This window comes from Anabaena sp. UHCC 0204 (genome assembly GCF_009711975.1).
Classification (GTDB): Bacteria; Cyanobacteriota; Cyanobacteriia; order Cyanobacteriales; family Nostocaceae; genus Dolichospermum.
The window spans coordinates 57,672-115,342 of record NZ_VIKW01000015.1 but is presented as its reverse complement, the minus strand read 5'-3'; the positions used below and the strand labels follow the sequence as shown (position 1 = coordinate 115,342).

The window sequence follows — 57,671 nt, the reverse complement described above, 5'->3', positions numbered from 1 at the left end:
GTGGGACAAGAGACAAGTACGAATCAAGCAGTATCATATGTTGATAGCTCTAGCACAGCAGAATCTCAAACACATTCAGATCATAAAGACGATAATGAAGACTCAAAAAACCTAGAAATATTAGCAAGAGAGATATATGGTTTTATCCGACAGCGTTTAGAAATAGAGAGAGAAAGAAGTCGAAATTACTATTAATTATTAGACAATATCCACTTGCATAAAATATACACCAACAACTAATATGGCAACTCCAATTAAAGCTAAACTTCTATCTATTGACACTGGTTATCATATCGAATTTATGTTCAATCCAAATCAGCTAGATTTTAGTCGTAGTATTAGTTTAGAACAATCTCCTGGTGCGCGGACTGAGGAAGGAATGAACAAAACTAGTTTTAAGCATCCTAATCCTTATACATTGACTATCAGTAACATTCTCATAGATAGATATGAAAGTGGTGAAACTGTTATTAAAGACATAGAAGCATTTAAAAAATCTGTCGAATTCGGTGTAGAAATAGATGGTGTAAAACGACCTCCTCTTTATTTATTTACTTGGGGAGGTCAAAATTATTTGAAATGCTTTGTCAAAACCTTAAAATATAAATTAACTATGTTTAATGCCAATGGTTTACCAGTGAGAGCATTTGTGGATTTAACCTTAGAAGAAATAGATTTATCTAGTAAAAAAGGACCAGGAGGTACACCAAATCCTACCCCAGATCAGAAAAAACAAGATAATCGTAATAACAAAACTAAGAAATAAAATCATTGATCGATCTAGACCATTATCCAATCTACAGTAAAATACTATGACAGCTAGTTATACATCTAAACCAATTTTAAAAATTGATGGAGCATCTGCTTCACCGGAATTAATGGAAGATATTCTTCAAATTTCAGTTGAAGAAAGTTTACATTTACCAGGAATGTTTACTTTAGTCATTAATAATCCTTATCTATCAGGACGTGAAAGTACAGAACCAGCAGGGAAACATCAAAAGTTGTTTGAAATTGGTAAAAAAATCAAAATAGGATTTAGTTCTGCTACTACAGATCAGTTTCCAGATCGGACTCAAGGTTATCTTATAGATGGGGAAATTACAGCAATGGAGACACACTTTACCAGTGGTTCTCAAGCCCCAATTATCATTCGAGGATATGATATTTCCCACCGATTACATCGGGGGCGCTATAATCGGTCATTTCAAGATATGACAGATACAGATATTATTAATAAGATTACTCAAGAAGTAGGTATACCCAGTGGTACTATTGATCAAACTGGAATTAAACATAAATACATTTTCCAAGAAAACCAAACTAATATGGAGTTTTTAAAAGAAAGGGCAGTTCGCAATGGATTTGAATTTTTTGTCCAGGACGGAAAACTGAACTTTCGTAAACCAAAAAGTGATGGGGAAATAGCACTTAAATGGTTAGAGGACTTGGAAAGTTTTCGAGTTAGAGTTAGTAGTAGTCAACAAGTGAAAGAAGTAGAAGTTCGTGGTTGGGACTACATGAAAAAACTACCTATTGTCGAAACTGTTAATGCAGAAAAAGTTTTTACAGAGACAGATCATGGTAAAGGTAGTAAAAAAAGTACAGCTTTTAATAGCGCACCTAAAATGATTGTCGTCGATCAACCTGTATTCGCCTCTGGAGAAGCAAAGAAGATTGCTCAAGGTCTATTTGATGAATTAGGTGGTGAATTTGTTCATGCTGATGCTAGAGCATTAGGAAACCCCAAGATTCGTCCTGGGCAAGTAGTAAAACTAGAAGGTATGGGAAAATATAGTGGTAAATATTATGTGACTGAAACTCGCCACCTTTATGATGAAAGAGTATATACAACAGAGTTTAGTATTAGAGGGTTACGTGGTGGTGATCTCTTGTCTATTTTATCCCCAGCGACTCACCTTCAACCTGGACAGACTCTTTTAGTAGGAATAGTTAGTAATAATAAAGATCCTGAAGGATTGGGTAGAGTTAAGGTAAAATTGCCCACTCTTACAGAAGATCACGAAAGTAATTGGGCAAGAATAGTTGGACATGGAATAGGTCCAGATCGAGGCAATGACTGTTTGCCAGAAATTAATGATGAAGTATTAGTAGGATTTGAACATGGCGATATTCATCGTCCTTATGTATTAGGTGGAGTCTGGAACGGTAAAGATAAACCACCTGAAAAGATAGATGATACAGTTGTAGGTGGTAAAGTCAGACTACGAACATTTAAAACTCGGACTGGTCATAAAATGCAATTTGTAGAAGAAGCAAAAGGTGCAGTAAAAGCTGGTTTTGAAGTTAAGACAACTAAGGGTCATAAAATCAACATTAATGATACAGAAGAATGTGTGACAATTACCACTAATGGCAATCACAAAATAATATTAGATGATAAAAATAGGAAAATCGAAATTAAATCTAGTGGTGGTCATAGCTATGTTTTGGATGATAGCTCAAGGAGTATTAGCATGAAATCAGCAGGTAGTATAAAACTTGATGCGACAACTACTATTGATATTAATGCTAATGCTAGTATTTCTATTAAAGGTGCTGTAATTAAACTCAATTAAAACAAAGGAAATTTCTATGGGTAAACCCGCAGCGAGAATAACGGATAAAGTCGCCCACCCTTTACCAGGAATGTTGACACCAGGTCCTGGTAGCGTCAATGTGTTTATTGGTGGTTTACCTGCATGGAGAGGTGTCCCACAAGCTATTGCTTCGGCTTTACAGTCTGCTAAAAAAATATCTGATACTACGATTCAAGTAGCTGAATCTGCCACTAAAGCCGCAACTGGTACACCAGGAATGCCGGCAGCTAAAGCGGCGGAGGAAGCCACTAAAGCGGCAGCCGCGGCGACTATGGGTAGCACTATTAGCAGTAGTGCTGCTGGTGCTGATATTCATGTTTGTATGACACCTTTACCAATCCCACCTCATGGACCTGGAGTGGTGATTGATGGTAGTGCGACAGTTTTGATTAATGGTTTACCTGCCTGTTTTCTAGGCTGTACGATTTTAGAAGCTGTTGGTCCACCAAATAAGATTGTTAATGGTTGTGCGACTGTTTTAATTGGTTAATTTTCATGGGAATTTATAGTTATGGCCAAAGAGAATGTAGTAAGACTATTTAGAAAAGTGCAAATTGATGCCGATTTAAAGCAAAAACTAAACTCAGCGCCAAATCTGGAAAAATTTGTGCAAATGGCTCAAGAACATGGATATGATTTTACCCTAGAAGAATGGCAAGATGTAACTAGGTTTCAAGTTGAAGAATTACAGGGTAATTTATCGGAAATCCCTGGGATTTAGTCTGGTTAGGACTTATAAAAATGATATATTATAAGGTGTTTTAGACTTAATAATTTGTTAATGATTAACAGGTTTCCGATATCTAAAACACCGACTAAAAGACATTTAGTTTAATACTTCTTGGATAAGTCCTATTTTTTTGATTCAAATATTGTAGCAATAATCAGAGGAACAGGGAGCTATTGTGATTAATCGGCATTTAAATACAGTTTTTCTCATACTTCCTGGACTAATAATAGTAGGCAATATTGCTGCTAGTGAAGCCAGTTCTAATAATAGTTACAATCAGATTTTTACGCCATATTTACAACAGATTAAAAATCAGTTAGAACCAGGTTTATTATTGCGTTTACCTTCGGAAGTTCCAGCTATTTATCTTTCAGCAGAAAAACAAAGTAATTATCGAGTGAAGGTTTCTCCCTCTTTAGTTAATCCTGGTATAACTGTTAGCATTTTTAATTGTCAATTAGAATCTCAGGCTTGTTTAGTTGGTAGTTTGTCTGTTAATTCTCCAGCTTCTTTAGGTAGTCGTGAAGAACTCAGCGAACATCAAAATAGCGGCTCAAAAATTATTCTCAAAGAGAAAATTAGTGGTTATTTAGTAGCTGGTGAAAAACAAAATCCTCCTTCTGAATTTTCTTCAGTTATGTGGGAGCAGGATGGCTTAATTTCTAGAATCAGATTTCGGCAAAATTCCCAAAATATTGTTGCTGTAGCTAACTCTATGGCCGCCGCAGTACCAATTAATAATTTAACAAATATTCCTGATCTAGCTATTAATAATATAACTGCAACATCTATTCCACCAAAATCTGAATTACCAAATAAACCACCTGATTCAACGATACAAATTTCCGAACCAAGTCAAAATGTACCAACATCAGAGGTAGAAACTCAGATATCAGAACCAAATCAAGATAGTAAAATTACTTCTAAAGATAATTCTGAATCTGCTACTGAATTTATTGCTCCGACAACAGAAAAAAAAGTAACTCCTACACCACAAACTCCAGCAAAAATAGCACTTATTCCGATTCGTTTAATTAAAGTTACTGGTAATACAGTTTTTAGCGAAGATAAAATTAATCAAGAAATTCAAAAATTTGAGGGTAAAGATTTTACTCCAGAAGAGTTGGGAGAGAAATCTAAGGAAATTGCTGATACTATCAAGGAACTTTATCAAAAAAATGGGTATATTGCAACAGCAAGACCATTGCCAGATCAAACAATTAAAAATGGTGTTATTGAGATTAATGTTACTGAGACTCGGTTGGTAAAGATAGAGATACTAGGTACGGAAATATTAAAATCTTATGTGATGAGTCGGCTACAATTAGCTACAGGAGAAACTTTCAATGCCGGCAAAATTGAAGATAAATTAAGACTACTAAAACAAGATCCCCTGTTCACTAATGTTGAAGCAAATTTAAGTGATCCACCTGAAGATGAAAATAATCCGCAGAAACTTAATGATGGGTCAAAGATACTGGTAGTTACAGTTAAAGAAGCACCTACTTTAGCTACTAATATCAGCGTTGATAACCAATCTCCTGCTACTATCGGTTCAGAAAAAGTGGGTGTTGGTTTCAGTTATCGTAATGTCACAGGATTGGGAGATATATTTGCAGCTAATTACAGCACTACTTTTACTGGAGGAAGTAAGGTATTAGATTTTGGATATCAAATTCCTGTGAATTCGATGAATGGTCAAGTGCAACTCAGAGCATCTTTTAATTCAACAAAAATTACTCAATCCCCATTTGATGAGCTAGATATTAAAGGAGAAAAACAGATTTATGAAATATTTTATCGTCAACCAATAGTCCGAACTTCTCAAAAAGAGTTGGCTTTATCTTTAGGTCTGAGTGTTGATAATGGTCAAACTTTTACTTTTGATCAACCAACTGCTTTTGGTTTTGGTCCTAATGAAGATGGTGTCAGTCGTAGTAGTGTTATTTCATTTCGTCAAGATTATACTAGTCGTGATCTGCAAGGAGCTTGGTTCTTAGACTCAGAATTTAAGATTGGGACTGGGCTATTTAATCCTACTTCTAATAAAGAACCTGTTCCTGATGGATATTTTTTCAGTTGGAGTGGTCAAGTACAACGATGGCAACAACTGAGTCCTAATAATTTATTAATTATCAAAGCTAATTTACAACTGACTCCAGATGGGTTGTTACCTTCTCATCAGTTTATTCTTGGTGGTGGTCAATCAGTCCGTGGTTATCGGCAAAATACTCGTTCTGGTGATAATGGATTGTTTTTCTCTATTGAAGATAGAATTACTTTAAATTCGACATTTAAAGTTGCACCGTTTTTAGATTTGGGAAAAGTTTGGAATGCTTCTCAAAATCCTAATGAATTATCAAAACAAACATTTTTGATCAGTTCAGGTATAGGGTTGATTTGGCAACCTTTACCAGGACTTAATTTACGACTTGACTATGGTTTTCCTTTTATTAATCTTGAGGATAAAGGTAATAATATTCAGGATAATGGATTTTATTTTAATATTAATTATCAACCATAACTGCTGGCAATAATTGAGAATGGACAATTAATTACAAAAAAAGGGAACAGATAAGAAACAAAAGTGGCTGAGTTTAAAGCTCAGTCAAGAAAAATTTGATTATGGCTGATTGAGAGGAGGCAATTTGGGCAAAAACATTGCAGAATAAAGATAGAGATATCATAAAACCGCAAAAAACGGATTGTTTTATCCGTATAAATCCTGATAAAATTCCCTGATGTTAAACCTAAAACATCCTCAAAACACTAACCTGGGATGGTCTTTGGATCAACGAGATCCAAGGTTCATCGAGTCTATGATGCCTATCCTGGGCTTGTTATATAATTGTTATTTTCGAGTCCAAACTAGTGGCTGGGAAAATGTCCCCGATGAAAAAATCCTGATTGTTGGTTCTCATAATGGCGGACTTGCATCTCCTGATACTTCTATGATGTTGTATGATTGGTTCCGCCGCTTTGGTGTGAAACGACCGATTTATGGCTTGATGCACCCTAAAGTTTGGGATGTATTCCCTCCAGCAGCAGAAATGGCGATGAAGGCTGGCGCAGTGAGAGCGCATCCCAAAATGGCTTATGCTGCTTTGCGGTCTGGTGCTAGTGTCTTAGTTTATCCTGGTGGTGCGGAGGATGTCTTTCGACCTCATAGGATGCGGGATAAAATTTATTTTGCTGAACGCAGGGGGTTTATTAAGTTGGCGCTACGGGAAAATGTGCCTATTGTCCCGGCAATTTCCTGGGGGTCGCATGATACCTTGATTGTTCTAGCTGATATGTATAAAATCATGCACCAATTTCATAAAATGGGGATGCCTTGGCTGCTTGGGATTGATCCGGTGGTTTTTCCCATTTATCTGGGATTACCTTGGGGATTAGCCATTGGACCTTTGCCTAATATTCCTTTGCCTGTGTCTATCTATACAAGGGTTTGTCCCCCAATTGTGTTTGAACGCTATGGAAGAGAAGCCGCAAGCGATCGCACTTATGTGAATGAATGTTATGAGTTAGTCAAAGGTAAAATGCAGCAGGAATTGGATATTTTAATCCAACAAGCTACCTGTTAATATTACCCTGGCGGTTCTTATAACTGGGTATTTTTAACTAACTATACCCTGTAAAGAACCGCTTTCTTCTCTGACAAGATGGCCGTCTTCCATATAAACAATGCGGTCAGCAATATCTAAAATCCGGTTATCGTGGGTAACAAGTAAAATTGTACAACCATGCTCTTTGGCTAATTTTTGCATTAATTCTACTACATCCCGTCCCGACTGTTTATCAAGTGCGGCTGTGGGTTCATCAGCTAGGACGATTTTCGGTTGACTTACTAATGCACGAGCGATCGCAACCCGTTGTTTTTGTCCCCCTGATAAGTTATCTGGATAGTAATTAAGGCGATCTCCTAATCCTACTTCTTCTAGCATTTTTTGTGACTGCATTAACATTTCTTTTGCAGTTATTTTGGGCTGTAATTCTAAACCCATTCTCACGTTTTGGATGGCTGTTAAGCTACCATGTAAATTATGGGCTTGGAAAATATAGCCATTACTGCGTCGGGCTTGAGTTAATTGTTGGGAATTAGCGTTACATAGTTCATTACCTAATATTTGCAAATTTCCAGATTGAGCAGAACGCAATCCACCGGCTAAGGTTAATAATGTGGTTTTTCCAGATCCAGAGGGACCTGTCATGATCACAATTTCTCCTGTATTAATGGTGAGGTTGATATTAAATAATACTTGTTTTCGCAGTTTTCCAGTTCCAAAATAATGGTCAAGGTTTTGGATGAAAATTACTGGTTTTTGAGGGTTAATAGTTTGCATAATTAGGTTTTCAGGATTTTTTTGCACGCAGAGACGCAGAGGCGCAGAGAGGAGTTTAAAACATATCGGCTGGATCGGCTGATTGTAGTTTACTGGTGGCTATAGCGCCGGAAATTATACACATGATGATTGTCATTAGAAAAACCATTAATGCTCTAGCTAAGGTCATGTATATGGGTAATTTGGTGGCGTTTCTTGCTAGTTGATAAAGTCCTATTGGTAATATTAATCCGGGAATGAAGCCTAATGCTGCTAAAATTATGGCTTCTTCAAAAATTACGCCTAATAAATATGAGTTTTGATATCCCATGGCTTTAAATGTGGCGTATTCTTTGAGATGGGAATTTACGTCTGTGGAGAGAACTTGATAAACAATGATCACACCGACAATAAATCCCATTGATACGCCTAATGTGAAAATAAAGCCGATGGGACTTTCTTTTTTCCAATATGCTTCTTCAAATTTGATAAATTCTTGGCGGGTGAAAACTTTTACATCTTGATTATCTTGGAGATGGGATTTTAATGCTGCTGCTACTTGTTCTGGTTCATATCCTGGTTGAATATAAATTAAGCCAAGGTTGATACTTCCTGCTTTGCGTCTAGGAAAGATCCGTAGAAAGTTTTCATCACTAGAAATTATTGTTCCATCAGCCCCAAATGATGCTCCTAATTTAAATAAACCACTAATATTAATTGTCCGTTTATCTATTTCTGTGGTGACAATTTGACCTGCATCTATTTGACTCAAAATTTGAGCATAATCTCCTCTCGCACCACGATCAAAAAGAAAATGATCGGGTAATTTAATTTTATCTAATTGGGTGTTGATTTCTGGTATATTTAATACAGGTTGTTCGGGATTAAAAGCGATCGCTTGAACTGTGGTTTTTCGTCTCGTTTGGGGATTTTTCCAAGTAACTAGACCGATATACATGGAGTCGGCAGATTTAACACCAGGGACATCAGCAGCTTGATATAACCTTCTGCGGGAAAAGGTGGACATATTTTGCATATTTCGGCTTTGCGGACTGATCAAAACGATGTCTGCAAGCACAGCCCGGTTTAAGGTGGTATTGCTGTCATACAAGGCATTTTGAAAGCCAAGCTGCATAAAAATTAGCACATCTGCAAAGGCAATTCCCGATATAGCAACTAATAAGCGACTTCTACTATGGTTAAGTTGCAACCATCCCAGCGGTGTGCGTCTTTGGATTGCTTGAATAAATCCTATCATAGTGAAATTACCGCCTTAACTTGCAAATTGGTAAATTTTGCTGCTTTCTTGCTTGAGGCTTCATCTAGCTGGACATGAACTTCTACTACTCTAGAATCAATATTTTCACTAGGATCAGAATTGATAATATTTTGCCGTTGCACTTTCCAGCCAACCCAATCTACTTTTCCCTGTAATTCTCCAGTCAGGGAGTTACTAGATATTTTTACCTCTTGTTGGGGACGGATTTTACTAACATCACTTTGGTAAACTTCAACTACTGCATACATCTGATTTATTTGCCCAAGTTCGACAATGCCGTTATTGGATACTACTTCACCTGCACGGGTATAAATGTCAAAAACTACACCATTTTGAGGTGCTTTAACATAAGTTTGATCTAAATTTGCTTTTGCTTGTTGGGCTGCGGCCATTGCACGGTTAACCTCGGCTTTGGCTGCGGCTATGTCTACTGGACGGACTTCGGCTATTTTATTTAATGTGGCTTGGGCAGAAATGACTTGTTTGCTACCTGTGGCATTAATTCGGGTGAGGGCGGTTTTAGCTTCACTAATTTGCTGACGTCCCGTGCTATCAATGCGGTTGAGGTTAGCTCTAGCTTCGCTCAGTTGTTGGGTAATAGTATCAACACTGAGACGTTTACTATCAAATAATGACTGAGAAATTGCCCCATCCTGGTAAAGTTGCTGATAGCGTTGCCATTCTACTTGAGCATTTTTCAGTTCTGCTTGTAATTTATTAATTGTAGCTTGTTGTGCGCTTGTTTCTCCTTGCCATTGCGCTTCTAATCTCGCAACCGTTTGTCTTTGTCCAGATTCATCTCCGAGTTTTTGCGCCTCTATTCTGGCAATATCGGCTTTTTGGGCTTCTATTTCACCTGTTTTCGCGCCTTGTTGGACTTTTTCTAAGTTTACCTGGGCAACTTTCACTGCGGCTTGGGCTTCTTGAAAAGCGGCTTGGAGACGGGGACGATTATCTAAAATGGCGATGATTTGCCCTGCTTTTATGTTATCCCCTTCTTTGACTAAAAGTGTCTCTACTCGGCTACCTTGACTAGATGTAGGTGCAGAAAGTTTGATGACTTTGCCTTTGGGTTCAATTCTTCCTAATGCTGTCACCGTTTTAATTTGTGGTGTAGTTATTTGGGCAGCTTGGATTACAGTATTTTGAGATTGGACTTGTGAAAATCTATACCCTTTGATTCCTAAAATTGTCATAATTATAGCTGTTGTCAGCATGATCAATTGCCGGGAACTAGGTTTCCAGAATGCGGAATCTTTAGCTGTTATATCACGCACCATAAGTTTTCCCCTATGATTTAAAATGGGAAGTAAACTAATCAGTTTAGTTATACAACTAAACTAAACCGTCCATTACAATCTTGTCAAGAGTTATTACCAAAATAATTAATCTTATATGCGAAAAAAGAATAAGGAAGTTGAAGAAATTCCTGTAGAAAGATTGCTGTTAGTAGAAAAAGTTGATGCTATCTTGGCTGGTGCAATGCAGGAATTTTTGGCAAATGGTTACGCAGCGACAACGATGGATAAGGTGACAGCAGCCGCAGGAGTGTCGAAAACAACGGTATATAGCTACTTTCAAGATAAGGAAGGATTATTTACGGCGCTGATTGAAAAATTAGTGCAGAAAAAATATTTGGCAGTTTTTAACCCCCAAGATCCGCAATTTCTCGCAGGAGAACCGGAAATAGTTCTGCGTCGGATTGCTAACAATATTTTAAATAGTATTGGTTGTTCACAGGAATTATTGAGTTTTGTAAGGTTGATTATTGCCGAATCTGGGCGTTTTCCCTCATTAGCGCAGGTTTTTGTTCGCAATGTAGATAAAACTGGTTTAGATACAATTACCCAATATTTTGCGGCGCATCCAGAATTGCAATTACCTGATGCAGCGGTGGCTGCAAGGATTTTTATGGGTACTTTAGTGCATTTTAAGATTATTCAGGATATGTTGCATGGTCGAGATATTTTACCAATGGAGAGCGATCGCTTGATTGATAATCTAGTTAATTTAATCACCAGTAACAAAATAGATATACATGGTGATAAGTATTCAGGAACAAGGCATAAATCACCCAGACGTAAGCGGACACCAGGGGGCAAATTTGAGGCTGATTATGGTTCTGAGTCTAAAAAGTTGCGGTCTATCCGGCTTACAGATACCGCTTGGGCAAAGTTGGATGAATTAGCAGCAACAAATAATTTAACTCGCAGCGAGATGATTGAAATCTTTGCCCGTCAAGGATTTGGGGATAGTCAGGAATCGGTAGAATAGTATTGTATATACATGGATGAAATTATGGGAATTGAGGTAAGAGCGATCGCACCTAAAAAGAATAAATTTCAGTACCTAATATGCAAAATCTAGACAAAACCATCTTTTACATTTTGGATCATCTAGCGATCGCCCATCATCGCCCAAAAATCACCTTTCCATACATGAAACTCATCCGCCATATTTAGTTATTCCTGTCAATGCGTAAGTCCTAACTCTGTATCTAAACTTACTAAAACCACTTAGCTAACAGTAGTAAAAATAACGGCAATACTGACAAACCATAGATTATCTTGATATGGTAAGCCTGCAAAGTTTTTAAACATAAGCACCCGCTACTGGTTATAATTTCCTATAAGAAGTTGAAAAAACTCTTAAGATTAGCGTAAAAATTACATTAAAATAAAGATTACGCTTCTATTAAACTGACTAGCTGATACCCAAATTAGGAGGAATATATATGGCGCTTGTACCAATGCGGTTGCTTTTGGATCACGCTGCTGAAAACGGTTACGGCATTCCAGCTTTTAACGTTAATAATTTAGAGCAGATTCAGGCAATCATGAAGGCGGCGGCTGATACAGATAGCCCCGTAATCTTACAAGCTTCTCGCGGCGCTCGTAACTATGCAGGGGAAAACTTCCTCCGTCACCTGATTTTGGCTGCGGTAGAAACCTATCCAGAGATTCCCATTGTCATGCACCAAGATCATGGTAATGCTCCTTCTACCTGCTACTCAGCAATTAAGAACAACTTCACCAGCGTCATGATGGATGGTTCTTTGGAAGCTGACGCTAAAACCCCAGCAAGTTTTGAGTATAACGTTAAAGTTACCAGCGAAGTAGTGAATGTAGCTCACTCTTTGGGTGTGAGTGTTGAAGGTGAACTAGGTTGCTTAGGTTCTTTAGAAACCGGTGCTGGTGAAGCTGAAGATGGTCACGGTTTTGAAGGTACACTAGACCATTCTCAACTGTTAACTGACCCTGATGAAGCTGTTAGCTTCGTAGAAGCAACTCAAGTAGATGCTTTGGCTGTTGCTATCGGTACTAGCCACGGTGCTTATAAGTTTACCCGCAAACCCACTGGTGAAATTTTGGCTATCAGCCGCATTGAAGAAATTCACCGCCGTCTACCTAACACCCACTTGGTAATGCACGGTTCTTCTTCTGTACCTGAAGATTTGATTGCACTGATTAACCAATTTGGTGGTGCTATCCCTGAAACCTACGGTGTACCTGTAGAAGAAATTCAAAAAGGTATCAAGAGTGGTGTTCGTAAAGTAAATATTGACACCGATAACCGTTTGGCTATCACCGCTGCTGTGCGTGAAGCTTTGGCTGCTAATCCCAAGGAATTCGATCCTCGTCACTTCCTCAAGCCTTCTATTAAATATATGCAAAAGGTTTGTGCTGACCGTTATGTACAATTTGGTACTGCTGGTAACGCAAGCAAGATTAAGCAAGTTTCTTTAGAAGATTTTGCTGCTAAGTATACTAAAGGCGAATTGGTAATGAGAGCGGCTGCTAAAGTTTAATCTTTCTCAGCAATAAATTAGGGTATAGCTAGACTATACCTTGACAACAAAAAACCGGGGGCATTTCAGTTTCCCGGTTTTTTGTTGTTGTAAAATAGGTGAATTTTTGGCTTCCTCAGTTGTAGTAACTGGCGCGAAATAGAGGAATAGGAGATTGGACGATTATGCTTTTACCGTCGCTTGTTGTTGCTGCTTACGTTTAAGCAAAGAACCTGCACCTATTGCACCAAAGGCAAACAAACCTAATACAGAAGCAGGTTCAGGTACAGAAGTGCTTGGTCCTGTTGATGGCAGTGATGCAGAACCAAATATCTGACTAGAAATACCAGTAACATTTTGATTAAATGTACCTGATCCTGTTGTTGGATTAATAACTATCTGCTGTCTATTAGCAGTGTAACCATATAAAGTCCCATCGTCATCAAAAGCTAAACCATAGACATCACCAAAACCAATATCTCCAATCTTGTTAGCTATACCATTTAAACCAATAGACCACAAGCTATCACCTGCTGATGTAGCTAGAAATCTATTATTTACAGGGTCGTACACTATATCACCACTGCTACTAAATCCAGAGATATTAGATACTAAAGAGGCTGCACCTGTTGAGGTATTAACGCTGTAAAACCTAGAACCACCAGTTCCATAGAGTGTGTTGCTAGTAGTAAATCCTAGCCCATTCATATTTGATACACCCAAATTACCAATTAGTGAGGATGTACTTGTGGTTTGGTTAACTTTATACAGTTGACTAAAAGTCACCCCAAAAATCTCTTCTGAATTAGATAAAGCTATATCAGTAAATACTGGACCACTAGCAATTTGAGTAAATACTCCTGTTGCTTGATCTACAGTACCAACTTTCCCGTCGTTAGTAGAAACGAAAAAAGAAGTGGCCTGTGCTGCATTTGATGTTCCTAAACCAAGGACTGTTGCTCCAATCAGACTTATTGATAACTTCTTGATCAAATTCGATATGGGCATGATTCTTATCTCCTGAAAAAGTAAATGTTGATAGTATTAAACAGGTAAAGACTACCTATCAATATATTTAGAATTCAACTACGGTAATTTTACATACCGCTGATCTGAGTACCTTAACTAACAACATATTTTCATACCAGCATCAAGCAAGGTCAAGAGTTTAAGACTATCTTCACAGAAAAAACATAATTCAATATACTGACGAATCAGTTGTAATTGCTCCAAGTCAGTGGTTTGCACCGCAATAAGACGTAAAATTTGTGTAAAGATTTGATGAAGTTAGCATGAAATTAGCGAGCAAGAGACCCACACCACAAAGCCTCTATCAGATCCAGTCTCTCCAGGACTGACGCAACTGTTACATTGGTAGGGTGCGTCAGACTGCATAAATCCTGCAAATAAACAGATTCTTGATATCTGACGCACCCTACAACAGATTTTTGGTGTGACACTTGCGTAAGTCCTACTCTAAAAAAGTGAATATTGACAGTGTAGATACTCACAAGTGCGATTCGATATAAACTTTTTATAGTTAAAAACCACCTATTAATATATTTTGAGAACTGATTGCGGTGATTTGGCCACCGAGCTTGTCTGAGTACCTTCACTGAAAATATATTTTCATACCACCATCAGCGAGGTCAATAGTTTAAGACTATCTTTACAGAAAAAACATACTTAAATATACTGATGAATCAGTTGTAATTGCTTTAAGTCAGTGGTTTGCACCGTCATAAGACGTAAAATTTGTGTAAAGATTTGATGAAGTTGGTATGAAATTAGCGAGCAAGAGACCCGCACCACAATAAATCGAGACAATTGAGGAATATTAAAAACCGATATTGCAGGTTTCTTTCTCTAAAATTTAGCTTTGTCTATTAGCTAACAGAAATACCCATCACATTCTGCTATAAATAATTTTGCAAGTTTATATTATCAGCGCGTAAACATTCCCAGGGTGTGATCTGCCACAAACACCATTTTGAGGTAATGTATGCGCTATAAACCTTATGGAAAAAAACGGACTATTTCTGTTGTAGCTGCTGTTAAATTTGTCAGCTTTACGTTTTTTTTTGGAACATTAATATTTTGTGGTTTCTTTACAGGTTCTTTTCTGATCTCTTATGTTACATCCAGCTTAAACACTATTCACCCTACATCAATTCCTGGCATTAAAGACCAGGAAAACTGTGAAGCAACAGATAGAGTTTGGCGTGATAATAAATGTTGGGATTATGAACATAATCCCGCATTTTAAATTATTGCAATTGATACTTTTTGCTTTTTAAACAACCTTTAAAAATGGCAATATAGCTTCAAAAACTTCCACGGGGAATTCTTCATGGAGTCCTAGAGAACCGGGAACAACTACACTGTCTACATTTGGTAAAGCTGCTAATGCGTCCATTTCTTGGCGTGATTTGGGAGGACTAGATGCGCCAAGGATAGCCATAATGGGTATAGACAAGGATTGAACTAAAGAGAGAAATTCAGATTGAGTCCGAAATGTATCTATATTACCTGTCACAAAAGCCGCTGAAGCAAATCTCGCCCCCGGTTGCTGGGTACTTTGCCATTTTTTAGTGATAAAATTGGGTGTAAGTTTTGCCATATTCGTAAAAACGTGACGACTATACATCCAACTTAAAAATGATGGAGTAGTGTTGAGTTTATACAGTAATTGACCAATAATGGGAAATCTAATTATTCCCCTTACCATAGCTGCAATTTGCTGACTTGCGCCCATTGTTGGTAAAGGACCCCGCCAAGTTGGTGCGACTAAGACAATTTTGGCAAATATCTGCGGTTCTTTCAAAGCCAACTGGAGAATATAACCAGCAGCGTGGCCAGCACCAATTACGAAAATTGCCGTATTAAACACAGATTTTGCAAAATCTGCTAAAAATTGCTGATATATGACTGGTCTATAATCTAAACTAAGTCGAGAAGATTCCCCAAACCCAGGCCAGTCTATAACAGTGACTTGAAAATGGGGTGCAAGTAATCGTGCTAAATCTCCCATTTCTTCCCTTGTAGAAACGCTGCTAAAAGCCGGTAATAGCAAAATTGGTGAACCTTGACCAATGGTTTCATAAACCACTCGTAACTGTTGGTTTTCCCATTGCCAAAAATATTCCTGTACTTTGCCACCAAATGCACCAACAGCAGGATTTGTTAATAAATTAGTAGACATCTGATTAAGTTAGTCATAAAACAACTTTACCCATGCTCTAATCCCTAATCTCCTAATCTCTTAACTTTCTAACTTACATTCCAAAGCTTTTTTCTGCATAGTTTTAAAAATGTTGTAAAAACCATTAGCGCGAGAAGGTGTCAAACTCACATTTAAACCAGTTTCTTGAATAAAATCAGGAGTAAGTTGGACTATTTCTGTAGGTGTTGATCCATTTAATCCTTCGATCAATAATGCTAATAATCCCTTAGTTAATTGAGAATCAGAATCACCCTGAAACATCACTTTACCATCTTCTAATGAAGCTGTAACAAATACCTGAGAAACGCAACCAGGAACTTTGTTTTCTGGCAGTTTCTCAGCTTCTGGAAATGTTTGTAGCTTCTGAGCATACCATATTAACTGCTCATAGCGTCTTTTTGGTTCTGTAGCCCGTTGAAAGCGTTGGACAATTTTATTTAATGCGGGTGGTAAGGAATCAAGAGTTGAGGACATGATCAATTCAGGAAATAATTACTCTTATCTTAGCAATCACTAGCATTTTCGGACACCATAAGTATTAAAACAGCAAATATGAAAATTTTCTATTCAGTACAGCACTTGTTTATATTATAGATTGAAAACAACTGTTAAAATTTGTGACAAAGTAAGCAATTATATAGATTTTTTTTTGTCAATATTCAGATTATATTGTCAAGCATTCAAAAATATCAGGAGTAATTGAAATGTTAACTTCAACCTTAATCGCTACCGCTACCACTATCCCACCTCTAGAATGGAGTCCTACTGTTGGCATAATTATGATTATTGCCAATATCTTTGCTATTGCTGTCGGTAAATTTACTATTCAGCATCCTAACGCTAAACCAGAATTACCAGCACCTCAATTTTTTGGTGGTTTTGGTTTACCTGCGGTATTAGCAACTACTTCCTTTGGGCATATTTTAGGCGCAGGTATTATTTTAGGACTGCATAACATCGGCAAAATTTAGATTTTTCTGATGTTATAAATTAGGGAGAGAAATATATTTTTCTTCTCCCTTTTTCACTATTTATTATTATCCATTACCCATTCTTAGCTACTAATCGAACTAACTCGATATCCAAACTTAATGCTTCTGCTATTTGTTCTACATTTGCACCTAAGCTCAACATAAAAGGAATAGCTTCTAATTTGCCTTCTAGTTTGCCTTCTAATTTACCTTCTAATTTACCTTCTAACTTACCTTCTAGTTTGCCTTCTAACTTAGCTTCTTGATAAACTTTTGTTTTCTTTAATTCACTTAATCCTAACATTTGCTCAATCTCCTGCCGATTTTTTTGGGGAAATTTGTAAATAACTATTGTTTCTATCAATTCGATAAATTCTCTTTGGGTAATGGCTGAGGTTATTTGTTGTCTAGCGAGATTGATTAACTCCTTAGCTTTTGTGGCTGTACCTGACTCCGGTTCTATTAATAATTTAACAGTTTCAACGCCAATAGAGACTTCTGTTGTCGAGTCTAGTTCATCGAGATATATACATTGTATGCGTCCAGATGCCAGTAATTCAATATATCTTTCTGTTTCCCCTATATCTATGCTACGGGTAGGATAAACTAGAACACCTCGCCAATTGTTCGTAAGTTGAGTTTTATCAAGGTAAAGGAATGTTTCAGCAAGAAACCGAGAGTATATTTTTTTATCGGGTTGAAATTGAACTTCTAGGAAGTAGATAGGTAATGATGCTGCATTACCCTTGGGAATAAATACGCCGTCAATACGAAAAGCTAGTTGTTTAACTTCAACGGATGAAAATTGGTAAGTATTAGCGGTTTCTGTGGGTTGATTAATAAGTTCAAAGAAGACGCTGGGAAAACTTTGAAATAGACGATAAAATATGGTATCTGTTTTCACGAACTTTCTTAAATCCTGATTGATACTATCCTATAGGATAATAACCCGGATTGACGGCATGAATAAAATCACTCCCAGCTAGTGGCCTTCCCCGTTTATAAGCAGCTTCTTCTGGTTGTCCCCAACCTAATTGTAAAATAAGTTCTAAAAAATTGGGATTTTCCCATTTTAATAAAGTTGCCCATTCTGTTATTTGAGCAATTCTCTCGACATCTATTTTAGTAATTCTATCATGTTGTTTACCATTACTAAAACTCAAATATAAATCCATATCTACTGTTGTTAGATACCAAAAATCTAAAATTGAATTTTTGGCACTTTTTAATATTTCTAAGTCATTTTCTAAAGCTATCAATTCATTATTAATTTCTGGATAATGAAGAGTATTACCCTTGACTGTTATATCTTTCCAAATAATTCCAGAGACTTGATTTGCTCTTTGATATTCGTGAATGGAAGACTTAAAATCTTGATAAGCAGTAAATCTTTGTAATCCATCAGTTCTGATAAACTGGTCTATAAGTGGATTACCAGAAACTGTTACTTCTAATTTTAAACGTTCCCCTTTTAAACAGGCTTGGCGTTCGGTTGCCAAAATTTGAATTAACTCTTGAGTGGTGTAAGTATTTATCATCAGAACAAAACCTAATTAGTCATTAGTTATTGGTTATTAGTCATTAGTTGTCAACTAAGACTAATTGCTAATTTTGTGTCAGATGGTAGTGAAGATTGATTGAATATCTAATTATTATCTCTGGATGTCTATAAAAATGCCGTATCAGAAGCAACTAAAAATTATCATAACTTAATTTGAGCAGGAAAATGTGTAAATATTCAGCTTGTAGACTTATGATATAATTATACTCCCTATTCTAAGTATAATCATATTGAGTTTGACAATTTCTGAAAAATTACCTATATCTAGATTTTATTAATTGAAATTTTCCAAAGCTATAACATTACACCCAATATAACCAATTACTAAGGGGGATTTGTTATCTAAAAGTAATAAAATTTGTTTTAATATTTGGGGTAAATTTGCACCATAAATCCGGAATAAACTTTCTCGCAATTGCTTGATAATTTTTTCTCCAGCAATATCATCTGTCCCTGGGCGTAATAACCAATGATTTCGCAATATTTTTAAATAACTAATATCTTGATTTTCTGTACATTTTTTTATTTCATGAGTTGCATTTTCAACTAATTCATCTGTGACTATTTTCATTATTAATGGTTGCAATGTAAAGGAAGGTTCATAATCATTTACCCACTTTTCTAAAAGTGATTTTTGTTCTAATTCGATAATTTCTGTAAAAACTTTAGCAGGATCAATAGATACAATTAAGTGAGTTTGCAAGCGAGCAAAAGATATTGGTTCTTGCCAAATTGCTAACCAGTAAATAATTTCTTGTTCTAATTCTGAGAGGTTTTCTAATTGTTGTTTGAGGACAATACGCAAGCGATCGCCTACAATTAAGGTATTCTGATTAATAAATGCCGCTACATTACCAGAAAACATAGATTGAATTAACGGTGTTACCAGTTTTAAGCCTAAAGGATTACCGCGATAAAGTTGAATTAAGGCAGATATTCCTAATTCTTTTCCTGTAAATCCCCGTGAATTTAATAATTCTAAAGCTTCGGTTTTTGATAACCCATTTAAAGCCAGATTAGCAACTATTTTGGGATTGATTTCTGTATTATTTTGTTTTTTGCGACTGGTTGTAATTATACAACTTTGATGACGATGAAGGCTTAATTGTTGGATAAATTTATTTAATTCTAAATTTTCACTAATATTATCTATGCCATCTAAAACTATTAAACAGCGATGCTTTTGAAGATAATTGATAATTTGATAACTAGCAGCATTAATATCAGCAGTAAGAGGTAAATTAAACTGATTTAATAAATTAGCTAATAAATCACTAACTGAGAAGATATTATCAATAGATTTCCAAATTAAACAATTAAACTGAGACTGAATCTGATCTACTAAAGCTAACACAAGGGAAGTTTTACCAATACCAGCAATTCCCGTAATATTGATTAATTTACAACCATTTTTAATCCATTTGTCTAATTTTAATAATTCCTGATTTCTACCATAAAAACTTTCTACATTAGGCGCTTCATCCCAATCTATATAGGGTGTAGAATTATCTGTATTAATATCAGTTAAATCTGTGATAGTTTCCCAATTGCTAATTCCCACAGCTTGACAGATAGCGATGAAGATTTCTTTCTGAATGTGATCGCCTTGCCAAAATCGTCGTAAAGTAGCCTTAGAAGTATGAGCATCTTGCCACCATCTTGCAGTGCTGGTTTTAGTCCATCCTAACCGCTGACGGGCTTTATCAACAATTTCTAATCCTGTGGGTGATGCTTTAAGAGAATTGGACATATATTTTGAGATCAGAATTAATTATAGGGTAGAAAATAATATTAATTAATATTTATTTCATCAACAGATTCATTAACTCATCTATTTTGAGAAGATCCTGAATAATTTGCTTAACCATATTTACTTCATCTACGGGATTTATTGGTTGAATAATACTATAAAAACTAGCAGATTTATGAGCTACTTCACCTCTATTTTCTCCAAATGTGTTCATAGTAACAAGCCACGAAGTATCTAAATCCTTGATATCTAGCCCTATAGGTAAAAGTAAAGCTAGAAGATTTTTTTCTTTGAGTCCATGATTTTCATTAATAATCCTCTTAAAATTTGCCAAAGCTAAATCTATTTTTTTCTGGATTTTGATTTGTTCATCTTTAACAGTTTTATTTCCTTTTTTTGGACTCAGTGTTTCTGGTGGTGCATCCATAGTTAATCCAGAAAAACCAAGTAAACATATTAAAGTAAGATTAATCTTACCTGTATTATCCCAAATATTTTTGGCATTTTGAACAACTTCCCAAGCTCGATCTTCAAGATAAGATTCAATTTCCGCATGAGCTAAAACTCGGTATGCAACAGTTCTAGTTAGCTGTCTATCAGAATATAAACCTGTGAAACTAGGTTTTGGAATTAATTGCTTTTTAAGCCTACTTAATTCCTGGTTTAAAATACGAAATCTATTAGATTTAGGCATTTTTATAACCTACCTCAAACCATTGAAAATAATCCGATTATCAACAAGCTCAGGTAGATTAAACTCTATTTCTAAAACTTCTAAAAGACTTTCTCCCCATAATCTCAAACGATTGTAAGTTTCACGAGTATTATTAGTTGTTCGTTCAATACCTTCTCTAAATTGTCTATTTGATGAACATAATTTTTTAAACGCCTCTTCAACTGCTTGTTTATGTTCTTCAGCAGATTGTCTGATGATTTCATCAGAAAAATAAAAAGCCATTACATCTAAGATGGCTCTATTAAAATGTCCTTTGTATTTATTGTTGCTTAACCATTGCCGAGAAAAATTTTTTTCTCCAAAGATATGAATGGTTGTTTGCACTGCTTTCTCAAATTCGTTTACTACATTTTCAATATCATTATGTAATTTCTCCCAATCTTCATTAAGTCTTTCACAAGTCATATCTAAAAAATATTTCAGATTACCACGATATTCAGACAGAAAATAATGGAATCCTACATAACGCAATAACAAATCAACGTCACGCATCCGAAAATCAGGGTTTTTAGATTTGAATATTTTTTTAAGAGCCTGGCTTTTAATAGATTGATCATCTAAAAAATTAATGAACTCACCTGGATGCAGTGCTTGTCTGAGTTCTTGAGGAGATAAAGGAGTGCTTTCTACATTCAACCGTAGAAATACTTTATAGAGAAAATTTTCGCTTTTCCAATTCCGAATTAATATGGTACGAATAGTTTGATTATCAAGAGCATTTTGTTCCATTCGGAAGGAAATATTATTTTCTATATTCTCATAAGTGTATCCATTTAGATCAGTTCTAAATTCCAAATCTTTCAACGCAAAACCATTATTTGAAGTTTCACTGCTACCATAAAATTGTAGGATTGTGAGTAACCGTTGTTTACCATCAAGAACTATAAACTTGCCACGTTCTTTTTGATTAGCTGCTAATACTATTTGTGGAACAGGAAACCCAAGCATCAGTGATTCTATAAACCTGCTTTTACGAGTTATATTCCAGGCATCTCTTCTCTGAAATTTGGGATTTAACTGTATATTCTCACGAACCATTTGATCAAATATTGTTGCTGTTGTCCAGTCAGTTCCTACTACAACAACTTCTGAGATTTCTTCTAATTGTGATTTGTAATTTATAGAAGAATCCGAATTAATATCTTGATCTTCACTTTCTTCAAAAAAAGTTACTTCTTCTTCCGGAATAAAGGTATTTTGCATAATTATGTAGAAAATCATAATTGATGAATTAATTATAATAGATTTGTTTGACTAATTATTGAAAATTAATAACCCTGAACCTACCAGTGAGCAGCAACTGAGCATAAAACTGAGCATATCTCCCCACAAAACCAACCTACGCTAGAGACATACAAACAATAGCGACAGGTAAAGACTATGACTCGCAACTTAGAAACTCAAACCAGTGGTTTATACATTCAAAACCTTAACCAGCAAGCGATCGCTTTTCCCCTCAAACACACCGAAGTTAAAGCTAAAGTTAATGGTAATATCTCGCGGGTAGAAGTTACCCAAAGCTTTGAAAACCCCTTTACAACTACCTTAGAAGCTACATATATTTTTCCCTTACCCGATGAAGCTGCTGTTGATGATATGTTGATCAAGATAGGCGATCGCACAATTCAAGGCAGTATCAAAAAACGCCAAGAAGCACAGCAAATATACGAGCAAGCTAAACGGGAAGGACGCACCGCAGGACTTCTAGAACAAGAACGAGACAATATTTTCACCCAATCCCTCGCTAACATCAAACCCGGTGAACAAATTGATGTCATCATTCGCTACACTGAAAGCCTCAAATTCGAGAGTGGAAATTATGAATTTGTCTTTCCAATGGTAGTTGGACCCCGTTACATTCCCGGTATCACTATTGAGGAAAATACAGTTATTGGTGGTTCTGCATCTGCACCCATGACTCTCAATCAAGATACCGATTTAGTTCCAGATGCTTCCCGTTTAAATGCTCCTGTTCTCCCAGTAGGAAAACGCTCCCGCCATGATATTAATGTCACGGTAGAAATTAACGCCGGCGTAGAAATTCAGGATATTAGTTCACCCTCTCACCATATTCAAATTACCCGCAACAAACAAATAGCAGAAATAAAACTAGCAGGTGGAGATACAATACCCAACAAAGACTTAATTCTCCGCTACCAAATAGCTACTAAAAATACTCAAGCTAGTGTACATATCCAAGCTGATGAAAGAGGTGGACATTTCGCTTTATATCTAATTCCTGCACTTCAATATCAACCAGATCAATTAGTTCCTAAAGATGTCATCTTTTTAATTGATACATCTGGTTCTCAACATGGCGCACCATTAAATCAATGTCAAGAATTAATGCGTCAATTTATCAATGGACTTAATCCCCAAGATACATTTAGCATCATTGATTTTGCTGACACTACACAGCAACTTTCACCGATTCCTTTAAATAATACTCCCCAAAATCGTACAGCAGCAATTAATTATATTAATCGCTTAAATGCAGGTGGGGGAACAGAAATGTTACCAGGTATTCGCAAAGTCTTAAATTTCCCAGTTACAGATTTTAGTAGGTTAAGAACAATAGTGTTATTAACAGATGGTTATATCGGTAATGAAAACCAAATTTTAGCAGAAGTACAACGCCATCTTCAACCGGGAACTCGTTTACATAGTTTTGGTGCAGGTAGTTCTATAAATCGTTTCTTATTGAATAGAATTGCCGAAATAGGTAGAGGAATAGCGCGGATTATTCGTCACGATGAACCAGTTAATGAAGTAGTAGAAAAATTCTACCAACAAATTAATAATCCCGTTTTGACTAACATTCAATTGCAATGGGAAGGTGATGGAGAATCACCAATTATTTATCCATTAACACCACCAGATTTATTTGCAGAACAGCCATTAATATTATTTGGACGTAAACCAGATTGTCTGGCTGGAAAATTGCATATTACTAGTATGACTGCTGGTGGTAAATACCATCAACAAACTTTTAATTTGAACTTTGATATTACAGGAAATCCTGGTATTGCTCAACTTTGGGGACGTTATCGCATTAAAGATTTAATGAATCAAATGGTTAGTGGTGACACCAAAGCAGGTGTAGAAGCTGTGACAAATACGGCATTAACTTATCAGTTATTATCCCAATATACTGCCTTTGTTGCTGTTAGTGATGATGTGAGAGTTAATCCTCTCCAAGATTCTTTATCTCTACAAGTACCAGTAGAAATGCCACAAGGTATTAGCCATCAAGGTATATTTGGTAATGCTACGTCCAAAAAAGTAGCTCAATCTGAGACACCTGAGTTTTTAACTAGAACAAGAAGTATAATGGCTAATATTCCACCTGCACCCGCTCCGTCTATTTCTGCTCCTAAGAGAGAAGAAAGTAGAAATTGGCTGCAATCAGAGAGTATTAGCTCGGATGATGAGTTTAGTGATTTGGGAGCTATCATTAGTAGTTATGATTCTCTATCTCCATCACCAAAAAATCAACCTGATGAACTAGAAATTGAGTTAGAAGAATCACAATATTTACCGGGAAGTAATGCACTTGTTTCTCGTTTACAAATAGTAAGTATTACAGGCTTAACTCAACAAATGATTTCTCAAATCACTCAATACCTGCAATTAATTCAAGTTCCTGATAGTGTTAGCGGTGAGTTAGTGTTTGAATTTGAATATAACAATGGGAGAGTGATAAATTTGCTATTAGATGAACAGGTTTCTACAATCAAAGAACCGACAATAATTGAGGAAATTAGACGTAAACTATTCACTTGGCGATCTTTAGAAACATTTGTTAGTAAAGTAGTTTTGAAAATTCAAGTTCATTAAATATCAAACTCTCAATTGAATATATCCCCGACTTCTTAAAGAAATCGGGGATTTGAATGAATTATTAAATTATTGACATTAACCTATGTCTGACATCTTCCTTCCATGTAGTAAATAGGTCATCATTTCTCCTTTCCCTTTAATTTTAATCAACCCCCGTTTTTCCAACAGATATTTATCTTTTAATAATTGATAAGTAGCTTCACAAATCTGGATATTATCAGGTATACCGTGGGATTCCATTCTACTGGCTGTATTCACCGTATCACCCCACAAATCATAGGCAAATTTCTTTAAACCAATCACCCCTGCGACTACGGGACCTGTGCTAATACCCACACGAATTTGAAAAGATAAATTATTTTGTTGATTAAACTCAATCATAGCTTTTTGCATATCCAATGCCATATTGGCGATCGCTAAAGCATGATCACTCTGATAATTAGGTAAACCAGCCACAGCCATATAAGCATCACCAATTGTCTTAATTTTTTCGATTCCGTGACGTTCTGCTAATTCGTCAAATAAACAAAATATTTGATTTAATAATTCTACTAATTCCGGTGGTGATGTATGACTTGATAATTCGGTAAAACCGACGATATCCGCAAATAATACTGTCACTTCATGAAAAATGTCGGCAATAGTAGTTGGTTGCAGTTTTAACTGTTTTGCAATTACCGCAGGTAAAATATTTAATAATAGTTTTTCTGATTGTTCTTGGGCTATTTCTAATTCTCGTTTAGCACGAAATTCTTTTTTCTTGAGTTTCTCATATAAATAAACTGAAAAAACACAAATGATCGCCGTCCAAAATAAATATATTCCTTGTTCTATATAATGAGCTATGGGGAATTTAAAAGTAGGTCTATATACTACACATAATCCTAAATAACAAACAATTGTTCCTACTTGTGATATTAAATGTATCCGCCATTGAACAGGGATAATTGTTGCTTGGGTAATAAACATCAAGTTCCAAATATTTGTGAGTGGCTCAACATAATTAAATAATATAGCTGTATCAATTTGGATAGCACAAGTTGCTGACCAACATAAACTTAAAAAAATCATCTGTGGGTAACGACGTGCTAGGGGATTTTTGCACAAAAACCAACAAAGAATAATAAAAAACTCAATTAATAAGCCAATTTTAAAAGCGTGTATTTTTTGAGGTATGCCTTCATTTACCCAGACAAAAAAAGCAGTTAATGTTAAGCCAATAATGATCATCAATTTGGCTTGTAATTTCATCCGACTAAGCAGGAAAACTTTGCGCTGTTCTCTATAGGATTCAGCAAAATTTTCATTTGTCTCGAAGTCGAATACTTCTGGACCAACAATTGCCTCTAGCTGGGTTCTGACAGCATTAATATTAGTCATCATGCCCGTTTTGCGTTATGAGTAGTTAAATCAGTGTAACCGTATCGAGAGAAAATAAATGGTTCGTCACCCGACTTTAACTTTTGATCGTGGTACGTTAATTTTACACCCACCACCACGAAGTAAAACTTGGATAGACTATGCAACTTGGGATGATAGAGTCGAAAAATTCCGGATTCCTGCGATTAGATACCGTTCTTTAGTCGAAGCCCTCCAAGCAGAAGCAACAGAGTTTATTGATGAAGCCAAGGCTTTTTATCCCCTAGAGTTGGTTGCTAGTTTGGAAATGACACCCTATCCCCACCAAAATGAGGCATTAGCAGCTTGGAAACTGGCGGGACGACAGGGGGTAGTTGTTTTGCCTACAGCCGCAGGTAAGACTTATTTGGCACAAATGGCCATGCAAGCTACACCACGGACAACGTTAATTGTAGTCCCAACCTTGGACTTAATGCACCAGTGGTATGCTCACTTAGTAGCGGCTTTTCCTGATGGAGAAGTGGGTTTACTGGGGGGTGGTTCACGGGATAGAACAGCAATTTTAGTTGCTACCTATGATAGTGCGGCCATTCACGCAGAAAGTTTGGGTAATAAATATGCCTTGATAATTTTTGACGAATGTCACCACTTACCTACGGATTTTAACCGAGTTATTGCTGAATATGCGATCGCACCTTATCGCTTAGGACTTTCCGCAACTCCAGAACGCACAGATGGTAAACACACTGATTTAGATATTCTCATTGGTAAAGAAGTTTATCGTCAACGCCCTGAAGATTTAGCTGGGAAGGCTTTAGCAGCCCATGAAATAGTCCAAATTAAAGTTAAATTATCCCAATTAGAACGGGAGAAATACAATCAATTAATTCAAACGCGCAATGATTTTTTAAAGCAATCAAAAATTTCTTTAGGAAGTCTTCAAGGTTGGCAAATGTTTGTACAAATGAGTGCGCGATCGCAACCTGGACGCAGAGCCATGTTAGCACATCGTCAAGCCAAAGAAATCGCTTTGGGAACTGATGGTAAAATTCGGGTACTTGTAGACCTATTAGCAACACATTCTTCCGAAAGGATCTTAATTTTTACTGCTGATAATGCCACAGTTTACCGCATTTCTCAAGATTTATTAATTCCCGCGATCACTCATCAAACACCAGTCAAAGAAAGGCATGAAATATTAACTAAATTTAAGGAAGGTGAATATACTAGTTTAGTTGCTTCTAATGTTCTTAATGAAGGTGTAGATGTCCCCGCAGCCAGTATCGCCATTATCTTATCAGGTACAGGTTCAACTAGGGAATATATTCAACGTTTGGGGAGAATATTACGGAAAGGAAATATAGCAAATAAACAAGCAATTTTATATGAAGTCATAGCTGAAGACACCAGCGAGGAAAGAACTTCTGCTAGACGCAGAGGAGAAAATAACAGCCAAGAAGAAAATCCCAACAAAGCAAATTTACAAGTTATTTATAGTAGGGAAAATAAAAGCGACTTAAAAGCAGCCGAACAATTAGAAATTAATTATTCAACCGAAAAGAAAGATGTTACCAACGGATCTACTAATACACCGCCAAAACGGCGAAGAAATTATCCCAAAAAGACTGAAACTTGATCATAAACATTTGGGTCTAGCTACTGATTTAATTAGTTTTTTTCAGGAAGCAGTAGGAAAAACTCAAGGTTTACTAGAACGTCAATTATCTGACTTTGAAGGAGATACAACAGATTACCGAATGAAAAGGGGTTTAGCCTATATTCTCAAAAGTGGTTTTTGCACCTTTGAAATAGTTAGTCCTCTCGAACCACCCATGTTAAGAGCAAGGGTATTTGCTTTAGCAGCAAAATCTGTTTCTAGTCGAGAATCAACTGATATTACACTCAACAAAATTGCCGAGGATTTAAGTCAAGAACTTAACCAAGAAGTTTTACCAATTCAAATCCGAGATGGACTTTACGCCGATTTATCGGAAAATAAAATTTTAACTGCTTTTGAAGCTCCTAAACCAGAAGATGTGTTACATCGTTATAATTTATCTCAAGTGCAAGGAGTTTTTTACAAAGCCAGTCAATTAGTATTAAATGCCCATCGCAATGTTCCCGGAGAATATAAACTCTTATTTCGTTATTTAAAGCTATTTCAATTAATGGCTTATATTGAAGGTGATGCCGATCATGGTTTTACAATTAGTGTAGATGGACCCACAAGTTTATTTACTCCCAGCACCCGTTACGGTTTAGCCATAGCCAAACTAATTCCCGCCTTACTTCATGTTACCAAATGGAGTTTATCCGCAACTTTAAAAACCCGTGATTTTTACACCAATGAATGGAAAACAGGACGTTTTACCCTGAATTCTGAATGTGGATTAGTCTCTCACTATCCCCCAGGTAAACCTTATGATAGTATGTTAGAAGAATCTTTTGCTAGTAAATGGGATGCTTTAAAAAGTGGTTGGATATTAGAGCGAGAAGTTGATTTAATTGCCATTCCTGGTAGCGTAATGATTCCCGATTTTCGGCTAGTTCATCCTGACGGACGGACATTTTTATTAGAAATTGTTGGTTATTGGCGGCCAGAATATTTACAAAAGAAATTCGCTCAAGTCAGAAAAGCAAATTGTGATAATTTAATTTTAGCAATTTCCGAAAGATTGAACTTAGAAAAAGCCGGTATAAAACTAGATAATGTTCCCGCCAGAATAATTTGGTTTAAAGAAAAACTACTACCAAAATCCGTCCTAGCAGTGATGGAATGATATAGTGTTTTCTAGTCTGGTGAAGTACAAAATTATCTGCGTCCATCTGCGTTTCATTAATACTGCTTGTACCTCACTTGAATGGTCATTGCTACAAGTAAGCTGTTACGCAGCTAAATCTTATCAACACTAAGTAATAAAAAATCTTGAAATTATTTGCTAGTAAGGGCTTCAGCCCTTAAATTAGGATTAAATTCCTCACTACAAACTTTAGATCAAACTGAACTAACAAAAGTTACAGCCCGCAGTTCTTCTTGAAAAACTCGGCGTAGTGTATCTTCATCTAAGGGGGGTTTGGCTTGATCAAGATATTCTCGTAACGCTTGATTCATCATTGTTTGATAACCTTTCCCTTCAGCATCTCCTTTTTGTCTAAACGCTTCCAAAATATCATCATCAATATAGATGGTAATACGAGTTTTACCTTGTTGTGGGATAATCGCACCCCGTTTAGCTTGATCAAAATCATATTCCGGTTTCATATTCACGTCTCTCCTTAGGAGTAGCGGGACGGGCAGAAATTAAGCGAATGTTATCACCTCGATAGGTATAGACTACTACCAGCAACCGCCAAAGGTGATCCATTCCCATAATAATAAATCGCTGTTCACCTTGTGCTGATTGATCTTCAAAAGAAAGTGCATAAGGATCGAACAACACAGCCTCAGCATCCGAAAAACTGACTCCGTGTTTTTGTAAATTGCTTTTAGCTTTTTCAGGATTCCATTCAACTTGCATACATATATTATATGTATAGCTGGGAATTATGTCCAAATTTACTTAGGGCTTGCTAAATAATTTATCTATGAGGCGTAAGATTATAACGGTTATTGACTGATTTGTAAATTTACAATACTCTTAAGGCAGAGCTTGTTGCTGATTGTATCTAATAACAAAGAGATATTTTTCTCGAAGTTTTTAAAACATTACCATCTTTGATTAAAGATTTGGTGAAAAACAAGCTAAGGAGGTTATCAATCATGACAGTACCTTATGATGAACTGGTTTTTCAATCGCCATATTTAGCTGTAGTGAAAGCAAAACAATTACTACAGGAGGGAAAAATGACAGAAGTTGATCATATTTTAGAAAGTTTAGCAGAGTCAATGGGGCGCTCAGAAAAAAGAGCAGTAATTAGTCAATTAACTCGATTGATGTTGCATATAATTAAGTGGAAATGTCAACCGGAAAAACGTAGTGCTAGTTGGGTAATTTCTATTCGTTCAGCTAGGGCAGAAATTACTGCCAGTCAAGAGGAAATGCCAAGTCTCAATCGAGATTTTCTGAAGTCAATTTGGGATAAGTGTTTTGTGTCTGCAAAACAGGATGCTAGAGATGAAATGGGCAAAAAACCAGATATTATTGCTTTAAGTTGGGATGAGGTTTTTCAGGAAACTTATACACTTTGGGCAGATTAGAAAATTGCTATTTCGTAAAAAATAAGGTTATTTACAGCCAATACCTTGTCCATTTTCTACTTTGTTGGGTTAAGCGACAACGCCACCCAACGCATTTTTTGGGTTTCATGCTGATTGCATATCAATGAGGTACAGAATCTAAATTTAAACCTATACACAAAGTAGGGGCGAAGCATTCGGGCGATTAATTATCGGTTTTTTCCCAAGTTTATTTTCCGAATGCTGATGCTTTCAGCACGCTTCGCGAACGCCCTTACACCGAATGCTTCGCCCCTAAGACTTCTAACTCCTGCTTTATCTTTATTCATGGATGTTGCCTCTTCCCCAATCATTACACTTCATTGCAAAATCAGCAGCTAGGTGAAAAATATGATAGGTTCGGATTTGGTCAAGCAATTACTCTGAATTCACAAAGGAGAACACAGTGGCAATGGAATTAAACGTATTAACGGGCGCAACTGTAAATAATCAAGATATTAGTGAATATGTTGCTCATTTACAACTACACATGACACTACAAGCTCGCAACTTAGTTCCAAGCCTTAGACAGACTGTAGAAGATAGTCGTCAACAATTACTTCATCAAACCCAAGCTGACTTTGAAAAATTCGCTTCTCGCCAAAGTCTATAGATTTAACAGCATTTTTACGATAATTGACCTAAAATAAAAGCAGATATTGTTGTTTTCAGCCGCAGGGCATACTAACGATTTCTGCTTTTTATATTTTTTTACGTATTTAGTTAAGAAAATCACTCTTTGGTAGCAAGACCTCAGAGCAAAAAGCCGTTAAAATAATTCCAGAATTACATCACCAATCGCATTTTGTAAAGGTTAAATGGCGGCTTGAATCAACATGACTTCACTACTCCCTCGAAACCTCAGCGTTGTAATCCGACCAGTTCAACATAGGGACTTGGACGGAATTGATCGCTTAACTCAAGAATCATTGTCCCATCTTTCCCCCAAAGAAGTTGGTGAAGCCATGGGTCAAATGCAATGGCTACGACGTTGGTATGGATTACTCAAATTCTTAAGTTGGTTTCCCAACCCACTACAGTACCGCTTTTGGGGCTACGTCGCCGAACAGGGAAGGATACTGTTGGGAATGATTCAAGTATCACCCTTTAATCGGACTCGCAGCACTTGGCGCATTGACAGAGTGATGCTAGAAGCGACTGGGGATAAGCTAGGAGTAGGCTCACAACTGCTGCGGCATTGCTTTGAATCAATTTTAGAAGCGCGAACTTGGATATTAGAAGTTAATATCAATGATGTTGATGCCTTAGCACTTTATCGGCACAATGGATTTCAACGGCTGGCAGAAATGACATACTGGGAAATTAGTCCCCAGTTATTAGCTGAATTAATCCAAACCGAACCAGATTTACCCAATCTATTACCAGTTAGTAACGCTGATGCTCAGTTACTATATCAACTAGATACAGCATCTATGCCTCCTTTGGTAAGGCAAGTATTTGATCGTCACACCCACGACTTTAAAACCACTTTGTTTGGGGCTATTAGTGATGGACTCAAGCAGTGGATGACTAAAATTGAAGTTGTGAGCGGCTATGTCTTTGAACCCCAGCGCAAAGCAGCCATTGGCTATTTTCAGGTACAGCTTGACCGCACAGGCACAAATCCTCATGTAGCTTCACTTACGGTGCATCCGGCTTATACTTGGTTGTATCCTGAACTATTGTCTCAATTAGCCCGCATTGCCCAAGATTTTCCGCAACAAGGGTTACAATTAGCTTCTTCAGACTATCAACCAGAAAGGGAAGAATATTTAGAGCGGATTGGGGCTAAACGGATAGAACATACCTTGATCATGTCTCGCTCAGTCTGGCATAAACTACGAGAGTCAAAATTTGTCTCTTTAGAAGGGATTCAGTGGCAAGAAGTGTTACAAGGCTTACAACCAGCGCGGAAGCCCATACCAGGGGGGATGTCATGGGTGCAGCAAGCACAGCAGGTACAGCAAGAACAAGTTATACCCATTCAGTCCGAAAATGTGGCTTTCACTTATAAAAACCCTACTATAGATACACCCTGCCCATCTGACTCATCTATAGAGCCTTCCCAGGAGCAACCATAGCGTGATTTCTCAACAGTCATCAAAATTATTTATTTCCGCCTTGGGTGTGGATGTTGGTAGTAAACGCATTGGGTTAGCGGGATGTGATGGGACTGGTTTGATTGCTACAGGTATTACGACAATTGAGCGCAGGTCTTTTATAGAAGATGTAGAGCAAATTCAACAAATAGTGAATGAGCGACAGGTACAAATTCTCATTGTTGGTTTACCATACTCAATGGATGGTTCTATAGGTACTCAAGCCCGTCATGTGCAGAAATTTGCAGCTAGATTGGCTGGTGCGCTCCAACTTCCTTTGGAATATATGGATGAACGATTAACTTCTTTTCAGGCAGAACAATTATTGATAGCTGAAAATCGCTCCCCATCTAGAAATAAGGGTTTAATTGACCGCAAGGCGGCGGCATTAATTTTACAACAATGGCTAGATGCTAGGCGTAGTTCGATAAAGAGATCAGTAGCAATTACTGATGAGTGATTGGTTTTCCCATGGTATTCTAAAAACTATTACTTGCATCTCTGAATTTATGGTTGACATTGACTGTCGTTTAACGGTTCAATGATTTCCATATTTAAGAGCAATTAATTAATCGCGTTTGGCTACAGCGTGTAAGCTTACAGAGGGATAAATGCTCCCATGCTCCCGTTGAAGTAAGAAATAAATGTCTAGACTTGTCTAGGATTTATGTAGCAATTGAAATATTGTTAAAGTTACATAATCCAGCTATGTTTTCCTCTCCACTTTCTGAAGATCACGATTCCGGGAATTCTCTGACCTTAACAGATGAACTAAAACGAACTCTAGAATGTTATATTGAGCATACGCTCTCAGTTGATGGGGAAAAATATGTTCTCCTTCTGCCAGTAGATGCTCCCATAGAAATTTTTGCTTGGCAAGTTGATGGCGACGAAGAAGAAGCCGTATTGGTAGAAGATGATGAAATCATTGACGAGATTTTTGGTACGGCTCAAGCTGTTCTTTCTGAGCAAAACCTAATTCTCAAAAATACTGCTTACGCTTTGACTGTAGCCGGTGAGTTGCCTCCTGAAGATGATGAATCAAAATTATTCACTTTAGAAATTGAAGATGAAGAAAACGGTTTAGAGCCTGAGCAACTACTGGAAATTACAACTTTTTATCATGATGAACAGGAGTATGCAATTTATACTCCTCTCGATCCCCTGTTATTTTTCGCTAGGATTACTAAGACAGGTGAGCCAGAATTACTTTCTCCTGAAGAGTTTCGTCAGTTCCAACCCCTTTTAGAAGAACATCTTTTTAATGAGGTTGAATAATTATTCTTCCTTGTAGCATTAGTTTATAATCCCCGTTTTTACAAGACGGGGAAAAGTAATAATGTAAGTTGCTAGTTAGATAAATTATCAGAATCAAGATGTCCAGGATTTAAGGATGTACAGGATGAAAACTGGCATTTTATTACTAATTATCAATTATCACCAATTACCAACCCTTCGGCTACGCTCAGGGCAAGTCACCAATCACCAATCACCAGCCTTAACTAGATAACTAGCAACTTGGGTTAACTATACAAAATTATGACTCGAAACCATCTCTTACAGCCTGACTTGATTTTAGCGGGTTCAGTTTTGAAACTGACACCAGATGTGATCCAACAATATGGGCTGAAAGGACTGGTGTTAGATGTTGATGATACGTTAGTACCAATTAGAGCGGGTTCTGCTTCCCCTGCACTACAGCGATGGGTAGAAGAGATACGGACTTGCACAGCACTGTGGTTAGTTAGTAATAATTTAAGTGAAGCCAGAATTGGTAGTATTGCCCGTTCTCTAAATTTACCTTACTATTTAGGTGCGACTAAGCCCTCCCGGCGGAAAATTAGAGCGGCGTTACGAGAGATGAATTTACCTGCACATCAAGTGGGAATGGTAGGCGATCGCTTGTTTACAGATGTTTTAGCAGGTAATCGTTTGGGAATGTTTACAATTTTAGTCGAGCCAATCATTCATCCCGATTTTACAGCTATCAGCACCCATCCCATCCGCAACATTGAAGTCTGGATATCAGAGATATTAGGTGCATCTATTACAGGTAAAGTGATTAAAAAGTAAAAATCTGTAGTTGTGAAATTTCCTAAATAGGTGAGTTTATTTTTACTCTTTTAGGTAAATATTTTCATGTTCCCGCTAGTTTATTTATTTGATTATTGAAGGTGTGTAATTAGACGATGAGTAAGTTTGTAAGTAATGGTTGGGAAATTTATTTTCATGTTTTCATTTCTGATCATATTTTCGTTGTAAGTAAGATTTACCAGCGCGAAATGCTGCTGAAGATAGAGATTTAGTTAATGATTTTTTTTGATTATTTATTTCTGTTTGTTCTGCTGTTTGTTCATTTTTGGTTTCAAAATCTGGCAACAAGAAAATTACTATGAGAAATATACCTATAATAATTGCAATAAACCCTTCTATCTTGCCCCATGTAAACTTGATAAATAACTCGAACAATAGCATTATAAAGCCTGATATACCACGCCCTGTATAACCATCATCAAAATTATCCATGAAGTGAGGATAGTTAATTTCTAAAATACCAATTCCTATAAGTAGGAATGAAGGAATAATACATTTTATTCTTTCTATGATGGTCATTTTGATTTCTCCTCATAAGGTAAAAGATACAAACCAGGTGGTGTATTTTCATTAGGAAGAATATCTTTACTACTTTTGACATTTTCACTTTCACATAAAACAGCAAAAGATTGTAAACTATCTAATCTGGCTAAAAGTTCGCTGAGGGTATCTAAATATTCAGCTATAGCTATTTGCCGATGTGTCCAGATTTCATCCCATTGATTACTATAGGACATTTGAAATTCTACATCAATATTAGTTTTTTTACGGCGAATATCTTCAGGTGATAATGTAGAATCTTGGGGGTAAATTTGGGTGATTCTTTGTACTCGTTCCAGTGTAATATGTTCTTGAAAACGAGAATGTGTAAACCGATAAGTTGTAGATAAATAAGAGTTTTCATCATTGATTAATTGGTTTCCCCAAGTTTGGGCTATTTGTTGAAATTTGGCAACTTCTACAGATAGTAATTCTCTAGCTTCTTGATGTTGTCCAATTTCTAATAATAAGTTAGCTTCTGTTGCTGTTGCTACCGCCCAACCTTGAATAGCAATATCTGTATTTAGCATTAATTCCGCGTCTAATGCTGGGGAAATTTGTAACGCTTGATTTGATAAAAATAATCGTACTCTGTTAGCAACTTTTAAGCATTCTCTTGGTGATTCACTGGGGAATAGCTTTCTGTCGTTTAATTCGGCATTTAAAGAAGCAATTTCTTTAATTATCATTGCTTGTTGAATATGAGAAATTGCTTTTGCTAAATTTTGTTGTTTTTGGCGATTATCTTCTACTAAAAGATATAAATAGGCAAGTTGTCCAGAAATAATATCTAATTTGTTTTCTATTCTATTTAAACCTTTTCCTAAGTTATTAAAACCTTGGGTTAATTGATTTTCAATTCTATTTAAGCCAGATTCTAGTCGTTCAAATCCTGCTTCCATTGACTGTTGAATTTGACCTAACTTGTTTTGAATTTGATGTAATTTATAACCCATGTAAGCAAAACCAGCAATACTTACTCCCAGGTTTAAAACACTTGCACCAGCAGCTATTTGAGTTAATCCCATCACTGATGATAAGGTTTTTTCAATTCCCATTAATTTATGATAGGTTAATCCATGACCTATAACATCTATTCCTCCTAACACGGGGGAAAATGGAATATTTACTAATTTGTTAGTTAGTCCTGGTGTTTCTGCTAAATGGCGGACAATTTGACCTGCTTTTTCTGTACCAGCAGACCAGCGAATAACGCTACCATAGCGTTGCATTGAACCATTTAATAAACCTTGGATAATTTCTGGACTGTTTAATAAAAGAGTTGTATCAATTAACATTTTCATAGACCTATGTTAGAGACTATAAAATTCAAGAACATCTAATGCTTCCATTTTTAATCTAGGAGATATGTGAAAATCAGTTATAGAAGTTAAACTACTAAAAGCATCATATCTATCTAGCTGATTTTTATTAGGTTTAAACCCCTCATGATATTTTTCAAGTGTAATATACAATAAAACAATGTCATCTGGAGATTCTTGTATTTCTGATACTGAATACTTATCAAAAGCCAATTCTATTTGCTGATGTTGATTATTAGAACCTAAGCAGATAAACTTTGTCATTTTCATTAGTTGATTTGTATTATTTGCCTCAATGATTTTTTGATTGTCCAGCAATTCCAGAAAGTATTTATTTGAAACTGATAGAACTAACACTAAAAAATGTTTAGTGTTTTTTTGGACTATGGGAGAGGGAGGATTATAAACAGGTTGAGGAGGTGTTGTTACTGTTCTACGAGTTGTTTGTATCCTCTTATCTTTTTGTGGTGGTTTTTCTATTTCTTGTTTTTCAGAGTTGTTTTGAATAATAGATTCCCCAATCTTTACAAGTGATTTACCAACATCCATGATTTTTTGTCCCAATTCTTGGAATATATTAGATTCAGATCCATTATTGTGTTTCATAATAATTTAGGTTTTGAAAGTGTGTAAAACAAAGGTATTTTAGAGTGCGAGTTAGATGGTGTAACCAATTTTATCAGATCAGAATTAGAACTTACTGTATTCCTCCTTTAGTGTTTTACAAATTGTGTTTATACTATCTTTTTCAATATCAAATTTCTTCCAAAATTCTTTTTCTTGTTCAAAGTTTTCCTCAATAATCATTAATTGCTGTTCTAAAGCACGTTCAGTTAAATCAGTAATCTCATTGACTGATTCTGAAAAAATACTACTGACTTCTTCTAATCTTTGACAAATCCAATCAAATAAAATATTCCATAAACTACCTTTGCCTTTTTCAATACCGCTTAACCATTGTTTCGCCATTAAATCTGGAGATGGTAGAAATAATTCGACATATTCAACGTCCGCAGTAATATCACGAGTTACTGTTTCTGTGTAATTACGAGTAACTGGTCTGCTTTCGGTTCTACTTTTTGTGCTTTTATAACACGAACCACTTTGATAGTATTCTGTGTAATTTTCATATTCTGTCTTTGTACGTTGTACATATTCAGTTTTTTGTCCAACCACCTCCTTTTTCTTAGCACGATTTTGTTTAATCTTATCTTCTAAATCAAACAATTCTTCTGGTAAAGTAAGTGGAATTTGAGATAATTTTTTGAGGAAATTACTGATAGTTGCTTTTTCAATATTAATTGAAGAAGCAAAAATCTCTTCTGATAAGCAAATTGTCAATAATTCAACTTGTTGATTAACTAAAAAGTTTAAAAATTCATAAAACTGTTGTGCTTTTCCTTGTAGAAAAAATTCTGCCCTTGTTGACATAGCTTGTCTCATACAGTGATAGAGTAGCCTAAGATAGCGTTCATCATGTTCAAGTTCTTTCTTAGCAGTTTCATCATCAGCCCTTACACTTTTAAACAAGTATTCTGATTGTGGAGAAAACTTACTTAATCTGCGACTAACATTATCATAGTTTCTAGCAATATCATCAGCTAATGCAGGTGATGTAACTTCCTGAAGTTTATCTCTTAATTCAAAAACTCCTGAATTATTTTTTAAAGCATCCCGCACGGGAACAATTAAATCTATAGTTATATCTGTTCCTACTTTATTAGCAGTGTCGAGTAAAGGGGATAAATTTCCAAATAATTCCTCATGTCTTTTTTTTAGATTAACCATCTTTTTTGGATCATTCGTTTCGAGTATTTCTATTATCAATTCACTTTGTTTCTGAAAATCTTGAATAACTTGATTGATATTTGCCTGTAAATCTCGACGAATTTTAGCTATTTTATCTCTTTCTAGTTCTACTTGTTGTTGATTGTCAATTTTTCGTGTTTGAATCAAAACATCTAATACTTCTGATAAAGCTGAATAGTTTTCAAATACTTCTACTAATGCAGGAAAAATTACCAACTTATCAAATGATTCTTCTACTCTGACCTTAAAACGTCGCCATAGTTCCTTACCTCCACTCCATTCTAAAGAATGAATAAGGATTTTTAACATGGTTTCATCATCAATTATTTCATTATTTTCAACTTTCTCTTCAACTTCCAAAAACCAATATTTTAAATCCTTATTACCTTTAAGATTTAGCTTAATTACTCCAGCACAATCTTGAAACATCTTTTCTAAATTTTCTAATCTTAATTTAGAATCAACTGTTGAAGGTTTATTTAAAGCACCAGCACCCCAAGCACATTGGGCATAATATAAAAGACGAGCATTAAATGGTAAAACATCAGGCAATTCAGCCAGTGATAATGTCTCTTTAATTTCTTCCCTTAACTTATTAATTCGCACTTCTAAAGGTAAATCATCCGCACCACGTTGATCAACTCGATTTAAAATAAAAATCATCGAGTCTGTACGCCCTTGTAAATATTCAACAACCTTTTTTAATTCTTCTAATAATCGTTTTCTATGACTATCATCTATCTGCATATAGTCCAAAGCAACTAAACTAAAAGCCTTATTTACTTGCTGTTGAATAGTTGCCAAATTAGCCCGATCTTGTACTGATTTTAAACCAGGTAAATCAATTAATTCTACGCCTATTCCTGGAGGTAAACCTAATAAAAAAGGATCACAAGCTGGTAATAAAGGAACATAAGCAGTTATTTGGGGTGCAACATATTCGCGTTTTTGTCTGGCTTCATGATAGGAGTGCATGACTGAACGAATACGTTGATATAAATCATCATCAGTTAATCCCGTCCATTCTCCTGTTTCCCAAGCTGCATCTGTGGTTTTTTCAATAATTAATTTTGACTCTTGAGAATGTTTGAGTGTTAAAACTCCTCCACTCATTTCTCCTGCTTCTATGGGGGCAATTTTTCGCCCTATTAAAGCATTAACTATAGTTGATTTTCCAGAGGATGTTGTACCAATAGTAGCAATACGAAAACTGGGATTTTCTAATCTTTCTACCGCTTCTTCAAAAGCATCTAAAAAACCGTCTAAAGCTGATTTAATTCCCGGATCTGCAAATACATCAGGAGAGGAATTAACTAAGTTAGCAATTGAGTTACCTAATTCGTTTAATAGGGTGCGGGCATTGTTTAATTTAGCATCAATATTCATTACCATTCAGTTTCCCTCTGTTATTTTCTAAGCCTAAACCACGAATTAGCTAATCAATGTCTAGTTATGGGAGTATCAATAGTTAATTTATTAACGTCAATCTCACTACTTGATGTAGCAAGAGATATATTAATTAGTATGCAATCATATTTCAACGTGATTGTAAATACTTTGTTTGATTAAGTTTATAGACAAAATATACAAATTTCGTAATGAGATTTCAGTAAAAAACGAATATATTGTTTTATTTTAGACTTAAATAGGATTTCTGTATAAGTATTTATTGTGCTATTTACTGAAAAAGATACAAAAATTCATAAATATTTATAATTCGTCAGGAAAGTAAACCTAAAGAAATACTTAAGAAATTCTATAGTTTCCCCAAAATCAGCGATTATTAATGTTAATAACATCAGGGTCAGCCAAAAAAGACCCTAGCAGATAATAGATAAATATAAACCCGTACAGCGTCAACCTTCACTATAGATGGATTGGCGCTGTACAATTTTTTATGTATCAATGTCAACTGACTAATGACCAAAACAATAGTTGTTAAAATCGGTACTTCTAGCCTAACTCAACCAGAAACGGGACAATTAGCCCTTTCTAGCATTGCTACTTTAGCGGAAACTCTCAGTGATTTGAGACGACAAGGACATCAGGTAATTTTAGTTTCCTCCGGTGCTGTGGGAATAGGTTGTGCGCGGTTAGGTTTAACAGAACGTCCTAAAACCATAGCTTTAAAACAGGCTGTAGCAGCAGTTGGGCAAGGTCGATTAATGCGGATATATGATGATTTATTCACTACTTTACAACAACCCATTGCTCAAGTATTATTAACCAGAGCAGATTTAGTACAACGTAGCCGCTATCTTAATGCCAATAATACTTTTCAAGAATTACTGGGTTTAGGAGTCATTCCCATAGTTAATGAAAATGATACAGTAGCAGTAGAAGAATTAAAATTTGGGGATAATGATACCTTGTCTGCATTAGTAGCCAGTTTAGTAGAAGCAGATTGGCTATTTTTGTTAACGGATGTTGATAAATTATACTCAGCCGATCCTCGTTCCGTACCCGATGCTAAACCGATTAGTTTAGTTAGTAGTATGCAAGAACTGACAGAATTACAGATTCAAACTGGGGGACAGGGTTCTCAATGGGGGACTGGGGGGATGATGACTAAAATTTCTGCGGCTAGAATTGCGATCGCTGCTGGTATCCGTACAGTCATTACCCAAGGGCGTTTTCCCCGCAACATTGAAAAAATTATTCAAGGGGAACTGATTGGTACACACTTTACACCCCAACCAGAACCAACTTCAGCCAGGAAACGCTGGATAGCTTATGGTTTAATACCAGGGGGAAAATTATATTTAGATGCAGGAGCAATTATAGCTATTGTTCAAGGCGGAAAATCTTTATTAGCAGCGGGAATTAAAGCTGTAGAAGGGGAATTTGACAATCAAGAAGCTGTGCAGTTGTATGACAATAATGGACAAGAAATAGCTAGAGGATTGGTGAATTATAATAGCAAGGAATTGCAGAAAATTTGCGGAAGACATTCACGGGAAATTCCGGCAATTTTAGGTTATGAAGGTGTAGATACTGTGATTCACCGAGATAATTTAGTATTGATTTAAGTAGGTAATTGGTAATTGATAAATAAGCATTACCACTGACAACTGACAACTAACAACTGACAAATATTGTGAATCTACTCCGTTTCATACCATTTTTTGATGATTCTGTCTCTAGCTGGGCTTTAGAAGCACGGTTATTGCGCTGGTTAACATTTCTGTGGATGTCTATTGGCTTAATTATCCTTTTTTCCGCATCCTATGTTGTAGCTGATGACCGTCAAGGTGATGGTTTATTTTATTTCAAACGTCAACTTATTTGGGCCTTTGCTGCCTTAATTATTTTCAATATCATTGTTAATTTGCCATTACGGAAAATTTTGGGAGTAGCTCATTGGTTTTTGATATTTTTCCTGATGTTAATTTTTCTAACTTTAGTACCAGGATTAGGAAGAAAAGCCTTTGATGCAGCTAGATGGATAGCCATTGGACCAATTCCTATCCAACCATCAGAATTAATTAAACCATTTTTAGTTTTACAAAGTGCGACTCTTTTTAGTCAGTGGGAAAAACTTAACTGGGGAATTCGTTTATCTTGGTTGGGTGTTTTCTGTCTGGTTTTGTTAGGAATTCTTGCTCAACCTAATTTAAGTACAACAGCACTTTGTGGAATGACAATTTGGTTTATTGCTTTAGCGGCAGGAATACCGACTAAATACTTGGGAGGAACAGCTATTGGTGGGGTAATGTTAGCATTACTCAGTATTAGTATTAAAGAATATCAACGTAAACGAATTATGTCCTTTCTCAATCCTTGGGCTGATGCCACAGGAGACGGCTATCAGTTAGTACAAAGTTTATTAGCTGTAGGTTCAGGGCAAACATGGGGAGTTGGGTTTGGACTTTCTCAACAAAAGCTGTTTTATTTACCAATTCAAGATACTGATTTTATCTTTGCAATTTTTTCGGAAGAATTTGGTTTTGTTGGTGGGATTTTACTATTAATATTGTTAGCCATATTTGCTACTTTAGGATTAATCATTGCCATCAAGTCCAAAAATTTGACATCCCAATTAGTAGCGATTGGTGTAGTGGTTGTCATGGTTGGACAGTCATTATTACATATTGGTGTCACAACAGGTGCGCTACCTACTACAGGTTTACCTCTACCCATGTTTAGTTATGGTGGTAATTCCATGATTTCCAGTTTGGTATCTTCGGCATTATTAATTCGCGTAGCTAGGGAAAGTAGTGAAGCAGAAGTAGTCCCTTTGCGGAGAACACAGCCTGAAAATCGGAAAAGAAGAAGAATGTTATAGTCATTATTTCCGGCTTTTGGGATTTGCTGATAACCTAATTAGTAAGAAAAACTTCGTTATTGTAACTAATTATTTTGCAACCCCTTGACTTTACTGCTTTAACTGCTGCTTGTAGCGAAATCCGCGCGAACTGGTTGCCTGCACGCACAGAACAGGTATATCAACGCGATCGCTATACTATTGCTATTGCTTTACGAACTTTAAATCAACGGGGTTGGCTGGAAGTTTGCTGGCATCCCCAAGCTGCTCATATTTGTATTGGTGATCCACCACCACGTAACCCAGATACTTTTACTTTCAGCCAACAGTTAAGACATCAGTTGGGTGGATTGGCCTTAGTAGGAATTGAAGCTATTTCTCCTTGGGAACGGGTGATTGATTTGCAATTTGCTCGTCGTCCTGGGGAAAACGCTCTCTATCACGTCTATGCAGAAGTGATGGGTAAATACAGTAATGTGATTTTGACTGATGCTAGTAATGAAATTATCACCGCTGCCCATCAAGTTAGTCAGCAACAATCTAGCGTTCGTCCTATCCAAACTGGACAAAATTACGAAACACCTCCTAAACTAACAGGCAAAATCCCTAGTTTTAGCGAGTCTCTAGAACGCTGGCAAGAACGGGTAAGTTTAGTTCCTGGTGGTATTAAACGACAGTTACTCAAAAGTTATAGTGGTTTGAGTGCAGCTTTGCTGGATACGATGCTTTTAGCCGCAAATATTACACCAGATACAAATACTGATGCCCTGACTGCCAATGATTGGCAAAACTTATTTCACCGCTGGCAAGAATGGCTACAAGCTTTAGAAGCAGGTAAATTTCAACCAGCCTGGACAGACAATGGATATACTGTCATGGGTTGGGGAGGAGTCGCACCAGCTAATAGTATTCAAGAGTTAATTTACCGTTATTATACTGACCAGTTGAATCAACAAGTATTTGTGCAACTGCGTCATCAATTAAGTCAGAAATTGGTGAATATTCTCGGTAAATTACGCACCAAAGCCAAAACTTTTAGCGATCGCTTGCAACAATCAGATCAAGCAGAGGAATATCGCCAAAAAGCTGATTTATTAATGGCACATCTCCACCACTGGCAACCGGGAATGCAAGAAATTAGCCTCCCAGATTTTGAAACTGGAGAACTAAGAGCGATCGCCCTCTTCCCAGATAAAAACGCCGTTCAAAATGCCCAAAAGCTTTACAAACAGCACCAAAAACTTAAACGCGCCCGTGCCGCTGTCGAACCACTACTATTTGCAGTCCAAGCAGAAATTGACTATTTGGAACAAGTAGAAGCAACCATTTCTCAGCTAGACAACTATCAAACCCCAGAAGATTTACAAGCTTTAGAAGAAATCCGTGATGAACTAATTGGGCAAAAATATCTAGAAGACCCAGAATATCGCAGCCGCAGCGCCAACACTCCCAGCACCAATTTCCATCGTTACCGCACTCCCAGCGGCTTTGAAGTCCTTATCGGTCGCAATAATCTCCAAAATGACCAACTAACCTTTCGTGTAGCCGGGGATTATGATTTGTGGTTTCACGCCCAAGAAATTCCCGGAAGTCATACCCTCCTCCGTCTAGAACCCGGTACAGTCGCCGAAGAAGCTGATTTACAATTTACAGCCAACCTAGCAGCTTATTTCAGTCGCGCCCGTCAAAGTGACCAAGTACCGGTAGTGTACACCCAACCCAAGCACGTCTACAAACCCAAAGGAACGAAACCAGGACTTGTGGTTTATAAACAAGAAACTATTATTTGGGGAAAACCGCAATCTGTCATTGGTGATAAAACTTAGCTCCCTAAATACTTTCCAGCCTAAGCTGTCACGCATTGAAGAAGAAAAATAAATAGGGTTTCCCCTGCCCCTGCTCCCCTGCTCCCTTGCCCCCCTGCTCCCTGCCTCTTCTGTCATCTACCCTAGAATAGAAAATCTCCTCACTCAGGACAGATATTTTTTAAGATATTTTCATGAAAAAACTGTACTGGCTGTTACAATCTTGTTAAGAAAGGTTGCCCGTTGAATTTTGGGAACGCGCAATTTGGTTTTGACTCTACTAAGAAGATAACGCGAACAACATTTTTTTGAGAGGCCAGCCTGTGGGAAGGTTGGCCTTTTCGTTGCCAAATTCTCCGACTTTCCTGTTTTTTTTGCAAATCACCATAAAAACCACAAAGGGAACAAGCACTAGATCAAAAACGACTTGATGGACAAACAGAGTTAAGATACACAGAGTTTCTCAATATTTTTTATATAATTTTTGCCCTAATGAACCTCATGAATGTTGCTGTTGCGCCCTTAATTCGCTTCACGTCTTTGTCACTTATTACAGTTCTGGGACTGCTATCACCTGCCCAGGCTCAAGTCCAAAACTTATCAGTTATTATTAGTCAAGCACAACCCACTGAAGCAGATAAACCTAATACCCTCAGCCCCACTGGACCTAGTAATAGTGTCTTGAGTATTGAAGGAGGCGATCGCTTAATGAACGATGCAGCCCAAGCGGTTGCTAATCAAAACTACCCCCTAGCAGCCAAAAAACTCCAAGAAGCACGCCAGGTATATAATCAATTATCCAGCTTCTATCAAGACCTAAATTCCAGTTTTGCCGGCATTGATATTCGTGTATCCGATTCCCAACGCCAAAGAGCCTTAGCAACTGCTCAAAAACGAGATGAAGCCACCTATCAACTAGCCTTAGTCCATCGAGCGCAAAATCAGCCAGAATTGGCCGTACCTTTACTAGTACAAATCATCAAAAGTCAAAACCCCACCAGAGAATTAGGTACAAAAGCTTATCAACAATTATTTGAACTAGGTTTTGTGGATGCACCTTATCCTCGTCAAGGTAAGAAATAATCAGCAAATGCTAATGAGCAACAGGCAATCGTTACATATCTGTTAATAATAGAGAAGTAAGTTTTTTCAGGAATTGCGATGATAAGTCCGCAACAGGTGGAGGGAATGATCAAGGCACAACTGCCAGATGCCCAAGTGCAAGTACAAGACTTGACAGGTGGTGGTGATCACTATCAAGTAACAGTAGTTTCATCGCAGTTTGCAGATAAAGGACTGGTGCAACAACACCAGCTAGTGTACGGTGCATTGCGACAAGCTATGTCAACCGACGCAATTCATGCTTTAGCACTTAAAACCTACACTCCTGAAACTTGGCAAGCCACAAACTAATTTAAAATTAGGGATTTTGTCTCAAAAAACAAAATCTAGAATTGTCTCAACTCTTGACTAATCACTTTCAGCAACACAGGAAATAACTAATCATGACACCAGAAACCAAAGAAAAAATTGATAACTTGGTACAACAAAACAAAATTATGGTTTTCATGAAGGGCAACAAATTAATGCCCCAATGTGGTTTCTCTAATAACGTTGTCCAAATTCTCAATACCTTGGGAGTTCCCTTTGAAACCCTTGACGTACTTGCAGATAGTGAAATTCGTCAAGGAATCAAAGAATATTCAGAATGGCCTACAATTCCCCAAGTATACATTAACGGCGAATTTGTTGGCGGTTCTGATATTCTCATTGAAATGTACAACAAAGGTGAATTACAACAAGTTGTAGAAGTAGCACTAGCTTCTTAATATCAACTATTAGGTGTAGGTTGGGTTAAGGAACGCAACCCAACACCTGATATATCTTAAATTATGATATGATTTCAGATTTATTTTTGAACTTTAAATTATTTATTACTACTATTATTTATCAAAACTATGAATAGTAAAACAAAGATAGAAGATTGCGGTTATACGTTCATAGGTTCAGCAGTTGATAATTTAGTTCGCCATTTTGAAGGTCAATCATCACTACAATTATATCCTGACTTTCGAGAACGGCGAGAACGTGCTAATGAATTATTATTTGATTTAGTGGGAAAAACCCCCGGCTTGTTTTATATTCGTCGTCAAGGAACAGGTAAAGAACCAGGAGAAGAAATTTGGGAATTAACTATAGCTACAGATCAAGATAACTTTCAATTACCACCAAGACTCAAAAAACTAGGTAAAACTTTAGGAATGAAAGCTGCTATTCGTCAAGATGGAAATGGCGGATTTAAAATTTTATCAGCTTATTTAATCCAAGAATCGCGGGGAAACATTGACGGTTATGCTTTACCTTATTGGTTGCGGCTAATTCCCAATCATCAACATCGTTTGGATATTCCGAAAACAGTATTGGCAAAAATAAAAAATATGCCAATTTGCGGAAATCATGTCCCTACAGAAGATCAACTCAAAGCCTGGAAAGCCTTTTTAAAAGTTGAAGAACGTATTGCCAAATCCCGACAATTTTGTGTATCTTTCCTCAGTCATAATTACGGCTCAAATTCCCGACAAATCGCTTTAGAACTTAAAGTCAATTCAGCCACACTAGACGGTTCTGAAGAACATTTTTTAGGTGTAGAGAACTTTTGGGAACGAGTAAAAAAAGCCAAAAATCAGGAAGTGAAATTTTTAGATTCCGTACCTACCGACAGAAATCGCCGTAACAGTCGTCAACTAGGAACTATTGAAAAAATTGATCAAAAACATAATCTGGTTCATATTCGATTAGAACGTGAAATAATCGAATATATAGCTAAAGGTAATTATCAACTTCCTAATAAGGGGTACTTATTTTTTGATGCTGCTGGAGACATCAAACAAATTGAACGTAAAGAAAAAGCTTTAGAACAATTAAGACAAGGACGCACACAAAACCCCTATTTGGGTAACTTCCTATTTGACGCTTCTCAAGCTAGAACAATTACAAAAAGAATTAAACTAAAATCCAAAGACTTATTATTATCTTCTGCTAATCCTGGACAAAAAGCCGCAGTCGAAAAGGTACTTTCCGCAGAAGATTTAGTTCTGATTCAAGGACCTCCAGGGACAGGAAAAACTACCGTAATTGCCGAAATTTGCTATCAAGTAGCATTGCGCGGGGGAAGAACATTAATTACCTCTCAAGCCAATTTAGCAGTTGATAACGCTCTCAGTCGCTTAGTTCACAATCCCGTTATTCGCGCTGTCAGAAAAGGACGTGCTGAAAAAGTGGGAGAAGAAGGACAACCATTTTTAGAAGATCAAGTAATTGGTACATGGTTGCAAAACACCGCTACCGACTGTGAAAATAATCTCAGTCAACGTCGAGAGAATATCACAAACATCAATAAATTATTACCATTATTACCACGATTTACAGATTATTTTCTAGCTGAAGAAGAATTAAACCAACAACAAAATGAACTTAAAAATGAGAAAGAAAATTTAGAGACAAGTTATCAAAATCAAGAAATTGAATATAATCAAAGCTTAGTAAATAAAAATGAAATTGCATCCTTAATTACTGGGTTAGAAAATATTCTAATAAATACCACAAACATAGACTGGGAATCTTCAGAAATGAAAGATTTTTTACCCCGTATTAAGCCTTATACAAAAAATAACAAAGAAGTAGAAGATTTTCGAGAAAATGTCCGTCAAGCTATTAAATATATTGAAGAACTTGGTTTTGTGCATCCAAGTTTAGGTGCATTTGGTTTAGCAGTTTGGTTACAGGAAAATATCACAACACATCTTTCTGAATTTAAAGCCGGATTAAAAGATGCGAATAATCTGGCTTTAGCTATTTCCGAAGTAGCAGAACTAGTTTATATTTTCCAACAGCATTCTCTGGCTTTGGAGAAATTAGAAACAGATCATCAAAAATCTAGTAACCAAAACGATTTACAGCCAACAATTAAAATTTGGGAAAATCGCAAACGGGAAATTGATTATATTGTTGAAGCCATTGTTGAATGGAAACCTACAGCTTATAATAATTTGTATCAAGCATTGAAAGAATGTCAAGAATCTGATTTTGAATTAACAGAAAGTATGGTAGGTTTACCATTAGGTTTATTGATGTTTGCGAAAACATTAAAATTAACTATTGTTCCCCAAAATTATCAAATCAGTTTACCAGAGTGGGGATTATTAACAAAAGCCCTATCTTATGAAATAGCCGGGAATTTTACGGATAGAAAAGGCAAAAAACATGATTTTAGTTATTTTTTACAGCAAAGTTTTAGCCAAATTCCCATAGTATTATCAAAAAATGATCAAATTAAATGGCAAAAAACCTATCAAGAATTTCAAAATTATCCACTTCTCAACCCCAAACAGCGAAAATTGCTAGTTGAAAATACTCAAGTATTTTTAATTAGATTGGAAAAAACCTATAGTAAATCCTTTGAATGGAATAATATTGAAGCGACTCTTACCCGCATTACCCAAGAATTACTAGATATTATCTTAGTTCATGCGCGTCAGTGTGTTTTAAGAGTTAAAACCGAAGCTGAACAACAATTAGAAATTTTACAACAGCAATTTCAAGAACTTCCTCAAAATGAAATTTCCTCAGCACAAATATCTGAAGCTAAAATTCAGGTAAAGAAAACTAAAGAATCTGCTAATTTAAAACTTGCAGAACTTATCAATAACTTAAAAGCACTTCATAAACAGCCAAATATTCCCAATCCATTCCGGGTTTTAGTAGAAAAATACCTAAATAGACAAGCAAATATTTGGGAAAAACCCCAGGAATTTTGCCAACAAGTTAAGTTTTGGGAAAATCGCATTAATCAACTAGATACTCTGATTTCATCCTTCAAACCTTTTACTATTTTAGAAACAATTAAAGACTCGTTAAACCAGGAAAGTATAAATTTGCAAGAAGAAACTAATATTTATACACAAGAACTTGAAGAACTGCAAATAAAAATATCTGATTTACAAAAGAAATTACAATTACAGTTATCAGATAGTTTAATTAGAGAACGGAATTGGTGGGAGTCAATTTGGCAAACAATACCAGATAAATTAAAACCAGAATTATCTAATGATAATTTATTTGATTCAGACTCTTTATGCACTATTCAAAATAAATTCAAGTCATGGAAACGACAGCTAAAAAGTGAAGAAAATTATCTGCATAAATATCAAAACTTTGTTCAAGATTGGGTTGCAAAATTGCGTCAACCTTCAGAACGAGATAGCAAAGATTTAAGGGGAATTTATTTAGATAATGCTAACGTTGTTGGTATTACTTGCGTTCAAGCTGCAAATTATAATTTTTCTGAAGAATTTCAATCTTTTGATGTTGTGATTATTGATGAAGTTAGCAAATGCACTCCTCCAGAATTGCTAATTCCAGCTTTAAAAGGTAAAAAATTGGTCATGGTAGGAGATCATAGACAATTACCACCTATGCTTGATACTAGCACTGTGGAAGAAGTTGCTAAAACAATGGGTAATTCTAGAGAAGAATTGCAATTTTTAGAAGAATCCTTATTTAAAAGTCAGTTTGAAACTGCTGATAAAAGCATTAAAAAAATGCTGAATACTCAATATCGAATGCACCCCATGATTATGGGAGCAATTAATCAATTTTATCATGGTAAATTAGAATGTGGAATTTTAGAACCTGATACTAAACGCGCTCACAATTTAGCAGGTGAAATTATTCAACCATATCATCATTTAATTTGGGTGAAAATGCCGAGAGAAAATGAGTTTCAAGAAGAACGAAATGGAACTTCATTTTTTAATACTAAAGAAATTGATGTGATTGAAAGTATCTGTCAGCAGTTTGAAAATGTTTGGGTTGATAAAGTTGCGAATGGAGAAGCTAAAAAAGAAATAGCTATAATTACATTTTATGGCGCTCAATTAAGAAAAATTGATGAACGTCTACAATCTGAACTTTTCCCTTCTTTACAAATTAGAACGGGGACAGTTGATAGATTTCAAGGTATGGAAAGAGCGGTGGTAATTGTGAGTATGGTGCGGAATAACCCTCAAGGAGATGTGGGATTTGCAAATAAACCAGAACGGGTGAATGTGGCTTTTTCTCGCGCTCAAGAACTACTGGTAATTGTCGGTTGTCACGATTTATTTACAGCTAAACCCGGTACAGTAGGAACTATGTATTCTGAAGTTGCAAACACTGTTAATGATCATGGAGGTTTTATTGATGTTTCCTGCTTCTGTAGTTAAACCGATTGATGAAAATTTAAAATATATAGTTGAGAAAATTGAAGCTGAAAATTCTTGTTTATCAGTTTTAGCAGCGAGTCAATTTCGCTATACGGTAACTCAAAATTCTTTAGAATTAACTATTAAAGAGCCTCGCAAATTTAATGTTTTGGAAGAGTTTATTATTCGTGCTGGTATGGAATTTAATCCTCCCCCTACAGCTAATGAATTAGCTTCTATCTTAGGACTTGATTCTGTATTTGTAAAAAGTACGATCGCTAATCTTCAATCTTTACAAACTCTAACAGATACACCTCAAATTACTGTCACCGCAGAGGGAAGTTTATTCTATGCACAAGGTTCTGTACCTAAACCTCCATACTCTGTGCAAATTTACGCTATTACTGATAATTTGGCAGGAAAAATTACATTTCAATATGAATCATTAGATGATGTTGTCATTAACCAACCAGATTTAGCAAAATTTGTGAATATTGAAGAAAAAATGCCGGCAATTTCTAGTTTAGAACTTACAGATATACAGGAAATGATTCAATCTGCAAATTTACCTCTTCATGTTCCCGCAGAAGGAAAATTTATTACTGATTTTAAGGTGCGAGGTACAGCACAAACGGTGGGAAGAAACATTTCAATCTTTGTAATTTTTGATGGAAATCAAGATCAGTTAAATATCCAAATCAGAAGCGGTAAAGAAATTATAGAAGCTGCTACAAAGAAAATGGCAGAATTGTATAGTGCAGAAAAGATATGTTTAGAAGAATTGTGTCAATTATCTGAAGAAACTATCAATTTACAGCGAGAAATAAGTCTTAATCAGAAATGAGCTTTTCTGGTGATACTGGCTTTTCTTTAAACCACCATAAACAAATAGCAACTACTATGGAAACAAGTAAAAGAATGGCAATAAACAGAAAGGTAATTTGTGTTCCTAAGACTAATGATGCAATTGGTGCAGTAGTGACATCAATATTTCTAGTTAATTGAGTGTTTTTAAGAGTTACAAATGAAAATATAGCCCCCACTAATGGTACACCTACAGTTTGTCCTAATATCCTTGATAGTGATAATAAACCTGAAGTAATACCTAAACTATCTTTTGGTGCTGCTCCCATAATGGCGCTATTATTAGGAGATTGAAACATTCCTATTCCTAAACCATAGGGGACAATCGCAATCATATAGTTGACTATAGTTAATTTTGTGTTAAAGGTGCTAATTAAGAAACACCCTATAGCCATTAAGACTAATCCTATTAGACTAATAATCCGTGAGCCAAATTTATCAGAAAGAATTCCTGCGATAGGTGCTGTTAAGACAATAATAATCGGTGGAATTGCTAATAAAAAACCAGTTTTGTCAGGAGGATATTGTTTGACTAACTTAAAAAAGAAAGGAAGGATGAAAATTGCACCTGCAATCACTAAGTTACCTATAAATCGCAATCCTAAACCTAAACTTAAATCGAGGGAGCTAAACATCTTCCAATCTAGAATAGGGGTTAAAGCCCGCGTTTCTACTAACAGGAAAAGGACTAAAGAAATAATAGATAATAATAGTAAAAATAGGACAATATTTAAGTTATAATTTTGCTCTTCTAATAAGGTTATTCCCAAAATCAAGCAGGTTAACATTAATGTCAGAAAAATTGTTCCTATCACATTAAACTGCTGTTTTTTGCCATTGATAATAGAAGATGGGACAAAATAGGCTACAATTAAAATCCCTAAAATTCCAATTGGCACATTAATAAAGAAGATTAAAGGCCAGTCTCCTAGAGTAATTAATATCCCTCCTATTGTCGGTCCTAGCATCATACCTAAACCAAAAACTCCAGCCCGAATACCTAAACCAAGCCCTCGTTCTTCTACTGGAAAAGCTTCTACAATCATTGCTGTTCCCAGTCCTGATATAAATGCAGCACCTAGTCCTTGAAAACCACGGAAAGCTATTAATAAACCTATATTTGGTGCAAGTCCACATAGCAAAGAGCTAATTGTAAACACTATCATGCCGATAATGTACAACTTTTTTTTGCTCCACATATCGCCTAATTTAGAAGCACTCAAGACAAAAATAGATATTGCTAATAAGTAGCTCAATACCACCCATTGACTAATTGCAAAGGTAGTATGAAGGGATTCTACCATAATTGGTAGAGCCAGATTAACTATATAAACATCTAAGGAAAAAATGAATACACCAATACTCACGCCCAGTATAGTCCACCACTTACTAGTAACTTGTGTTTTTTGCTTGACCTCACTACATTCCTGTTCCTGAATTTTTAATATCATTATTATTTTCTCTATTTGAACCGACAACATTTGAATATCAAGACTTTTTTTGGATGTAAAAGCTCTCTTTACATCCAAAATAATTGGTAAGGTTAGTTTTTATTTTGGCATTTGTTTTGATAATTGGGTGTTCTTAGTCAAATATGGTGAGGATAAAGGCTATTGATTTCGTTGCTGATGAAAAACAGCTTTAAATGGTTGCCAATAGAAGTTTAGTACACTATTAAATGGCTTTCCTTCTTCACTAGGTAAACCTAAATCTAACTTTTCATATTGTTTTGGCACGTACAATGTACCAAATATCCAATCCCAAAAAGCGAATATCTTACCGTAATTTGTATCGTAATACTTGGACTCATTAGCGTGATGAATATAATGTTGAGCCGGACTGATGAAGATATGACTTATCCAATAGGGAAAAGCTAACCAAATATGAGAATGGCGGAAGTTACCAGTTAAATAAAAGGCAAAGAGTAAAACAGGAATGCCATTAATATATAAGGCTTGATTTTGACTACCAAACACATAAGTCCATAATCCTATGCCTATGCCGGAACAGATAGAAACTGTCATTGTCTGAACAACATAGTCAAGAGGATGGTGTCGGAATAAAGTAAATGGAGTCAGAACTTCAGCAGTGTGATGTATTTTATGAAATTCCCAGAATAGAGGAATTTTATGTCTTAAATAATGATTGTAGAAATAACCAAAATCAACAATTATTATGACAAAAATACTGAAAGCTACATTGTACAAAATGAGGGATTCATTTATGGGAAAAAGAGTAGTGATTCCAGTTAAATAGGTTAGAGATTTGCTAACCATATTCGCAATAAAGGTTGCCGAAAGTATCGTAGTAAACGGTACTAAGATAAAGCTTTTCATCAACATTATCGGCACATAATTCTGATAATCCAGAATGGCTGATTTATGAAGAAAAATTTCTTTGGGAAAGAAGTATTCTAGAAAGCTTTTTTGTTCTTTTGTACTGATAAATCTTAGTAAATAAATTACCAGTGCTATTAATAATGAAGAAAGCAGATACAACCAATAAATTTGTGAATCTGAAACGAGTATTTGCTTGAATGGATACAAGCATAAATCAAAAATTGATTTCAATATCTCCATAGAAACCCCTGGTGAAAATGAATACAGAATAAGGTGTCACTTTGTAGTTTAAATTGTATCAAAATTGGCTAACTTAAAGAGAAAAAGTGGCAATTCCATTAGTTATGGGATGAATGGTAGTACAGCAGCGATAAACAATTGAGGGTAATTCTTTTTCTATATCAATGGGAGTTCCTCTTTTAGCAATGACTTTAATTTCTTGGAGAATTTTACCTACTAAATCTTGGTTTTCAGCTAAATCCCCTTTACCAATCTGCTTCAGAGCCAGTTGCACAGCAGTATATCCTGATTGCATTCCTAATGCCAAGCTGCTTTTTTTACCAAGAATATGCGGATTTAAACTCTGATAAAGCTGCTCATCTTTCGCTATAGCTTTAACATGAACACCTGCATAATGAGTAAAGGCATTTTTACCAGTGATAGGTTTATGGGGAGGAATGGAAATATGAGAATGTTCACTCACAAATTTATATAAATCATCTATAGTGTTAAGTTGCCAATTTTTTTCTTCTTCACCCATATCTATTAAATTGATCATTAGTTCGGCTAAATCAACAATTCCGGCTCTTTCTCCTAATCCCATTGCGGTGACATCAATAATGTCTGCACCTGCTCTATAAGCATCTAGAGCATTAGCTAAAGCTAAACCTTTATCATTATGACAATGCACTTCTATTTGTGGATGCAAACCACGTTTTTTTAGTTCCTCTTTGAGAGTTTTGACATAAAAATACATACTGCGCTGGGGATGAAATGGTGTGGTGTAACCTGTAGTATCTGCTATACTAATTATATCCACGCCTGCTTCTACGGCTGCGCTGGCTGCGGCTATGACATTTTCTATAGGCGATCGCACTGTATCTTCTGGTGTATATCTAATTAATAAGTCATGCTTCTGTTCTTTGGCAAAACTAACTACTTCAATAATTTTTTCAATAGCTGCATCTAAATTAATATTGTAATCTTGTTGTAATCTTTTTTTAGAAACACTAAAAAATACACCTAAAAAATCTACACCACAATCCAAAGCTTTTCTCACATTATCTATTTTACAAAGGGAATGAGCGCCTATTTTAGCATTCAATCCTGCTTGGGAAATTCTTGTGATAGCTAAAGCAATTTCACTGTCTACTGCGGGATTACCCGCTTCAATAATATCAACTCCTATCTGATCTAAAAACTGGGCAATTACCATTTTTTTCTCTGGAGAAAAATAAACTCCTGGAGTTTGTTCTCCTTCTCTCAAAGTAGAGTCAAGAATTTGCACCATATTTACCTTAAATTTCCGTGTATTTAATGTCAATCTCTTTAGAGTATTCCAAGTAAAAAAATGCCCAATTGTCATTGCGTTCGCGGAGCGTGGCGTTAGCCATATGGAGCGGAGCGGAATGAAGCAATCTCTGGTTTTGGATCATTTATTGTTTGGAACACTCTTAGAGAATATTCATAAGCTTGCAGTAATCTAGCATATTTTATACGCAGGTGAAAATTAATCAATAAATTTTTATGCACAAACAATGCAAGTTTTAATGAGAAATATATTTTATCTTAACCTTGTGTTAAAGCATCAACTATTTTGATTATTTAGGGAATAGATAAGGAATATAGAGATTTTTGTTTGTTCCACAAATGTTGAATTAATTTTGCTCAGGTACTTAGCAAAATTCCCCTCAGTCAGATGACAGTGAGGGGGATAGTTTAATCAATTACAGTATTTTCCAAATTTTTAGACTGCTACACCCTATTAGATATCTAGTGAAAAAGAATGTAGAGCCAAGAATCCATACATAAGGAACGACTCTACAGGGGTTCTGGAAAACGCATATTTAATTTCTGCTAGATGTCTATTGACGAATACAAAAAACGTGTTACGCTAGACAGCGGCAGACTACCAATCATGGTAGGTAGGTTCGTTAGTAATATCCATGTTGCTTTTCAGGTTCTGGTTGAACCATGGCAAAATTAGAGACATCGTGCAAATAGCGGCTGGCTTCTTCTTCTAGGCGATGAACCCAAAAAGGCTCAATCACGTTACTATGTCGAAGTGCGGCGAGATATCCATCCAAATACATCCGCATATCATCCATACGATAACCGCGATTCCATAATTCGACGAAGGCGTCAGTCAGTCTTTGGTAGTACCGAATGGTTTGTGTGTCTTGGAGCATAACTGCTGTGTTAATCTCGTTGGAATGATAATTTGTAGATGATGATTCACGCTCAATGAAGTATCACTTCCCTTTTATGTATTAACTCATAAGTTAATCTTTTCACCTTGGGTGAGACCCCCCAGCAGCTAAAAACTTAATTAGATTCTAAGTCGAAAAATGGTAAATATGGTTATTTGCTAAGGTATTTTAACGATTTTTTTGTGAAATGTCTGCTTTGAAATATTGGCAACTACAGAGCTAAATTGATCTCTAGCCAATTTTTGTGTTTTGCTGTTTGAAGATACAAATCTAGGCACTAATGCGTAAATCTGTATAATTAAGTTTGAGGGATTTTTCGCTGCAACAGGGATAGAGGACAAGCCGTCTCTACCTTTGGTAATAGTCAGGTGTGATTTTTATGCTACTCCTTTTGGTAAATGACTGTTATGTTAGTTTACCATATCTCTTAGGGAGTAGGACAAATGACCACAAATAAACTTTAATAATCGCTGACAGATGATAAGAAAGTAATTTTCTCTTTTTCCTGCCTAAATATAGATAAATAACAATTTGAGCTAATATATAAATGTAATGAAAATTTAATAAATCTACTAGCCTGGCTGCAAATACAGTAAAAAATAAATTTTTTGCAAGGTTTTATTGAGGAAAATGTAAAGGATATGTTTAATCAAGTAACAAAAACTACAAAACCTTGAGCATGAGATTGTTAATTTGAGATTCATCAACGCTAAGGGGTCTTGCAACTGTGGGTTCGGTTTGTATAGAAATTGTTGAGGGGAATCCCCATCTGAGGTCGTTGTTGGGTTGGCACTTGCAACAACTAGAATACCGAGTTCATCAAGCTGCCAGTATTTATCAAGCAAAAGAAGTTTTCCTCAGTCATCAACCAACTCTAGTCATTCTAGATGCGGATTTATCAGATGGTGATGGTGTGGAGTTTTGCCGTTGGTTACATCGTCAGCAACAGCCGTTAATTCTCATGTTATCTGCTCGCACAAACGAAGCTGATATTGTCGCCGGCTTGAAAGCGGGAGCAGATGACTATTTAAGCAAACCTTTTGGAATGCAAGAGTTTCTGGCTAGGGTTGAAGCAATTATGCGCCGTAACCGGACACCGACTGCACCAGCTTATTTAGATTATGGTAGTTTGCAAATTGATTTAGTCCAGCGTCGTGTTCGTTTCCAAGGAGAATTTATTGACTTAACACCCCAGGAATTCAGTTTATTGTATGTTTTAGCACAAGCTGGAGGAGTGCCTTTGAGTAGAGCGGAATTACTGCGTCGTGCTTGGCCTGACGCTATTGATAACCCACGTACCATTGATACTCATGTTTTATCGCTGCGGAAGAAGGTGGAACTTGATCCACGTCAACCTAGCTTAATCCAAACTATCCGTAATGTTGGATACCGATTTAACATGGAAATTTTGAACGTCAACATTCCCCAAACTCAAACAAAATTAGCCAGAGAAAGATTTACTAATCAAATCCCTGTACTAACTACTCAAA

51 protein-coding genes (2 of these 51 cut by a window edge) are annotated in these 57,671 nt (G+C 36.1%); 29 read left to right on the top strand and 22 right to left on the bottom strand.

The features are described from left to right. The 7 genes from FJR04_RS14280 to FJR04_RS14250 form a co-directional block, all read left to right on the top strand. On the top strand, positions 1 to 195 hold part of the coding region annotated (locus tag FJR04_RS14280; protein WP_168495841.1) for a hypothetical protein (this coding region is incomplete at its 5' end). Its footprint begins 661 nt before the window's first position; 195 of 856 annotated nt are visible. A gap of 46 nt (positions 196 to 241) precedes the next feature. Beyond that, on the top strand, positions 242 to 766 hold the full coding sequence (locus tag FJR04_RS14275; RefSeq protein ID WP_168495839.1) for a hypothetical protein: 525 nt from the start codon (positions 242 to 244) through the stop codon (positions 764 to 766). A gap of 46 nt (positions 767 to 812) precedes the next feature. Continuing rightward, positions 813 to 2,579, top strand: coding sequence for a VgrG-related protein (locus tag FJR04_RS14270; RefSeq protein ID WP_168495837.1), 1,767 nt, complete (start codon positions 813 to 815; stop codon positions 2,577 to 2,579). Positions 2,580 to 2,595: 16 nt separating this feature from the next. Beyond that, positions 2,596 to 3,090 (top strand): PAAR domain-containing protein, encoded by a 495-nt coding sequence (locus FJR04_RS14265; protein ID WP_168495835.1) that lies wholly within the window; start codon positions 2,596 to 2,598, stop codon positions 3,088 to 3,090. A 21-nt stretch (positions 3,091 to 3,111) separates the two neighbouring features. Further along, positions 3,112 to 3,321, top strand: coding sequence for a Nif11-like leader peptide family natural product precursor (locus tag FJR04_RS14260; protein WP_168495833.1), 210 nt, complete (start codon positions 3,112 to 3,114; stop codon positions 3,319 to 3,321). A gap of 184 nt (positions 3,322 to 3,505) precedes the next feature. Continuing rightward, positions 3,506 to 5,854: a ShlB/FhaC/HecB family hemolysin secretion/activation protein gene (locus FJR04_RS14255; protein WP_168495831.1), complete on the top strand. Its 2,349-nt coding sequence runs from the start codon at positions 3,506 to 3,508 to the stop codon at positions 5,852 to 5,854. A gap of 217 nt (positions 5,855 to 6,071) precedes the next feature. Beyond that, a complete protein-coding gene (locus FJR04_RS14250; protein ID WP_168495829.1) occupies positions 6,072 to 6,914 on the top strand; it encodes a lysophospholipid acyltransferase family protein in 843 nt (280 codons plus the stop codon). Positions 6,915 to 6,947: 33 nt separating this feature from the next. On the opposite strand, the gene FJR04_RS14245 is transcribed toward FJR04_RS14250, so the two are convergent. From FJR04_RS14245 to FJR04_RS14235, 3 genes are read right to left on the bottom strand one after another with little or no spacing between them, the layout of a single operon-like run. Continuing rightward, complete coding sequence (locus FJR04_RS14245) at positions 6,948 to 7,673, bottom strand: DevA family ABC transporter ATP-binding protein (RefSeq protein ID WP_168495827.1); 726 nt, start codon at positions 7,671 to 7,673, stop codon at positions 6,948 to 6,950. 55 nt (positions 7,674 to 7,728) lie between these two features. Continuing rightward, entirely contained in the window at positions 7,729 to 8,910 is a 1,182-nt protein-coding gene (gene devC, locus FJR04_RS14240) for an ABC transporter permease DevC (protein WP_168495825.1), read from the bottom strand. Further along, positions 8,907 to 10,211 (bottom strand): ABC exporter membrane fusion protein, encoded by a 1,305-nt coding sequence (locus tag FJR04_RS14235; protein WP_168495823.1) that lies wholly within the window; start codon positions 10,209 to 10,211, stop codon positions 8,907 to 8,909. The genes devC and FJR04_RS14235 overlap by 4 nt, the downstream gene beginning before the upstream one ends. A gap of 115 nt (positions 10,212 to 10,326) precedes the next feature. Between FJR04_RS14235 and FJR04_RS14230 the strand changes: the two genes are divergently transcribed. Both FJR04_RS14230 and fba read left to right on the top strand, forming a co-directional pair. Next, entirely contained in the window at positions 10,327 to 11,205 is an 879-nt protein-coding gene (locus FJR04_RS14230) for a TetR/AcrR family transcriptional regulator (RefSeq protein ID WP_168495821.1), read from the top strand. Positions 11,206 to 11,665: 460 nt separating this feature from the next. After that, entirely contained in the window at positions 11,666 to 12,739 is a 1,074-nt protein-coding gene (gene fba / locus FJR04_RS14225; RefSeq protein WP_168495819.1) for a class II fructose-bisphosphate aldolase, read from the top strand. Between the two features lie 162 nt (positions 12,740 to 12,901). Here fba and FJR04_RS26200 read toward each other — a convergent pair whose 3' ends face one another. Continuing rightward, positions 12,902 to 13,726: a PEP-CTERM sorting domain-containing protein gene (locus FJR04_RS26200; protein WP_168495817.1), complete on the bottom strand. Its 825-nt coding sequence runs from the start codon at positions 13,724 to 13,726 to the stop codon at positions 12,902 to 12,904. Between the two features lie 994 nt (positions 13,727 to 14,720). Between FJR04_RS26200 and FJR04_RS14215 the strand changes: the two genes are divergently transcribed. Continuing rightward, positions 14,721 to 14,984 carry a hypothetical protein gene (locus FJR04_RS14215; RefSeq protein ID WP_168495815.1) on the top strand — a complete coding sequence of 88 codons (264 nt, stop codon included), beginning with the start codon at positions 14,721 to 14,723 and terminating at the stop codon, positions 14,982 to 14,984. A gap of 27 nt (positions 14,985 to 15,011) precedes the next feature. Here the strand turns inward: FJR04_RS14215 and FJR04_RS14210 are convergent, their stop codons facing one another. Beyond that, entirely contained in the window at positions 15,012 to 15,920 is a 909-nt protein-coding gene (locus FJR04_RS14210; protein WP_168495813.1) for an alpha/beta fold hydrolase, read from the bottom strand. Positions 15,921 to 15,980: 60 nt separating this feature from the next. Next, positions 15,981 to 16,415 (bottom strand): SufE family protein, encoded by a 435-nt coding sequence (locus FJR04_RS14205; RefSeq protein WP_168495811.1) that lies wholly within the window; start codon positions 16,413 to 16,415, stop codon positions 15,981 to 15,983. 230 nt (positions 16,416 to 16,645) lie between these two features. Between FJR04_RS14205 and psaK the strand changes: the two genes are divergently transcribed. Beyond that, positions 16,646 to 16,912 (top strand): photosystem I reaction center subunit PsaK, encoded by a 267-nt coding sequence (gene psaK, locus FJR04_RS14200; RefSeq protein ID WP_168495809.1) that lies wholly within the window; start codon positions 16,646 to 16,648, stop codon positions 16,910 to 16,912. Positions 16,913 to 16,985: 73 nt separating this feature from the next. Here psaK and FJR04_RS14195 read toward each other — a convergent pair whose 3' ends face one another. The 5 genes from FJR04_RS14195 to FJR04_RS14175 all read right to left on the bottom strand — a co-directional run bounded on the left by FJR04_RS14195 (position 16,986) and on the right by FJR04_RS14175 (position 22,162). After that, positions 16,986 to 17,816 (bottom strand): Rpn family recombination-promoting nuclease/putative transposase, encoded by an 831-nt coding sequence (locus FJR04_RS14195; RefSeq protein ID WP_168495807.1) that lies wholly within the window; start codon positions 17,814 to 17,816, stop codon positions 16,986 to 16,988. 25 nt (positions 17,817 to 17,841) lie between these two features. Next, the gene (locus tag FJR04_RS14190; RefSeq protein WP_168495805.1) at positions 17,842 to 18,450 is read right to left on the bottom strand and encodes a hypothetical protein; all 609 of its coding nucleotides are present in this window, start codon (positions 18,448 to 18,450) and stop codon (positions 17,842 to 17,844) included. Between the two features lie 297 nt (positions 18,451 to 18,747). Beyond that, a complete protein-coding gene (locus FJR04_RS14185) occupies positions 18,748 to 20,223 on the bottom strand; it encodes an NB-ARC domain-containing protein (protein WP_168495803.1) in 1,476 nt (491 codons plus the stop codon). Between the two features lie 52 nt (positions 20,224 to 20,275). Then, the gene (locus FJR04_RS14180) at positions 20,276 to 20,917 is read right to left on the bottom strand and encodes a HEPN domain-containing protein (RefSeq protein ID WP_168495801.1); all 642 of its coding nucleotides are present in this window, start codon (positions 20,915 to 20,917) and stop codon (positions 20,276 to 20,278) included. A 9-nt stretch (positions 20,918 to 20,926) separates the two neighbouring features. Next, the gene (locus FJR04_RS14175) at positions 20,927 to 22,162 is read right to left on the bottom strand and encodes a DUF262 domain-containing protein (RefSeq protein WP_168495799.1); all 1,236 of its coding nucleotides are present in this window, start codon (positions 22,160 to 22,162) and stop codon (positions 20,927 to 20,929) included. A gap of 177 nt (positions 22,163 to 22,339) precedes the next feature. Here FJR04_RS14175 and FJR04_RS14170 point away from each other — a divergent pair, with 177 nt between their 5' ends. Continuing rightward, entirely contained in the window at positions 22,340 to 24,796 is a 2,457-nt protein-coding gene (locus tag FJR04_RS14170; protein WP_168495797.1) for a VIT domain-containing protein, read from the top strand. A 78-nt stretch (positions 24,797 to 24,874) separates the two neighbouring features. On the opposite strand, the gene FJR04_RS14165 is transcribed toward FJR04_RS14170, so the two are convergent. Further along, positions 24,875 to 26,182 (bottom strand): adenylate cyclase, encoded by a 1,308-nt coding sequence (locus tag FJR04_RS14165; RefSeq protein ID WP_168495795.1) that lies wholly within the window; start codon positions 26,180 to 26,182, stop codon positions 24,875 to 24,877. A 55-nt stretch (positions 26,183 to 26,237) separates the two neighbouring features. On the opposite strand from FJR04_RS14165, the gene FJR04_RS14160 reads away from it, so the two are divergent. Together FJR04_RS14160 and FJR04_RS14155 are read left to right on the top strand one after the other, a co-directional pair. After that, on the top strand, positions 26,238 to 27,794 hold the full coding sequence (locus FJR04_RS14160; protein WP_168495793.1) for a DEAD/DEAH box helicase: 1,557 nt from the start codon (positions 26,238 to 26,240) through the stop codon (positions 27,792 to 27,794). Continuing rightward, positions 27,724 to 28,938 carry a DUF790 family protein gene (locus tag FJR04_RS14155; protein ID WP_168495791.1) on the top strand — a complete coding sequence of 405 codons (1,215 nt, stop codon included), beginning with the start codon at positions 27,724 to 27,726 and terminating at the stop codon, positions 28,936 to 28,938. The genes FJR04_RS14160 and FJR04_RS14155 overlap by 71 nt, the downstream gene beginning before the upstream one ends. Positions 28,939 to 29,153: 215 nt before the next feature. Here the strand turns inward: FJR04_RS14155 and FJR04_RS14150 are convergent, their stop codons facing one another. Both FJR04_RS14150 and FJR04_RS14145 read right to left on the bottom strand, forming a co-directional pair. Further along, positions 29,154 to 29,420 carry a BrnA antitoxin family protein gene (locus FJR04_RS14150; RefSeq protein WP_168495789.1) on the bottom strand — a complete coding sequence of 89 codons (267 nt, stop codon included), beginning with the start codon at positions 29,418 to 29,420 and terminating at the stop codon, positions 29,154 to 29,156. Beyond that, entirely contained in the window at positions 29,404 to 29,676 is a 273-nt protein-coding gene (locus tag FJR04_RS14145) for a BrnT family toxin (RefSeq protein WP_168495787.1), read from the bottom strand. Before FJR04_RS14145 ends, FJR04_RS14150 begins: the two co-directional genes overlap by 17 nt. Before the next feature lie 242 nt (positions 29,677 to 29,918). Between FJR04_RS14145 and FJR04_RS14140 the strand changes: the two genes are divergently transcribed. The 6 genes from FJR04_RS14140 (at position 29,919) to FJR04_RS14115 (ending at position 34,546) form a co-directional block, all read left to right on the top strand. Next, positions 29,919 to 30,356, top strand: coding sequence for a DUF29 domain-containing protein (locus FJR04_RS14140; protein WP_168495785.1), 438 nt, complete (start codon positions 29,919 to 29,921; stop codon positions 30,354 to 30,356). A 430-nt stretch (positions 30,357 to 30,786) separates the two neighbouring features. After that, a complete protein-coding gene (locus FJR04_RS14135; RefSeq protein WP_168495852.1) occupies positions 30,787 to 30,987 on the top strand; it encodes a hypothetical protein in 201 nt (66 codons plus the stop codon). A 223-nt stretch (positions 30,988 to 31,210) separates the two neighbouring features. Next, positions 31,211 to 32,455: a GNAT family N-acetyltransferase gene (locus FJR04_RS14130; RefSeq protein WP_168495783.1), complete on the top strand. Its 1,245-nt coding sequence runs from the start codon at positions 31,211 to 31,213 to the stop codon at positions 32,453 to 32,455. Between the two features lies 1 nt (position 32,456). Continuing rightward, complete coding sequence (gene ruvX, locus FJR04_RS14125) at positions 32,457 to 32,933, top strand: Holliday junction resolvase RuvX (RefSeq protein ID WP_168495781.1); 477 nt, start codon at positions 32,457 to 32,459, stop codon at positions 32,931 to 32,933. Between the two features lie 248 nt (positions 32,934 to 33,181). Beyond that, positions 33,182 to 33,751: a DUF3727 domain-containing protein gene (locus FJR04_RS14120; RefSeq protein ID WP_168495779.1), complete on the top strand. Its 570-nt coding sequence runs from the start codon at positions 33,182 to 33,184 to the stop codon at positions 33,749 to 33,751. 261 nt (positions 33,752 to 34,012) lie between these two features. Next, positions 34,013 to 34,546 carry a YqeG family HAD IIIA-type phosphatase gene (locus FJR04_RS14115; protein WP_168495777.1) on the top strand — a complete coding sequence of 178 codons (534 nt, stop codon included), beginning with the start codon at positions 34,013 to 34,015 and terminating at the stop codon, positions 34,544 to 34,546. Positions 34,547 to 34,708: 162 nt separating this feature from the next. On the opposite strand, the gene FJR04_RS14110 is transcribed toward FJR04_RS14115, so the two are convergent. From FJR04_RS14110 to FJR04_RS14095, 4 genes are all read right to left on the bottom strand, one after another. Then, on the bottom strand, positions 34,709 to 35,086 hold the full coding sequence (locus FJR04_RS14110; RefSeq protein ID WP_168495775.1) for a hypothetical protein: 378 nt from the start codon (positions 35,084 to 35,086) through the stop codon (positions 34,709 to 34,711). Then, on the bottom strand, positions 35,083 to 36,405 hold the full coding sequence (locus FJR04_RS14105; RefSeq protein WP_168495850.1) for a hypothetical protein: 1,323 nt from the start codon (positions 36,403 to 36,405) through the stop codon (positions 35,083 to 35,085). The genes FJR04_RS14110 and FJR04_RS14105 overlap by 4 nt, the downstream gene beginning before the upstream one ends. Positions 36,406 to 36,420: 15 nt before the next feature. Beyond that, on the bottom strand, positions 36,421 to 37,035 hold the full coding sequence (locus FJR04_RS14100; protein ID WP_168495773.1) for a hypothetical protein: 615 nt from the start codon (positions 37,033 to 37,035) through the stop codon (positions 36,421 to 36,423). An 84-nt stretch (positions 37,036 to 37,119) separates the two neighbouring features. Beyond that, on the bottom strand, positions 37,120 to 39,630 hold the full coding sequence (locus FJR04_RS14095) for a dynamin family protein (protein ID WP_168495771.1): 2,511 nt from the start codon (positions 39,628 to 39,630) through the stop codon (positions 37,120 to 37,122). Between the two features lie 527 nt (positions 39,631 to 40,157). On the opposite strand from FJR04_RS14095, the gene proB reads away from it, so the two are divergent. The 8 genes from proB (at position 40,158) to FJR04_RS14055 (ending at position 51,393) form a co-directional block, all read left to right on the top strand. Then, positions 40,158 to 41,267, top strand: coding sequence for a glutamate 5-kinase (gene proB / locus FJR04_RS14090; protein WP_168495769.1), 1,110 nt, complete (start codon positions 40,158 to 40,160; stop codon positions 41,265 to 41,267). Between the two features lie 68 nt (positions 41,268 to 41,335). After that, positions 41,336 to 42,523, top strand: coding sequence for an FtsW/RodA/SpoVE family cell cycle protein (locus tag FJR04_RS14085; protein WP_168495767.1), 1,188 nt, complete (start codon positions 41,336 to 41,338; stop codon positions 42,521 to 42,523). 74 nt (positions 42,524 to 42,597) lie between these two features. Beyond that, on the top strand, positions 42,598 to 44,328 hold the full coding sequence (locus FJR04_RS14080) for an NFACT family protein (protein WP_168495765.1): 1,731 nt from the start codon (positions 42,598 to 42,600) through the stop codon (positions 44,326 to 44,328). Between the two features lie 480 nt (positions 44,329 to 44,808). Continuing rightward, positions 44,809 to 45,390, top strand: coding sequence for a hypothetical protein (locus FJR04_RS14075; protein WP_168495763.1), 582 nt, complete (start codon positions 44,809 to 44,811; stop codon positions 45,388 to 45,390). A 78-nt stretch (positions 45,391 to 45,468) separates the two neighbouring features. After that, complete coding sequence (locus tag FJR04_RS14070; RefSeq protein WP_168495762.1) at positions 45,469 to 45,720, top strand: BolA family protein; 252 nt, start codon at positions 45,469 to 45,471, stop codon at positions 45,718 to 45,720. A 92-nt stretch (positions 45,721 to 45,812) separates the two neighbouring features. Further along, a complete protein-coding gene (gene grxD / locus FJR04_RS14065; RefSeq protein WP_168495760.1) occupies positions 45,813 to 46,136 on the top strand; it encodes a Grx4 family monothiol glutaredoxin in 324 nt (107 codons plus the stop codon). A gap of 129 nt (positions 46,137 to 46,265) precedes the next feature. Further along, complete coding sequence (locus FJR04_RS14060; RefSeq protein ID WP_168495758.1) at positions 46,266 to 50,570, top strand: AAA domain-containing protein; 4,305 nt, start codon at positions 46,266 to 46,268, stop codon at positions 50,568 to 50,570. Beyond that, on the top strand, positions 50,548 to 51,393 hold the full coding sequence (locus FJR04_RS14055; protein ID WP_217359370.1) for a hypothetical protein: 846 nt from the start codon (positions 50,548 to 50,550) through the stop codon (positions 51,391 to 51,393). The genes FJR04_RS14060 and FJR04_RS14055 overlap by 23 nt, the downstream gene beginning before the upstream one ends. Here the strand turns inward: FJR04_RS14055 and FJR04_RS14050 are convergent. The 4 genes from FJR04_RS14050 to FJR04_RS14035 all read right to left on the bottom strand — a co-directional run bounded on the left by FJR04_RS14050 (position 51,380) and on the right by FJR04_RS14035 (position 56,160). Beyond that, positions 51,380 to 52,864 (bottom strand): MFS transporter, encoded by a 1,485-nt coding sequence (locus FJR04_RS14050; protein ID WP_254445288.1) that lies wholly within the window; start codon positions 52,862 to 52,864, stop codon positions 51,380 to 51,382. The two genes, FJR04_RS14055 and FJR04_RS14050, sit on opposite strands and share 14 nt — an antisense overlap. Before the next feature lie 159 nt (positions 52,865 to 53,023). Further along, on the bottom strand, positions 53,024 to 53,992 hold the full coding sequence (locus tag FJR04_RS14045) for a sterol desaturase family protein (protein WP_168495754.1): 969 nt from the start codon (positions 53,990 to 53,992) through the stop codon (positions 53,024 to 53,026). A 73-nt stretch (positions 53,993 to 54,065) separates the two neighbouring features. Next, positions 54,066 to 55,262: a LeuA family protein gene (locus FJR04_RS14040; RefSeq protein ID WP_168495752.1), complete on the bottom strand. Its 1,197-nt coding sequence runs from the start codon at positions 55,260 to 55,262 to the stop codon at positions 54,066 to 54,068. A gap of 643 nt (positions 55,263 to 55,905) precedes the next feature. Then, positions 55,906 to 56,160 (bottom strand): DUF6761 family protein, encoded by a 255-nt coding sequence (locus FJR04_RS14035; protein WP_168495750.1) that lies wholly within the window; start codon positions 56,158 to 56,160, stop codon positions 55,906 to 55,908. Positions 56,161 to 56,908: 748 nt separating this feature from the next. On the opposite strand from FJR04_RS14035, the gene FJR04_RS14030 reads away from it, so the two are divergent. After that, on the top strand, positions 56,909 to 57,671 hold the 5' portion of the coding sequence (locus tag FJR04_RS14030; protein ID WP_168495748.1) for a response regulator transcription factor. The gene runs 8 nt beyond the window's last position; 763 of the gene's 771 nt are visible here — the first part of the coding sequence; its start codon is at positions 56,909 to 56,911; the stop codon falls past the right edge of the window.

What these genes read in the sequence shown, in the direction of transcription:
- FJR04_RS14275 (WP_168495839.1), top strand. Translation starts at nt 242, where the DNA reads ATGGCAACTCCAATTAAAGCTAAACTTCTATCTATTGACACTGGTTAT.
- FJR04_RS14270 (WP_168495837.1), top strand. Translation starts at nt 813, where the DNA reads ATGACAGCTAGTTATACATCTAAACCAATTTTAAAAATTGATGGAGCA.
- FJR04_RS14265 (WP_168495835.1), top strand. Translation starts at nt 2,596, where the DNA reads ATGGGTAAACCCGCAGCGAGAATAACGGATAAAGTCGCCCACCCTTTA.
- FJR04_RS14260 (WP_168495833.1), top strand. Translation starts at nt 3,112, where the DNA reads ATGGCCAAAGAGAATGTAGTAAGACTATTTAGAAAAGTGCAAATTGAT.
- FJR04_RS14250 (WP_168495829.1), top strand. Translation starts at nt 6,072, where the DNA reads ATGTTAAACCTAAAACATCCTCAAAACACTAACCTGGGATGGTCTTTG.
- FJR04_RS14245 (WP_168495827.1), bottom strand. Translation starts at nt 7,673, where the DNA reads ATGCAAACTATTAACCCTCAAAAACCAGTAATTTTCATCCAAAACCTT.
- devC (WP_168495825.1), bottom strand. Translation starts at nt 8,910, where the DNA reads ATGATAGGATTTATTCAAGCAATCCAAAGACGCACACCGCTGGGATGG.
- FJR04_RS14235 (WP_168495823.1), bottom strand. Translation starts at nt 10,211, where the DNA reads ATGGTGCGTGATATAACAGCTAAAGATTCCGCATTCTGGAAACCTAGT.
- FJR04_RS14230 (WP_168495821.1), top strand. Translation starts at nt 10,327, where the DNA reads ATGCGAAAAAAGAATAAGGAAGTTGAAGAAATTCCTGTAGAAAGATTG.
- fba (WP_168495819.1), top strand. Translation starts at nt 11,666, where the DNA reads ATGGCGCTTGTACCAATGCGGTTGCTTTTGGATCACGCTGCTGAAAAC.
- FJR04_RS26200 (WP_168495817.1), bottom strand. Translation starts at nt 13,726, where the DNA reads ATGCCCATATCGAATTTGATCAAGAAGTTATCAATAAGTCTGATTGGA.
- FJR04_RS14215 (WP_168495815.1), top strand. Translation starts at nt 14,721, where the DNA reads ATGCGCTATAAACCTTATGGAAAAAAACGGACTATTTCTGTTGTAGCT.
- FJR04_RS14210 (WP_168495813.1), bottom strand. Translation starts at nt 15,920, where the DNA reads ATGTCTACTAATTTATTAACAAATCCTGCTGTTGGTGCATTTGGTGGC.
- FJR04_RS14205 (WP_168495811.1), bottom strand. Translation starts at nt 16,415, where the DNA reads ATGTCCTCAACTCTTGATTCCTTACCACCCGCATTAAATAAAATTGTC.
- psaK (WP_168495809.1), top strand. Translation starts at nt 16,646, where the DNA reads ATGTTAACTTCAACCTTAATCGCTACCGCTACCACTATCCCACCTCTA.
- FJR04_RS14190 (WP_168495805.1), bottom strand. Translation starts at nt 18,450, where the DNA reads ATGATAAATACTTACACCACTCAAGAGTTAATTCAAATTTTGGCAACC.
- FJR04_RS14185 (WP_168495803.1), bottom strand. Translation starts at nt 20,223, where the DNA reads ATGTCCAATTCTCTTAAAGCATCACCCACAGGATTAGAAATTGTTGAT.
- FJR04_RS14180 (WP_168495801.1), bottom strand. Translation starts at nt 20,917, where the DNA reads ATGCCTAAATCTAATAGATTTCGTATTTTAAACCAGGAATTAAGTAGG.
- FJR04_RS14175 (WP_168495799.1), bottom strand. Translation starts at nt 22,162, where the DNA reads ATGCAAAATACCTTTATTCCGGAAGAAGAAGTAACTTTTTTTGAAGAA.
- FJR04_RS14170 (WP_168495797.1), top strand. Translation starts at nt 22,340, where the DNA reads ATGACTCGCAACTTAGAAACTCAAACCAGTGGTTTATACATTCAAAAC.
- FJR04_RS14165 (WP_168495795.1), bottom strand. Translation starts at nt 26,182, where the DNA reads ATGATGACTAATATTAATGCTGTCAGAACCCAGCTAGAGGCAATTGTT.
- FJR04_RS14160 (WP_168495793.1), top strand. Translation starts at nt 26,238, where the DNA reads ATGGTTCGTCACCCGACTTTAACTTTTGATCGTGGTACGTTAATTTTA.
- FJR04_RS14155 (WP_168495791.1), top strand. Translation starts at nt 27,724, where the DNA reads ATGTTACCAACGGATCTACTAATACACCGCCAAAACGGCGAAGAAATT.
- FJR04_RS14150 (WP_168495789.1), bottom strand. Translation starts at nt 29,420, where the DNA reads ATGAAACCGGAATATGATTTTGATCAAGCTAAACGGGGTGCGATTATC.
- FJR04_RS14145 (WP_168495787.1), bottom strand. Translation starts at nt 29,676, where the DNA reads ATGCAAGTTGAATGGAATCCTGAAAAAGCTAAAAGCAATTTACAAAAA.
- FJR04_RS14140 (WP_168495785.1), top strand. Translation starts at nt 29,919, where the DNA reads ATGACAGTACCTTATGATGAACTGGTTTTTCAATCGCCATATTTAGCT.
- FJR04_RS14135 (WP_168495852.1), top strand. Translation starts at nt 30,787, where the DNA reads ATGGAATTAAACGTATTAACGGGCGCAACTGTAAATAATCAAGATATT.
- FJR04_RS14130 (WP_168495783.1), top strand. Translation starts at nt 31,211, where the DNA reads ATGACTTCACTACTCCCTCGAAACCTCAGCGTTGTAATCCGACCAGTT.
- FJR04_RS14120 (WP_168495779.1), top strand. Translation starts at nt 33,182, where the DNA reads ATGTTTTCCTCTCCACTTTCTGAAGATCACGATTCCGGGAATTCTCTG.
- FJR04_RS14115 (WP_168495777.1), top strand. Translation starts at nt 34,013, where the DNA reads ATGACTCGAAACCATCTCTTACAGCCTGACTTGATTTTAGCGGGTTCA.
- FJR04_RS14110 (WP_168495775.1), bottom strand. Translation starts at nt 35,086, where the DNA reads ATGACCATCATAGAAAGAATAAAATGTATTATTCCTTCATTCCTACTT.
- FJR04_RS14105 (WP_168495850.1), bottom strand. Translation starts at nt 36,405, where the DNA reads ATGTTAATTGATACAACTCTTTTATTAAACAGTCCAGAAATTATCCAA.
- FJR04_RS14100 (WP_168495773.1), bottom strand. Translation starts at nt 37,035, where the DNA reads ATGAAACACAATAATGGATCTGAATCTAATATATTCCAAGAATTGGGA.
- FJR04_RS14095 (WP_168495771.1), bottom strand. Translation starts at nt 39,630, where the DNA reads ATGGTAATGAATATTGATGCTAAATTAAACAATGCCCGCACCCTATTA.
- proB (WP_168495769.1), top strand. Translation starts at nt 40,158, where the DNA reads ATGACCAAAACAATAGTTGTTAAAATCGGTACTTCTAGCCTAACTCAA.
- FJR04_RS14075 (WP_168495763.1), top strand. Translation starts at nt 44,809, where the DNA reads ATGAATGTTGCTGTTGCGCCCTTAATTCGCTTCACGTCTTTGTCACTT.
- FJR04_RS14070 (WP_168495762.1), top strand. Translation starts at nt 45,469, where the DNA reads ATGATAAGTCCGCAACAGGTGGAGGGAATGATCAAGGCACAACTGCCA.
- grxD (WP_168495760.1), top strand. Translation starts at nt 45,813, where the DNA reads ATGACACCAGAAACCAAAGAAAAAATTGATAACTTGGTACAACAAAAC.
- FJR04_RS14060 (WP_168495758.1), top strand. Translation starts at nt 46,266, where the DNA reads ATGAATAGTAAAACAAAGATAGAAGATTGCGGTTATACGTTCATAGGT.
- FJR04_RS14055 (WP_217359370.1), top strand. Translation starts at nt 50,548, where the DNA reads ATGTTTCCTGCTTCTGTAGTTAAACCGATTGATGAAAATTTAAAATAT.
- FJR04_RS14050 (WP_254445288.1), bottom strand. Translation starts at nt 52,864, where the DNA reads ATGATATTAAAAATTCAGGAACAGGAATGTAGTGAGGTCAAGCAAAAA.
- FJR04_RS14045 (WP_168495754.1), bottom strand. Translation starts at nt 53,992, where the DNA reads ATGGAGATATTGAAATCAATTTTTGATTTATGCTTGTATCCATTCAAG.
- FJR04_RS14040 (WP_168495752.1), bottom strand. Translation starts at nt 55,262, where the DNA reads ATGGTGCAAATTCTTGACTCTACTTTGAGAGAAGGAGAACAAACTCCA.
- FJR04_RS14035 (WP_168495750.1), bottom strand. Translation starts at nt 56,160, where the DNA reads ATGCTCCAAGACACACAAACCATTCGGTACTACCAAAGACTGACTGAC.